Origin of the sequence: Aeromonas sp. QDB30, assembly GCF_027707645.1 — a bacterium.
In the GTDB taxonomy this organism is placed as follows: domain Bacteria; phylum Pseudomonadota; class Gammaproteobacteria; order Enterobacterales; family Aeromonadaceae; genus Aeromonas; species Aeromonas caviae.
On record NZ_JAPCIY010000014.1, the window covers coordinates 1 to 57,671 of the forward strand.

The 57,671-nt window shown below is 62.3% G+C and carries 52 protein-coding genes and 1 other RNA gene (1 of these 53 running past the window's edge); 10 read left to right on the top strand and 43 right to left on the bottom strand.

Going from position 1 to position 57,671, the window contains the following annotated elements; all coding sequences use genetic code 11:
- Positions 1–130: 130 nt before the first annotated feature.
- Positions 131–4,024: a phosphoribosylformylglycinamidine synthase gene (gene purL / locus PG896_RS06485; protein ID WP_270835541.1), complete on the bottom strand. Its 3,894-nt coding sequence runs from the start codon at positions 4,022–4,024 to the stop codon at positions 131–133.
- Between the two features lie 149 nt (positions 4,025–4,173).
- On the opposite strand from purL, the gene mltF reads away from it, so the two are divergent.
- On the top strand, positions 4,174–5,667 hold the full coding sequence (gene mltF / locus PG896_RS06490) for a membrane-bound lytic murein transglycosylase MltF (protein WP_042016648.1): 1,494 nt from the start codon (positions 4,174–4,176) through the stop codon (positions 5,665–5,667).
- 322 nt (positions 5,668–5,989) lie between these two features.
- On the opposite strand, the gene PG896_RS06495 is transcribed toward mltF, so the two are convergent.
- The 21 genes from PG896_RS06495 to ubiT form a co-directional block, all read right to left on the bottom strand.
- A complete protein-coding gene (locus PG896_RS06495) occupies positions 5,990–6,220 on the bottom strand; it encodes a zinc ribbon domain-containing protein (protein WP_039038718.1) in 231 nt (76 codons plus the stop codon).
- 123 nt (positions 6,221–6,343) lie between these two features.
- Complete coding sequence (gene der / locus PG896_RS06500; protein ID WP_010675045.1) at positions 6,344–7,840, bottom strand: ribosome biogenesis GTPase Der; 1,497 nt, start codon at positions 7,838–7,840, stop codon at positions 6,344–6,346.
- Positions 7,841–7,914: 74 nt separating this feature from the next.
- A complete protein-coding gene (gene bamB / locus PG896_RS06505) occupies positions 7,915–9,099 on the bottom strand; it encodes an outer membrane protein assembly factor BamB (protein ID WP_039038719.1) in 1,185 nt (394 codons plus the stop codon).
- Positions 9,092–9,742, bottom strand: coding sequence for a YfgM family protein (locus PG896_RS06510; protein ID WP_010675047.1), 651 nt, complete (start codon positions 9,740–9,742; stop codon positions 9,092–9,094). The genes bamB and PG896_RS06510 overlap by 8 nt, the downstream gene beginning before the upstream one ends.
- Positions 9,743–9,745: 3 nt before the next feature.
- The gene (hisS, locus tag PG896_RS06515; RefSeq protein WP_103857949.1) at positions 9,746–11,023 is read right to left on the bottom strand and encodes a histidine--tRNA ligase; all 1,278 of its coding nucleotides are present in this window, start codon (positions 11,021–11,023) and stop codon (positions 9,746–9,748) included.
- A 138-nt stretch (positions 11,024–11,161) separates the two neighbouring features.
- Positions 11,162–12,292, bottom strand: coding sequence for a flavodoxin-dependent (E)-4-hydroxy-3-methylbut-2-enyl-diphosphate synthase (ispG, locus tag PG896_RS06520; RefSeq protein WP_010675049.1), 1,131 nt, complete (start codon positions 12,290–12,292; stop codon positions 11,162–11,164).
- 10 nt (positions 12,293–12,302) lie between these two features.
- Entirely contained in the window at positions 12,303–13,223 is a 921-nt protein-coding gene (locus PG896_RS06525; protein ID WP_103857948.1) for a RodZ domain-containing protein, read from the bottom strand.
- The gene (gene tapF, locus PG896_RS06530; protein ID WP_080768047.1) at positions 13,213–14,004 is read right to left on the bottom strand and encodes a PilW family type IVa pilus biogenesis/stability lipoprotein TapF; all 792 of its coding nucleotides are present in this window, start codon (positions 14,002–14,004) and stop codon (positions 13,213–13,215) included. The genes PG896_RS06525 and tapF overlap by 11 nt, the downstream gene beginning before the upstream one ends.
- An 11-nt stretch (positions 14,005–14,015) precedes the next feature.
- Positions 14,016–15,119, bottom strand: a complete 1,104-nt coding sequence (locus PG896_RS06535) for a bifunctional tRNA (adenosine(37)-C2)-methyltransferase TrmG/ribosomal RNA large subunit methyltransferase RlmN (RefSeq protein WP_039038724.1) — start codon at positions 15,117–15,119, stop codon at positions 14,016–14,018.
- 167 nt (positions 15,120–15,286) lie between these two features.
- The gene (gene ndk, locus PG896_RS06540; RefSeq protein WP_010675053.1) at positions 15,287–15,715 is read right to left on the bottom strand and encodes a nucleoside-diphosphate kinase; all 429 of its coding nucleotides are present in this window, start codon (positions 15,713–15,715) and stop codon (positions 15,287–15,289) included.
- A gap of 277 nt (positions 15,716–15,992) precedes the next feature.
- The gene (pepB, locus tag PG896_RS06545; protein WP_041213015.1) at positions 15,993–17,276 is read right to left on the bottom strand and encodes an aminopeptidase PepB; all 1,284 of its coding nucleotides are present in this window, start codon (positions 17,274–17,276) and stop codon (positions 15,993–15,995) included.
- Positions 17,273–18,574 (bottom strand): aminopeptidase PepB, encoded by a 1,302-nt coding sequence (gene pepB / locus PG896_RS06550; protein WP_171865351.1) that lies wholly within the window; start codon positions 18,572–18,574, stop codon positions 17,273–17,275. The genes pepB (PG896_RS06545) and pepB (PG896_RS06550) overlap by 4 nt, the downstream gene beginning before the upstream one ends.
- Positions 18,575–18,731: 157 nt before the next feature.
- On the bottom strand, positions 18,732–19,070 hold the full coding sequence (fdx, locus tag PG896_RS06555) for an ISC system 2Fe-2S type ferredoxin (RefSeq protein ID WP_005299781.1): 339 nt from the start codon (positions 19,068–19,070) through the stop codon (positions 18,732–18,734).
- A 1-nt stretch (position 19,071) separates the two neighbouring features.
- Positions 19,072–20,919: a Fe-S protein assembly chaperone HscA gene (hscA, locus tag PG896_RS06560; protein WP_128342275.1), complete on the bottom strand. Its 1,848-nt coding sequence runs from the start codon at positions 20,917–20,919 to the stop codon at positions 19,072–19,074.
- Between the two features lie 28 nt (positions 20,920–20,947).
- A complete protein-coding gene (gene hscB / locus PG896_RS06565; RefSeq protein WP_128342277.1) occupies positions 20,948–21,466 on the bottom strand; it encodes a co-chaperone HscB in 519 nt (172 codons plus the stop codon).
- Between the two features lie 190 nt (positions 21,467–21,656).
- Entirely contained in the window at positions 21,657–21,980 is a 324-nt protein-coding gene (gene iscA / locus PG896_RS06570) for an iron-sulfur cluster assembly protein IscA (RefSeq protein ID WP_010675058.1), read from the bottom strand.
- 15 nt (positions 21,981–21,995) lie between these two features.
- Complete coding sequence (gene iscU, locus PG896_RS06575) at positions 21,996–22,379, bottom strand: Fe-S cluster assembly scaffold IscU (protein ID WP_010675059.1); 384 nt, start codon at positions 22,377–22,379, stop codon at positions 21,996–21,998.
- Between the two features lie 54 nt (positions 22,380–22,433).
- A complete protein-coding gene (locus PG896_RS06580; protein ID WP_010675060.1) occupies positions 22,434–23,648 on the bottom strand; it encodes an IscS subfamily cysteine desulfurase in 1,215 nt (404 codons plus the stop codon).
- Positions 23,649–23,700: 52 nt separating this feature from the next.
- Positions 23,701–24,204: a Fe-S cluster assembly transcriptional regulator IscR gene (gene iscR / locus PG896_RS06585; RefSeq protein WP_025327241.1), complete on the bottom strand. Its 504-nt coding sequence runs from the start codon at positions 24,202–24,204 to the stop codon at positions 23,701–23,703.
- A gap of 94 nt (positions 24,205–24,298) precedes the next feature.
- The gene (gene trmJ / locus PG896_RS06590; RefSeq protein ID WP_114522770.1) at positions 24,299–25,033 is read right to left on the bottom strand and encodes a tRNA (cytosine(32)/uridine(32)-2'-O)-methyltransferase TrmJ; all 735 of its coding nucleotides are present in this window, start codon (positions 25,031–25,033) and stop codon (positions 24,299–24,301) included.
- Positions 25,034–25,223: 190 nt separating this feature from the next.
- Positions 25,224–25,736 carry a ubiquinone anaerobic biosynthesis accessory factor UbiT gene (gene ubiT, locus PG896_RS06595; RefSeq protein WP_114522784.1) on the bottom strand — a complete coding sequence of 171 codons (513 nt, stop codon included), beginning with the start codon at positions 25,734–25,736 and terminating at the stop codon, positions 25,224–25,226.
- A gap of 188 nt (positions 25,737–25,924) precedes the next feature.
- On the opposite strand from ubiT, the gene ubiU reads away from it, so the two are divergent.
- On the top strand, positions 25,925–26,920 hold the full coding sequence (gene ubiU / locus PG896_RS06600) for a ubiquinone anaerobic biosynthesis protein UbiU (RefSeq protein WP_114522769.1): 996 nt from the start codon (positions 25,925–25,927) through the stop codon (positions 26,918–26,920).
- A 12-nt stretch (positions 26,921–26,932) separates the two neighbouring features.
- Positions 26,933–27,805, top strand: coding sequence for a U32 family peptidase (locus tag PG896_RS06605; protein WP_114522768.1), 873 nt, complete (start codon positions 26,933–26,935; stop codon positions 27,803–27,805).
- A 75-nt stretch (positions 27,806–27,880) separates the two neighbouring features.
- Here the strand turns inward: PG896_RS06605 and nlpI are convergent, their stop codons facing one another.
- The 7 genes from nlpI to queA all read right to left on the bottom strand — a co-directional run bounded on the left by nlpI (position 27,881) and on the right by queA (position 34,910).
- Positions 27,881–28,813 (bottom strand): lipoprotein NlpI, encoded by a 933-nt coding sequence (gene nlpI, locus PG896_RS06610; RefSeq protein WP_280520777.1) that lies wholly within the window; start codon positions 28,811–28,813, stop codon positions 27,881–27,883.
- Positions 28,814–28,903: 90 nt separating this feature from the next.
- Positions 28,904–29,272, bottom strand: coding sequence for a rhodanese-like domain-containing protein (locus tag PG896_RS06615; RefSeq protein ID WP_114522767.1), 369 nt, complete (start codon positions 29,270–29,272; stop codon positions 28,904–28,906).
- Positions 29,273–29,372: 100 nt separating this feature from the next.
- Positions 29,373–30,320, bottom strand: a complete 948-nt coding sequence (gene secF / locus PG896_RS06620) for a protein translocase subunit SecF (RefSeq protein ID WP_010675068.1) — start codon at positions 30,318–30,320, stop codon at positions 29,373–29,375.
- A gap of 9 nt (positions 30,321–30,329) precedes the next feature.
- Entirely contained in the window at positions 30,330–32,183 is a 1,854-nt protein-coding gene (gene secD, locus PG896_RS06625) for a protein translocase subunit SecD (RefSeq protein WP_119197611.1), read from the bottom strand.
- A gap of 18 nt (positions 32,184–32,201) precedes the next feature.
- Positions 32,202–32,537 (bottom strand): preprotein translocase subunit YajC, encoded by a 336-nt coding sequence (gene yajC, locus PG896_RS06630; protein ID WP_010675070.1) that lies wholly within the window; start codon positions 32,535–32,537, stop codon positions 32,202–32,204.
- Positions 32,538–32,587: 50 nt separating this feature from the next.
- On the bottom strand, positions 32,588–33,724 hold the full coding sequence (gene tgt / locus PG896_RS06635; RefSeq protein WP_010675071.1) for a tRNA guanosine(34) transglycosylase Tgt: 1,137 nt from the start codon (positions 33,722–33,724) through the stop codon (positions 32,588–32,590).
- Positions 33,725–33,842: 118 nt separating this feature from the next.
- A complete protein-coding gene (queA, locus tag PG896_RS06640; RefSeq protein WP_010675072.1) occupies positions 33,843–34,910 on the bottom strand; it encodes a tRNA preQ1(34) S-adenosylmethionine ribosyltransferase-isomerase QueA in 1,068 nt (355 codons plus the stop codon).
- Positions 34,911–35,121: 211 nt separating this feature from the next.
- On the opposite strand from queA, the gene PG896_RS06645 reads away from it, so the two are divergent.
- From PG896_RS06645 to ahpF, 3 genes are all read left to right on the top strand, one after another.
- On the top strand, positions 35,122–35,568 hold the full coding sequence (locus PG896_RS06645) for a CBS domain-containing protein (protein WP_010675073.1): 447 nt from the start codon (positions 35,122–35,124) through the stop codon (positions 35,566–35,568).
- Positions 35,569–36,197: 629 nt separating this feature from the next.
- Complete coding sequence (ahpC, locus tag PG896_RS06650; protein ID WP_010675074.1) at positions 36,198–36,764, top strand: alkyl hydroperoxide reductase subunit C; 567 nt, start codon at positions 36,198–36,200, stop codon at positions 36,762–36,764.
- Between the two features lie 142 nt (positions 36,765–36,906).
- Positions 36,907–38,493: an alkyl hydroperoxide reductase subunit F gene (gene ahpF, locus PG896_RS06655; protein WP_039038739.1), complete on the top strand. Its 1,587-nt coding sequence runs from the start codon at positions 36,907–36,909 to the stop codon at positions 38,491–38,493.
- Between the two features lie 71 nt (positions 38,494–38,564).
- On the opposite strand, the gene PG896_RS06660 is transcribed toward ahpF, so the two are convergent.
- Entirely contained in the window at positions 38,565–39,884 is a 1,320-nt protein-coding gene (locus PG896_RS06660; RefSeq protein WP_128313916.1) for an MFS transporter, read from the bottom strand.
- Positions 39,885–40,000: 116 nt separating this feature from the next.
- Here PG896_RS06660 and PG896_RS06665 point away from each other — a divergent pair, with 116 nt between their 5' ends.
- Complete coding sequence (locus tag PG896_RS06665; RefSeq protein ID WP_041215012.1) at positions 40,001–40,246, top strand: hypothetical protein; 246 nt, start codon at positions 40,001–40,003, stop codon at positions 40,244–40,246.
- Positions 40,247–40,370: 124 nt separating this feature from the next.
- On the opposite strand, the gene PG896_RS06670 is transcribed toward PG896_RS06665, so the two are convergent.
- The gene (locus tag PG896_RS06670) at positions 40,371–41,120 is read right to left on the bottom strand and encodes a class I SAM-dependent methyltransferase (RefSeq protein ID WP_010675078.1); all 750 of its coding nucleotides are present in this window, start codon (positions 41,118–41,120) and stop codon (positions 40,371–40,373) included.
- Positions 41,121–41,348: 228 nt separating this feature from the next.
- Here PG896_RS06670 and PG896_RS06675 point away from each other — a divergent pair, with 228 nt between their 5' ends.
- Entirely contained in the window at positions 41,349–41,834 is a 486-nt protein-coding gene (locus PG896_RS06675) for a VOC family protein (RefSeq protein WP_270835542.1), read from the top strand.
- 87 nt (positions 41,835–41,921) lie between these two features.
- Here PG896_RS06675 and gcvP read toward each other — a convergent pair whose 3' ends face one another.
- The 6 genes from gcvP to PG896_RS06705 all read right to left on the bottom strand — a co-directional run bounded on the left by gcvP (position 41,922) and on the right by PG896_RS06705 (position 50,277).
- On the bottom strand, positions 41,922–44,798 hold the full coding sequence (gene gcvP / locus PG896_RS06680; protein ID WP_128314112.1) for an aminomethyl-transferring glycine dehydrogenase: 2,877 nt from the start codon (positions 44,796–44,798) through the stop codon (positions 41,922–41,924).
- A 232-nt stretch (positions 44,799–45,030) separates the two neighbouring features.
- Positions 45,031–45,420 (bottom strand): glycine cleavage system protein GcvH, encoded by a 390-nt coding sequence (gene gcvH / locus PG896_RS06685; RefSeq protein WP_010675081.1) that lies wholly within the window; start codon positions 45,418–45,420, stop codon positions 45,031–45,033.
- A gap of 76 nt (positions 45,421–45,496) precedes the next feature.
- Positions 45,497–46,594 carry a glycine cleavage system aminomethyltransferase GcvT gene (gene gcvT / locus PG896_RS06690; RefSeq protein WP_010675082.1) on the bottom strand — a complete coding sequence of 366 codons (1,098 nt, stop codon included), beginning with the start codon at positions 46,592–46,594 and terminating at the stop codon, positions 45,497–45,499.
- A gap of 381 nt (positions 46,595–46,975) precedes the next feature.
- Positions 46,976–48,196, bottom strand: a complete 1,221-nt coding sequence (locus tag PG896_RS06695; protein ID WP_223919280.1) for an FAD-dependent 2-octaprenylphenol hydroxylase — start codon at positions 48,194–48,196, stop codon at positions 46,976–46,978.
- A 100-nt stretch (positions 48,197–48,296) separates the two neighbouring features.
- Positions 48,297–49,520: a 2-octaprenyl-6-methoxyphenyl hydroxylase gene (gene ubiH, locus PG896_RS06700; RefSeq protein ID WP_270835543.1), complete on the bottom strand. Its 1,224-nt coding sequence runs from the start codon at positions 49,518–49,520 to the stop codon at positions 48,297–48,299.
- Between the two features lie 187 nt (positions 49,521–49,707).
- On the bottom strand, positions 49,708–50,277 hold the full coding sequence (locus PG896_RS06705) for a UPF0149 family protein (RefSeq protein ID WP_042864005.1): 570 nt from the start codon (positions 50,275–50,277) through the stop codon (positions 49,708–49,710).
- Between the two features lie 173 nt (positions 50,278–50,450).
- Here PG896_RS06705 and zapA point away from each other — a divergent pair, with 173 nt between their 5' ends.
- Positions 50,451–50,783 carry a cell division protein ZapA gene (gene zapA / locus PG896_RS06710; RefSeq protein WP_010675086.1) on the top strand — a complete coding sequence of 111 codons (333 nt, stop codon included), beginning with the start codon at positions 50,451–50,453 and terminating at the stop codon, positions 50,781–50,783.
- Positions 50,784–50,799: 16 nt separating this feature from the next.
- Positions 50,800–50,982: non-coding RNA, 6S RNA (gene ssrS / locus PG896_RS06715), on the top strand.
- Between the two features lie 133 nt (positions 50,983–51,115).
- Here ssrS and emrD read toward each other — a convergent pair.
- The 6 genes from emrD to PG896_RS06745 all read right to left on the bottom strand — a co-directional run.
- A complete protein-coding gene (gene emrD / locus PG896_RS06720; RefSeq protein ID WP_039038746.1) occupies positions 51,116–52,315 on the bottom strand; it encodes a multidrug efflux MFS transporter EmrD in 1,200 nt (399 codons plus the stop codon).
- 270 nt (positions 52,316–52,585) lie between these two features.
- Positions 52,586–54,016: an ABC transporter ATP-binding protein gene (locus PG896_RS06725; protein WP_043154919.1), complete on the bottom strand. Its 1,431-nt coding sequence runs from the start codon at positions 54,014–54,016 to the stop codon at positions 52,586–52,588.
- Entirely contained in the window at positions 54,013–54,819 is an 807-nt protein-coding gene (locus PG896_RS06730) for an ABC transporter permease (protein WP_010675089.1), read from the bottom strand. Before PG896_RS06730 ends, PG896_RS06725 begins: the two co-directional genes overlap by 4 nt.
- A gap of 2 nt (positions 54,820–54,821) precedes the next feature.
- Positions 54,822–55,784, bottom strand: coding sequence for an ABC transporter permease (locus tag PG896_RS06735; protein ID WP_029314710.1), 963 nt, complete (start codon positions 55,782–55,784; stop codon positions 54,822–54,824).
- Complete coding sequence (locus tag PG896_RS06740; RefSeq protein WP_270835544.1) at positions 55,781–57,307, bottom strand: ABC transporter substrate-binding protein; 1,527 nt, start codon at positions 57,305–57,307, stop codon at positions 55,781–55,783. The genes PG896_RS06735 and PG896_RS06740 overlap by 4 nt, the downstream gene beginning before the upstream one ends.
- 195 nt (positions 57,308–57,502) lie before the next feature.
- Positions 57,503–57,671: the end of a glutathione S-transferase family protein gene (locus PG896_RS06745; RefSeq protein WP_010675092.1), read on the bottom strand. The gene runs 494 nt beyond the window's last position; the window shows 169 of its 663 coding nt (coding positions 495–663); the start codon falls outside the window, past its right edge; the stop codon is at positions 57,503–57,505.

Below are 57,671 nucleotides of genomic sequence, written 5' to 3' on the forward strand. Positions count from 1 at the left end.
GCATATGGATTTAGGGACTCAGAATACTTTTTTCTGAAAATCAAGGCGGCCTTCCCCGGAAAGCCGCGATGAACCTAAAAAAACCGGCCACGGGGGCCGGTTCTGATTCGGAGCTCAAGTACGCGCGGGATTAACCCAGGCGAACCCGAGCATTGCGGAACATGCGCATCCAGGCGCCATCCTCGCCCCAGTTGTCCGGGTGCCAGGAGTTGGCCACGGTGCGGAACACCCGCTCCGGGTGCGGCATCATGATGGTGGCGCGGCCGTCCGCACTGGTCACCGCGGTGATACCGTCAGGGGAGCCGTTGGGGTTGGCCGGGTATTGCACGGTGACGTTGCCGCGGTTGTCCACGAAACGCAGCCCCACCAGACCGCTCTGTTGCAGCGCAGCCAGGTGAGCAGCATCGCGCACTTCCACGCGCCCTTCCCCGTGGGAGACGGCAATCGGCATCACGGAGCCCGCCATCCCGGCGAAGAAGGCGGACGGGGAGTCCTGCACTTCCACCAGGCTAAAGCGCGCCTCGAAGCGCTCGGAACGGTTGCGCACGAAGCGCGGCCAGAGATCGGCCCCCGGGATGAGGTCACGCAGGTTGGACATCATCTGGCAGCCGTTGCACACCCCCAGGGAGAGGGTATCGCCGCGCTCGAAGAAGCGCTGGAACTGCTCACGGGCGTTGTCGTTGAACAGGATGGACTTGGCCCAGCCTTCCCCCGCCCCCAGCACGTCGCCGTAGGAGAAGCCGCCACAGGCCACCAGGGTCTGGAAATCTTCCAGCTTGATGCGCCCCTCGAGGATGTCGCTCATATGCACGTCCACCGCAGTAAAACCGGCGCGGTCAAAGGCGGCCGCCATCTCCACGTGGGAGTTGACCCCCTGCTCGCGCAGCACCGCCAGACGGGGAGAAACCCCGCGAGCGATATAGGGCGCGGCCACGTCGTCGGACGGGTTGTAGGTGAGCCTGGCCTGCAAACCCGGATCGGTGGCGTCCTGGCGGGCGGCATGCTCCTGATCGGCGCACTCCGGGTTGTCACGCAGGCGCTGCATCTGCCAGCTGGTCTCGCCCCAGATGGTGCGAAGGGCGGTGCGGCTGGCGCGATACACCTCGCTGCCGGCACGCTGGAACAGGATGAGGTCGTCTTCGCGCACCGTGCCCAGCACATGGGAGCAGGCTGCCAGACCGTGACCGGCCAGCAGGGTCAGCACCGCTTCCTTGTCTTCGCGACGAACCTGGATGACGGCCCCCAGCTCCTCGTTGAACAGGGCCGGCAGCAGGTCGCCACCCACGCGATCGAGCTGGATATCGAGGCCGCAGTGACCGGCAAACGCCATCTCGGTCAGGGTGACGAAGAGGCCGCCGTCGGAGCGGTCGTGGTAGGCAATCAGCTTGCGATCCGCCACCAGCGCCTGGATGGCGTTGAAGAAGCCCTTGAGCTGGACCGGGTTGTCCAGATCCGGGGCACTTTGCCCAAGCTGGCGGTAAACCTGGGCCAGGGCCGAGGCGCCGAGGCGCTGCTTGCCGTTGCCAAGGTCGATGAGGATAAGGTCGGTCTCACCGAGATCGGTGCGCAGTTGCGGGGTCACGGTATTGCGCACGTCCTCGACCCGGGCAAAGGCGGAGATGAGCAGGGAGAGCGGCGAGGTGACGCTGCGCTCTTCCCCATCCTGCTGCCAGCGGGTCTTCATGGACATGGAGTCCTTGCCCACCGGGATGGTGATGCCAAGGGCCGGGCAGAGCTCCTCGCCCACCGCCTTCACCGCCTCGTAGAGACCCGCATCTTCCCCCGGGTGACCGGCGGCGGACATCCAGTTGGCGGAGAGCTTGACCCGCTTGAGGGAGCCGATATTGGCCGGTGCCAGGTTGGTCAAGGCCTCGGCCACCGCCATGCGGGCGGAGGCGGCATGAGAGAGCAGCGCCACCGGGGTGCGCTCGCCCATGGACATGGCTTCACCGTGGTAGCTGTCGTAGGTCGCGGCGGTGACGGCGCAGTCAGCCACCGGGATCTGCCAGGGGCCGACCATCTGGTCGCGGTTGACGAGGCCCGTTACGGTGCGATCGCCGATGGTGATGAGGAAGGACTTCTCCGCCACGGTCGGCAGGCGCAGCACGCGCTCTGCGGCGTCGCCGAGGGTGATGCCGTCCAGTTGCAGCGCCTTGCCCTGGGCAGGCAGGCTCTGCACGTCGCGGTGCATCTTGGGCGCCTTGCCAAGCAGCACGTCCAGCGGCAGACCGATGGGCTGGTTGTCAAAGTGATCATCAGAGAGAGTGAGATGCTTCTCTTCGGTGGCGGTGCCGATGACGGCATAGGGGGCGCGTTCGCGCTCGCACAAGGCCTTGAACAGAGGCAGCTTGTCCTGGGCCACGGCCAGCACATAGCGCTCCTGGGATTCGTTGCACCAGACTTCCAGCGGGCTCATGCCCGGCTCGTCGTTCGGAATGGCACGCAGGTCGAAGCGACCACCGCGATCCCCGTCGCTCACCAGCTCCGGCATGGCGTTGGAGAGACCACCGGCGCCCACATCGTGGATGAAGACAATCGGGTTGTCGTCCCCCAGTTGCCAGCAGCGGTCGATCACTTCCTGGCAACGACGCTCCATCTCGGGGTTGTCACGCTGCACGGAGGCGAAGTCGAGATCTTCGGCAGACTGACCGGAAGCCATGGAGGAGGCTGCGCCGCCACCCAGGCCGATGTTCATGGCCGGACCACCCAGCACGATGAGGGCCGCCCCCACCGGGATCTCCCCTTTCTGGACGTGCTCGCTGCGGATGTTGCCGATACCGCCCGCCAGCATGATGGGCTTGTGGTAGCCGCGCACCTCGACGCCGTTGTGGCTCGGCACCTGCTCTTCGAAGGTACGGAAGTAACCCAGGATGGCTGGGCGACCGAATTCGTTGTTGAAGGCGGCGCCGCCAAGGGGCCCTTCCTGCATGATGTCAAAGGCGCTGACGATGCGGCTCGGCTTGCCGAAGTCCTGCTCCCAGGGCTGCTCGAAACCGGGGATGCGCAGGTTGGAGACGGAGAAGCCCACCAGGCCCGCCTTGGGCTTGGCGCCACGGCCTGTCGCACCCTCGTCGCGGATTTCGCCGCCGGAGCCGGTGGCGGCACCCGGGAAGGGAGAGATGGCGGTCGGGTGGTTGTGGGTCTCCACCTTCATCAGGATGTCGACGCGCTCCTGGTGATACTGGTACTCACCGTTGGCGGGGCTCGGGAAGAAGCGGCCACCCTGGCTGCCTTCCATCACCGCGGCGTTGTCTTTGTAGGCAGACAGGACATGATCCGGCGTCTGCTCGAAGGTGTTCTTGATCATCTTGAACAACGACTTGGGCTGCTGTTCGCCGTCGATGGTCCAGTCGGCGTTGAAGATCTTGTGGCGGCAGTGCTCGGAGTTCGCCTGGGCAAACATGTAGAGCTCGATGTCGTTGGGGTTGCGACCCAACTTGGTGAAGTTCTCCACCAGATAGTCGATTTCATCGTCGGCCAGCGCCAGACCGAGCACCACGTTGGCTTCGGCCAGGGCGGCGCGACCACCACCCAGCACATCTACCTGGGTAAAGGGGCGCGGCTCGTGGTGAGCAAACAGGGCGGCGGCCTCGTTCATCTCGGCAAAGACCACTTCCATCATGCGATCGTGCAGCAGGGCCGCGATCTCGCTACGCTGGGCCACGCTCAGCTCACCCTTGGCCTGCACATAATAGGCAATGCCGCGCTCCAGCCGCTTGACCTGTTTCAGGCCGCAGTTGTGGGCGATGTCGGTTGCTTTGGAAGACCAGGGGGAGATAGTGCCGGGGCGGGGGGTAACGAGGAACAGCTGACCGCTGGGGGTGTGTTCCGGGATGGTCGGGCCGTAGCGCAGAAGCTGGCCCAAGGTCGCTCGCTCGGGGGGCGACAGCGGGCTCGTCAGCTCGGCAAAATGCACGTATTCCGCATAGACGCTTGCTATCTCTACTCCTCTCTGTGCGCAGCTCTGCAGCAGCTTGTGGACACGAAACTCAGACAGTGCTGGGGCACCACGCAAGATTTCCATATACCTTTCTCACCAAGTTTTAGAGTGTGGGGGGATTTGAGACGCGCGTATTATAGGGATCAGGCCCATCCTGAACAAACGTTTTTCTCATCTCGCGCGGTGTGACTCCCTTCATACTCTCTGGTATAAAGGTGCCTCTTTTTTGACAAATGCCGATTTTTTCAACAAGGGTACTCACCTACTTGCGCTGCATTTTTCGACTGTTCATCGGGATGATGTTGACGCTGGCCCTGGCCGGTTGCGACTTCTACCACCCCTCCAGCCAACTGGAGCAGATCCGCCAGCGAGGCGAGATCCGGGTTGGCACCCTCTATGGCCCCACTTCCTATTACCAGCGTGACGACACCGCACTGGGGTTCGACTACGAGCTGGCGCAGCTTTACGCCGACTGGCTGGGGGTCAAGCTGACCATAGTACCGGCCTACAGCACCGCCGAGCTGGTCGAGCAACTGCAAAAGGGCAAGCTGGATCTCGCCGCCGCCGCCATCGTCGTGACCCCGGAGCGGCGCAAGCTGTTCCGCTTCGGCCCAGGCTTCTACCAGGTCTCCCCCAAGCTGGTCTATCGCAACGGCTCCTCCAGGCCCAAGAACCTCGGTGACATCAAGGGCAACATAGTGGTGCCGGCGGGTTCCACCGGCGAGGACCTGATGAAGGAGCTGGCCAAGCAGTACCCCAACCTGAAATGGAGCACCAATCGGGATGCGGACGTGGAGGAGCTGCTCAAGCAGGTTGCCGACGGCAAGGTGGACTACACGGTGGTGCAGGACACCATACTGGCCCGTACCCAGCGCTACTACCCCGAACTCACCGAAGGCTTGACCCTCGCCAGCAAGCAGACCGTGGCCTGGGCCATGACCAAGCTGCCCGACGACAGCCTCTACGCCAGCATCATCGACTTCTTCGGTCAGCGCTTCATGGATGGCGCCATCGCCAAGCTCGACGAGAAGTACTTCGGCCACGTACAGAACTTCGACTTCGTCGACACCCGTACCTTCCTGCAACGGGCCAAGAGCCTGCTGCCCAAGTACCAGGCGCTGTTCCAGACCCACGCCAAGGATATCGACTGGCGGCTGCTGGCCGCCATCAGCTACCAGGAATCCCACTGGGATCCCCAGGCTCGCTCCTACACCGGGGTGCGCGGCATGATGATGCTCACCGGCCCGACCGCCAAGGCGATGGGGGTAAACGATCGCACCCACCCGGAAGAGAGCATCAAGGGGGGCGCCCGCTACCTGCAGGAGATGATGGCGAAGGTGCCCGACTCGGTCCCGGCGGACGAGAAAGTGTGGTTTGCCCTCACCGCCTACAACATCGGCTACGGCCACATGATGGATGCCCGCCGCCTGACCAAGGAGCTGGGCAAGAACCCGGACGCCTGGAGCGACGTGAAAGAGGTGCTGCCCCTGTTGCAGCAGTCACGCTGGCATCGCAAGGTACGCTATGGCTATGCCCGTGGCGGCGAGGCGCGCAACTATGTCAACAACGTGCGCCAGTACTACCAGAGCCTGCTCTGGCTCGACAACGAACAGCAGAAGGCCCATCGTCGGGAGGAGCTGGACGAGGACGACAGCAGCGAGCCGGACGTGCAAGCGCAGCGTCCGGCCATCATCGCCGAAGTGGTCAAACAGATCATCACCCCCTAGCCTCGCCGGGGGTGTGTTTTCCTGCCCTGTTCTCTGTTACCATCCTTGGGTATACGAGGGGCGCTGGAGCGAACTTATTGCAATGTATTCATTGCGTTGCAGTTCCTGCCAAGGGCCCTTTCGACCCCACGCAAGACCAGGGAGGAGAACAGGATGCGAGCACGCAGAAGAGCCATGTTGGCCCGAAAAACCAAATGTGCCTGGAGCCCGAGACGCAAGCTCAAGCTGGCCGACATGAAACGCAAGATCTGGCACAGAAACCGCTCCTTCACGCTGCTGATAGCGGAGCACACAGTATAAACCCGGCATCAGCCGGGTTTTTTTATGCCTTGTCAGGCTGCGCTTCAAACAGAACGGTGCGCTTGGAGACCAGGGTGTTGCAGTGGTTGCAAAAATAATCCACCGCGCCGCAAGCCCGAAGCCGCTCCAGCTCCTGCCCGCAGGCAGGACACAGGGCCCGGATACGATAACGGGCCTGACATTGGCCACACGTCGTCTCGCGGCTGCGGCTGTCCAGTTCGCCCTGACAGGCAGGGCAGGTCAGCGTGTTCATTCTCTTCTCGACTCCTCTTTACGTCACTGTGCACCGGCGTCACTCGCAGCCCCTCCCCCGGTTTGTCTGCCCTGAGGAGGGCCATCAAGAAAAACGGCTGCCGGTAAGGGCAGCCGCAGGGCTTTATTTCTTCGCTTTGGCCTTGAGCAGGCGCTTGCGCTGGCGTTCCTGGCTCAGGGTCAGGGTGTTCTTCTTGCCCTCGAACGGGTTGACCGACTCCTGGAACTCCACCCGGATCGGCGTCCCCATGATCTTCAACGACTTGCGGAAGTAGTTGATGAGGTAGCGCTTGTAGGAGTCCGGCAGGTCGTTCAGCTGGTTGCCGTGGATCACGATGCGCGGCGGGTTGTAGCCACCAGCATGGGCATACTTCAGCTTGACCCGGCGACCATTCACCATGGGCGGCTGGTGATCTTCCTGGGCCATCTGCATGATGCGGGTCAGCATGGCGGTGCTGGTACGGCGGGTCGCGGACTCGTAAGCCTCGTTGATGGATTCGAACAGGTGACCGACGCCACTGCCGTGCAGGGCGGAGATGAAGTGCACCCGGGCGAAGTCGATGAAGCCCAGACGTCTGTCCAGCTCGTTCTTGACGTCCTCTTTCACCTTCTGATCCAGGCCGTCCCACTTGTTGACCACCAGTACCACGGAGCGGCCGCTGTTGAGCACGAAGCCGAGGATGCTCAAGTCCTGATCCGTGATGGTCTCCCGGGCGTCAATGACCAGCAGGCAGACGTTGGCATCTTCAATCGCCTTGAGCGTCTTGATGACGGAGAACTTCTCCACCGTCTCGTGCACCTTGCCACGGCGACGCACGCCGGCGGTGTCGATGACCACGTATTTCTGATCGTCGCGCTCCATGGGGATGTAGACGGAGTCGCGGGTGGTACCCGGCATGTCGTAGACGATGACCCGATCTTCACCCAGCATGCGGTTGGTCAGGGTGGATTTGCCAACGTTGGGGCGACCGACGATAGCAAATTTGATGGGCAGGTCGGCGAACGGCGTCTCCTTGGTATCTTCCCGGGTGTCGAGCTCACCGGCAGCCACCATGCGCAGCAGGGCCTCTTCGTCGAACTCCTCCAGCTCCTCTTCCTCTTGTGCCTCGGTGGCAGAGCCGACCAGGGTCTCGAGGTGGGGGGCCAGGGCCAGCTCCAGCAGGCTCAGTACGCCACGGCCGTGGGCGGCTGCCATCTGGTAGACCTCGCCCAGGGCCAGACCGTAGAACTCGGACACCGCGGAGTCACCGTCGATGCCGTCGGTCTTGTTGGCCACCAGAAACACCTTCTTGTGGGTCTTGCGCAGGTGCTCGGCGATAGCCTGATCCGCCGCGGTGAGACCGGCACGGGCATCCACCATGAAGAGCACCACATCGGCCTCTTCGATGGCCAGCAGGGACTGCTCGGCCATCTTCAGCTCGATCCCCTCCTCGGTGCCATCGATACCGCCGGTATCGACCACGATAAATTCCAGCTCGCCCAGCTTCGCCTGGCCATATTTGCGGTCCCGGGTCAAGCCGGGGAAGTCGGCAACCAGGGCATCCCGGGTACGGGTCAGGCGGTTAAACAGGGTGGATTTCCCCACGTTGGGGCGGCCCACCAGGGCAACTACAGGAGTCATAAAAGCCTCATTCTCAAGACGACAAAGGCTCCGGGTCCGAAGACCAGGAGCCGGATATTCACATTATCGGACGATCAAGGACGCTTGAGGGCGTACAATTTGCCGTCACGGCTCTGCACATACAGGGTGTCACCCTCCACCAGCGGAGCGGCATAGAGACCACTGCTGTCGAGCTGCTGCATGGCCTTGATGGTCCCGTCGGTACGGTCCAGCCAATACAGGTAACCTTCCACATCGCCGACCACCACATAGTCACCCAGGATGACGGGGGCGGTCACGGTGCGGTTTTCCAGCTGGGTGTTGGACCACAGCTCGAGACCGTTGCGACGATCGACCGCAAACAGATGGCTGCGGCTGTCGGTCAGCACGATGGCATTGCCGGTCACCGCCATGTCGCGATAACCGGAATACTTGCGCTTCCACACTTCGTCTCCGCTCATCAGCTTGCGCGCCATCAACTGGCCGTTGTAGGCGATGGCGTAGAGCTCATCACCGGCAATCAGCGGGCTGGCATCGACGTCCACCATCCGATCCAGTTCGGTGGCGCCGCGCGGGTCAGCCACCTTGGATTGACGCACCGGCTGACCGTTGCTCAGCAGGGCGATGCCCACCTTGCCATCGGCGCGGCCATAGATGACGGCACCGTTGGTGATGATGGGGGCGCCGGCACTGCGCAGGGTCAGGGGCGGCTGCTCTTCGGACAGGGTCCACTGCAGCTTGCCCTCGTCGGTATCGAGCGCCACCAGGCGACCGGAGGTGGTCAGCACCACCACGCGGCCATCCTCGACGGCGGGGCTCGCCACCACTTCCCCCGGCACCGTGGTCTGCCACAGCACTTCGCCGTTGGCCTCGTTCAGGGCGTAGACCACCCCGTTTTCGGACCCGAGGAACAGCTTGCCGTAGCGGGAAACCAGGCCGCCGGAGAGACGGGCGCTGCGCTTGTCGGCGTTGATGGGCAGATCTGCCAGATCCACGCTCCACAGCTCCTTGCCGCTCTCGCGCTCGAAGGCGGTCACATCGCCATCACGGGCCGCTGCATAGATGCGGTCCTCTTCCACCACCGGCTTGAGCTGGGAGTAGAAGTTGCCGATGCCATCCCCGACCGAGGAGGACCAGGCGGTATCGGCAGTGAACGCGGACTCGACCTTGGGCAGGGGTGCCATGGGGTTGAGATCTTCTTCCGAACTGAACAGGGAGCAGCCCTGCAAGGCGAAGGAGACAGCCACCCCCAGCGCCATTCGCTTGTACAGATTACGCATCCGGAGCCTCGCCCGCAGTGACGGCTGGCAGCGCCAGATCATCCATCTTCAGCTTGAGTTCGGCGCTGCTCTGCAGGCCGCCGGCATCCGCCGCCGCCTGATAGGCATCGCGCGCTTCTTCGGCCTTGCCCTGCTTTTGCAGGATGTCGCCGCGCACTTCCGCCACCTGGGCCTTGAAGGCGTCGTTGTTGATCTTGCCAAGCTGGGCCAGGGCCTCGTCAGCCTTGCCCTGATCGCTCAGGACCCGGGCCAGACGCAGGGCGGCGATGGGCTTGATGCTGTCATCGCCACTGGCGGCCACCTGGGTCAGCTGCTCGGCAGCCAGATCCAGCTTGCCCGCCTTGACGGCGGCCGCAGCCAGTTGCAGGGCAGCCAGCTCGGCATAGGCGTCACCCTTGTGGGCGGTAATGAAGCTCTTTGCCTGCTCCAGAGCGGCGTCATCCCCCTTGGCGAGCTGGGCGGTCATCTCGTTGTAAGCCTGGGAGGCGGCTTCCTGGTTGTTCTGCTGCATCTCGTTGTAGTAGCGCCAGCCAAAGAGGCCGACCAAACCGATCACGGTCCCGGCGATCACCGAGGTGCCGTTCTCTTTCCACCAGTTCTTGATGACCTCAACCTGTTGTTCTTCAGTGGTATACACTTCCACAGCTTACTCTCCTTTCGCTGCCAGCAGGGCGATGGCGGCATAGACCGAGACGGTCTGTTGCTCGGCCTGGCCACGCAGATATTTGATGGTGATCTCCCCGCTTTGCACCTCGGTCTCCCCAAGGATCAGGGCAATGGCCGCGCCGCTCTTGTCGGCACGCTTGAGTTGTTTCTTGAAGTTGCCGCCGCCGCAGTGGCTCATGAGGCGCAAGTCCGGCAGAGCATCGCGCAGGCGCTCGGCCAGAGCAAAGCCAGCCTGCTCGGTCCCCTCACCCACCATGCAGAGATAGACATCCACCGCCGGGCGGATGTCAGCATTGAGCTCGAGGGTTTCAAGCATCAGCACCAGACGCTCCATGCCCATGGCAAAACCCACCGCCGGGGTCGGCTGGCCACCGAGCTGCTCCACCAGGCCGTCGTAGCGACCACCGGCACAGACGGTGCCCTGGGCCCCCAGGCTGTTGGTCACCCACTCGAACACGGTCAGGTTGTAGTAGTCGAGGCCGCGCACCAGACGCTCGTTCACCTCGAACTGGATGCCGGCCGCCGTGAGCAGGCGCTTGAGCCCTTCAAAGTGAGCCAGGCTCTCTTCGCCCAGGTGGTCGAACAGACGGGGGGCACCTGCCAGGATGGCCTGCACTTTCTCGTCCTTGGAGTCGAGCACCCGCAGGGGGTTGCTGTACATGCGGCGCTGGCTCTCTTCGTCCAGCTCGCTCTTGTACTGTTCCAGATAGGCGACCAGGGCATCGCGATAGGCAGCACGTTCGCTGCTCTGGCCGAGGGTGTTGAGCTGCAGGGTCACGTGATCGCTGATGCCGAACAGACGCCACAGGCGGTGAGTCAGCATGATGAGCTCGGCATCGATGTCCGGCCCGTTGATACCGAACAGCTCGACCCCGAACTGGTGGAACTGGCGATAGCGACCTTTCTGGGGACGCTCGTGACGGAACATGGGGCCCATGTACCACATCCGGCGTTCCTGGTTGTAAAGCAGACCGTGCTCGATGCCGGCACGCACGCAACTGGCGGTCCCTTCCGGACGCAGGCTCAGGCTGTCGCCGTTGCGGTCTTCAAAGGTGTACATCTCTTTTTCGACCACGTCGGTCACTTCACCGATGGCACGCTTGAACAGATGGGTCTGCTCGACGATGGGCATGCGCACTTCGCTGTAGCCATAGCTGGCCACGACCTGGCGCAGGATCTGTTCTACTTTCTGCCATACCGGGCTCTGCTCCGGCAGGCAATCATTCATACCGCGAATAGCTTGGATCTGTTTTGCCACGTTGATACTCGAGAAAAAGAGGTAAAATTTGGCCGCATTATAGGGATTTTCGACCCCGAGGTAAAATCGGGTGCCCGGATGCGGGATGTAAAATCAACAACCTAAAGCCGGGGCCACCCCAGGTGGCCCCGTCATGGTTCAACCTTTGTCCACCTGGATCTGGTTGGCCGGATCCAGCATGGCGGCCCGGGCACGGATGCGACGCTCCAGGGTCGGGATCAAATCCTTGTTGTCGAGCCGGTCGACCCGCTGGCCCCCCTCGTAGAAGGCACTCTTGTTGGCGGCCCCCGCAAGGCCGAGATCGGAAACCAGCGCCTCCCCCGGACCGTTCACCACACAGCCGATGATGGAGACATCCATCGGGGTGATGATGTCTTCGAGCCGCTCTTCCAGGGCGTTGACCGTGCCGATGACGTCGAACTCCTGACGGGAGCAGGAGGGACAGGCGATGAAGTTGATGCCGCGGGAACGGATGCGCAGGGATTTGAGGATGTCGAAGCCCACCTTCACCTCTTCCACCGGATCGGCGGCCAGGGAGATGCGCAGGGTGTCGCCAATCCCCTCGCTCAGCAACATGCCAAGGCCGATGGCGGACTTGACCGCGCCGGCGCGAAAACCGCCCGCTTCCGTGATGCCCAGATGCAGGGGTTGATCGATCTGCTTGGCCAGCAGGCGATAGGCACCGACTGCCAGGAAGACATCGGACGCCTTCACGCTCACCTTGAAGTTCTGGAAGTCGAGGCGATCCAGGTAATCCACGTGGCGCATGGCGGACTCCAGCAGCGCCTCCGGGGTCGGTTCGCCATATTTCTCCTGGAGATCACGCTCAAGGGAACCGCCGTTGACACCGATGCGGATGGGGATGTTGTAGTGACGGGCGCAATCCACCACCGCACGCACCCGCTCTTCGTTGCCGATGTTGCCCGGGTTGATGCGCAGGCAGTCGGCCCCGTACTCGGCCACTTTGAGGGCGATGCGGTAGTCGAAGTGAATGTCGGCCACGATGGGGATGCGGGTCTGCTGCTTGATGAGCTTGAACGCTTCCGCCGCCTCCATGGTGGGGACGGAGACCCGGACGATGTCGGCGCCGACCCGCTCGATCCGCTGGATCTGCTCGACGGTAGCGGCCACGTCCGTGGTCTTGGTGTTGGTCATGGTCTGTACCGTGATGGGGGCATCGCCCCCAACCGGCACGTTGCCGACCATGATCTGTCTGGATTTGCGACGAACGATGGGTGATTCGTGTGCGGGCTTTTCGTGAACAGACATGGCGGACTGATTACTCCTGCGGCAGTGAGAAGCGGGCAGTCCGGCCGTTGTTGTAACGGCTCATGTCGAAGGACTTGCCCTGATATTCGAGATTGACCGCCATGGGCGCGCCAATGATGAATCTGAGTGGCTCGGGTCCTTCCAGCACAAGCTCGTCGTTCGCCTTCTTCAGACCACTGAACAGGGTCTTGCCGTTGGCATCCTTGACATCCAGCCAGCAATCGGCGGTGAAGCTCATCTTGAGCTGGGGCGCCTTGGCGGGCTCGGTGGTCGTGCTCTCGGCAGTCGAGACCGCACCGGAAACGTCCGTCGGGACGGCTGCGCTGGCATCCGTAGCGACCACAGGCAGGGTCGCGGTGGCACCGCTCACCACAACCTGGGTGGACACGGCATCGGACGCTACGGGCAGCACGGGCTCGGCGACCTCCACGGCGGGGGCAACATTCGCTTCCGGCGTATTGACGGTCGCGCTCATCTCGGTCGCCGCCAGGGCGTCGTCACCGGCAGAGCGGCGCGCCGTGCTCTGCCACCACCAGGCGACGGAGAGCCCGATCAGCATCAGGATCACCAGCCAGGTCACCACCTTGAGCCGGCTGTCATTGGCCTGCTGGCGGGAGCGACGGGAGAAGCTCTGCATGTCGATGTTGTCGGGGGGAGTCAGCCCCAGCTTTTCGTAGGCGGCGAGGATGGTCTCCTCGGGGATGCCCACGAGCTTGGCATAGGCCCGCAGATAGCCACGAATGAAGGTATGGGACGTGTGCTTGTCATAGGTATCCGCTTCGATGGCGGCGATCAGGGTCAGACGAAGGTGAATGCGGGACGCAACCTGTTCCCGGGTCCAGCCGAGCTGTTCACGGGCGTTGCGCAGCAGCTGGCCTGGGCCCGCTGCCTGGGAGTCGTCTTGGAAATCGTGTGGCTGTTCAGTAGTCATTGGCTAAGTAACGCTTGGCTTGTTGCGAAGTGGGATATTGCCTTACCAGCTCAGTCCCGAATTGGTGAAGTAATGCCGGTTTGTCCATGGCCTGGGCCAGCCGCAGCCGGAGCCAGAGGCTCTCCTCGTTCTCCTCTGCCACGTCGGCAAAGCGCGCGAGGTAAGACTGGACATCAGGAAGCTTGCCATCTTTCATGGAAAGCTCGGCCATGTCCAGCAATAACCTAGGATTGCGGGGATTATACCCCAAGGCCAGACGATAATACTCGCCGGCCTTGTCATTTCTGTGATTTTGCATCGAGCAGAGCGCCGCATTCTCGTAGGTATCGGCGATCTTCACGTAATCGGGCTGGCTGACGGCCTGCAAGAACGCCTTTTCCGCTTCGTCGAAGCGGCCACGGTTGCAGAGGAAGGCGCCATAGTTGTTCATCGCGTCAGCATTGGACGGATCCATGGCCAGTGCTTTCTTGTAGCTCGCCTCGGCGGCCTTGAAATCCGACACCTGCTGGTAGAAATAGGCAAAACCGATGTAGACCTGAGGATTGTTGGGATCGTACTGAAGGGCGCGGTCGAGGTTGAATTTGGCCTGCTCGGCATTGCCCTGGCGCAGATACTGGATACCCAGATCGAGACGAGTCTGGGCGGCGGCCTTGAGGTCAGGACCCACTTCACGCTGGGTCGAATTCTGGCCAGCGTAAGTGGTCTCTGTGACACAACCTGGCAGCGCACAGAGCGCTGCCACTACGATCAATGTACGGATATCCATTTCCTGTCTATACAATGGCTTAGGAGTTAAACCATTTTGACGGAAATCCCATCCTGTTGCATCCGATTTTTCATGGTGCGCTTGGTGCGGTCGATCACCTCCCCCACCAGCTGCCCACAGGCGGCGTCGATGTCGTCACCACGGGTCTTGCGCACGATGACGGTCAGGCCGTATTCCATCAGCACCTTGGAGAAACGGTCGATACGGCTGTTGCTCGGCTTGCCAAACGGGTTGCCCGGGAAGGGGTTGAACGGGATCAGGTTGATTTTGCAAGGGGTTTCCTTGAGGACCTTGGCCAGCTCATGGGCATGCTGCATGTCGTCGTTGATGTGGTCGAGCAGCACATACTCCACGGTCACCCGGCCGCCGTTGGCGTTGGACTTGGCCAGATAGCGGCGTACACCGGCAAGGAAGGACTCGATGTTGTACTTGTCGTTGATCGGCATGATCTCGGAGCGAAGCGCATCGTTCGGCGCATGCAGGGAGATGGCCAGGGCAACGTCGATCTGGTCCCCCAGCATGTCCAGCGCCGGCACCACACCGGAGGTGGAGAGAGTGACGCGGCGCTTGGAGATGCTGAAGCCGAAGTCATCCATCATCAGCTTCATGGCCGGTACCACGTTGGCGAGGTTGAGCAGTGGTTCACCCATGCCCATCATCACCACGTTGGTGATGGGGCGCTTGCCGCCCACCACTTTGGCGGCACGCCACACCTGGCCGATGATCTCGGAAACTTTCAGGTTGCGGTTGAACCCTTGCTGGGCGGTGGAGCAGAAGGTGCACGCCAGGGCGCAGCCCACCTGAGAGGAGACGCACAGGGTCGCGCGGTCCGCTTCCGGAATGTAGACGGTCTCCACCTCCTGATCGCCCACCTGCAGCGCCCATTTGATGGTGCCATCGGCGGAGCGCTGCTCACGGCTGATCTCGGGAGCACGGATCTCGGCAATGGCCTTGAGCCGCTCGCGCAGCGCCTTGTTGACGTTGCTCATCTGATCGAAATCATCACAACCGAAGTGATAGATCCACTTCATTATCTGGTCTGCCCGGAACGGCTTCTCGCCCAACTCGACGAAGAAGGCACGCATGGCATCCCGGTCGAGATCCAGCAGGTTGGTTTTTGTTTCGCTCATCAGGGGCCTCAGCTCACACACTTCATAAATTATCGGCTGACCTACGTCAGGGGGCGGCATTGTACAAATAATGGGTCTGGCTTTCCACCTGGAGAATAAGTGGATATTGGCAGGATGACCAAAAAACAAAAGGGAGCCGAAGCTCCCTTGGTCACCAGCAGACAACATCAGCCGCGCGGGCAGATCTCGTCGTCGGAGAAGAAGTAGGCGATTTCACGGGCGGCAGAGGCCGGGGCATCGGAGCCGTGGACGGCGTTGCGATCGATGCTCTCGGCGTAGCAGGCGCGCAGGGTGCCGGCCAGCGCCTCTTTCGGGTTGGTGGCGCCCATGATTTCACGGTGACGGCGGATGGCGTCTTCACCTTCCAGCACCTGTACCATGACGGGGCCAGAGGTCATGAAGCCGACCAGACCATCATAAAACGGCTTGCCCTGGTGCTCGGCGTAGAAACCGGCGGCCTGTTCGCTGGTCAGGTGCAGCATCTTGGCGGCAACCACTTTCAGACCGGCGCTTTCGAAGCGGCTGTAAATGGCACCAATCAGGTTCTTGCTGACCGCATCCGGCTTGACGATGGAGAAGGTACGTTCGATAGCCATTGAGTTCTTTCCTTAACTACAGAGTTTTATTGTAGGAATCCATGTTCGGCGGCGATTATACGTAAACAAAAAACGAAATAACACACAAAAAATCAACTTTTTGTTAAACAAAAGAATCCTTGAAACAACATGGTGACTCATCTTGTGCCAGGGCAGAGAGAAAAAATGTGCGCTTGCGCACGATCGGCATGCTAATGCCTCAAAACCGTATCAATTGCTCAGCAAAGCAGCACTGGAAAGGGCACCCTGAGGTGCCCTTGTGATGCCGTTCACTGACTCAGCGCGTCTCCGCCAGCAGGGTATGGGCGATGGTGCGCATCCCCAGGGTATTGGCCCCGGGCGCCCACAGACTATCGCCGTTTTCGCTGAAGCAGGCGGCGAGATCGACATGCAGCCACCCTCTTCCCTCATCAGGGACAAAGCGGGAGAGGAAGCCCGCCGCGTTGGAGGCGCCCCCCGGTCCGCCGCCCGGCACGGGGCGGCTGTTGGCGGTGTCGGCATAGTGGGACGGGCACTGCTGGCGATGCCAGGGCTCCAGCGGCAGCGGCCATGCTGGCTCCTGTTCCGCATCCGAATAGGCCATGGCGCGGCTCACCAGCCCCTTGTCCAGTCCAAACAGGGCGTTGTAACGCCCTCCCAGCGCCATCACGGCCGCCCCGGTGAGGGTGGCGGCGTCGATGATGAGCGGCGCACCAGACTCGCCGGCCAGTTGCAAGCCGTCGGCCAGGATCAGACGCCCTTCGGCGTCGGTATTGACCACCTCCACCGTGGTGCCGTTCTTGTAGGTGAGGATGTCACCCAGCTTGTAGGCATGGCCGGATACCAGGTTCTCGGCGCAGCAGAGGATGAGCTTCACCCGCTTGTCGAGGCCACGCAGAATGGCCAGCGCCAGCGCGCCGGTGACGATGGCGGCACCGCCCATGTCGTGTTTCATGGTCAGCATGCCCTGGGAGGTCTTCATGGAGTAGCCGCCGGAATCGAAGGTGATCCCCTTGCCCACCAGGGCGGCAGCTACCGGCGCCTTGGGATCCTTGCCCGGATTGAAATCCAGCTCCAGCATCACGGGCTCGCGGTCACTGCCACGACCCACTTGATAGAGACCGACCCAGCCCGCCTGTTGCAGCGCCTCTCCCTTGAGGATGCGATGGCTGATCCGGTCCGGTGCCAGCTCGGTGAGGAAGGCGGCGGCTTCGACCGCCAGCTCCAGCGGCCCCAGCTGCTCCGGGGTGGCGTTGGTCATCTCCCGCACCCAGCGCCCGCACAGCCAGCGCGCCTCCAGCTCCTCCCTGTCCTCCTCGGACGAAGTGGCCCACTGCAACCCCACTTCCGCCTTGGGCGTCTGCAGCCCCTGGGCAAAGGCCCACTGCTGCTCCCGCTCCCAGTGGCCAGCCAGCACCACCTGCTGGATCCCCTGGCTGCACAGGCGCCGCGCCGCCTGCTGGATATCCAGCAAGGGAGTGGCGCTCACCAGATGGATCACCATGCCGTCGGCACGGTGGGAGAGCAGTGCCCCCTCCCCCCACTCGGCCGGTGCAAACTCTCGGCTCAACCAGACGTTCATGCGCACACCTCCTGCAGCCAGCGGGCAATCGTGCGAAGACCATGGCCCTTGGCCCCGGTCGCCCAGAGATCATTGCCCGACTTCTGATAGGAAGCGGCCAGATCCAGGTGTACCCAGCCCCTGCCTTCGTCACGGACAAAGCGCGACAGGAAAGCCGCTGCGGTGGTGGCACCGGCAGTGCCTTCGGCGGACGCCACGTTGCCCAGCTCGGCAAAGGCCGAGGTGAGCTGGCCTGCGTGCCAGGGTTCGAGCGGCAGCGGCCAAGCTTTCTCGTTTTCGGCGTTGGCGGCAGCCAGCGCGCGCACCTGCTCCGCCTCATCAAGGGCAAACACGGCATTGTAGTCGCGGCCCAGCGCTGTCTTGGCGGCGCCGGTCAGGGTAGCGGCGTCGAGGATGTAGGCAGCCCCGCTTTCGCTCGCAGCCAGCAGGCCGTCTGCCAGCACCAGGCGACCTTCCGCGTCGGTATTCTGGATCTCGACCGAGATGCCGTTGCGATAGGTGAGGATGTCGCCGAGCTTGAAGGCGTGGCCGGAGACCAGGTTCTCGGCGCAGCAGAGGATGAGCTTGACCCGCTTGTTCAGGCCACGGCTGATGGCCAGCGCCAGGGCGCCGGTCACCATGGCGGCGCCGCCCATGTCGGACTTCATCGGCAGCATGTTGTCGGAGGACTTCATGGAGTAGCCGCCGGAATCAAAAGTGATCCCCTTGCCCACCAGCGCCGCGACCACGGGGGCGTTGGCATCCCCGGTCGGGTTGTAGTCGAGCTCCAGCAGCACCGGCTCGCGCTCGCTGCCACGGCCCACCGACCAGATCCCGATATGACCCGATTCACGCAAGGCTTCGCCAGCGGTGATGCGGGCGGTCACCTTGTCACCGCCAAGGCTGCGAATGAGCAGCAGAGCGGACTCCGCCAGGCTCATGGGGTAGATGGCTTCCGGGCAGCCGTTGGTCACCTCGCGCACCCAGTGGGTCGCTTTGAGCAGGGCGGCGAGTTCGGCCGCTTCCTGCGCGCTCTGTTCACCAAAATCGAGCTCGCGAACCCCCTTGGCGGCATAGAAGCCCTGGGCAAAGGCGTAACGACGCTCCCCATTCCACCCCTCGCCCACCAGCTTGATGCGCTTGATGCCGCTCGACTCGAGGCGTCTGGCAGCGCGCTGGATGGCGCGCAGCGCCTCCTTCTCCTGGCCAGCGGCCAGATGGAGATGGGCCTCGTCCCCGTTGAAACTGAGCAGGGCACCCTCGCCCCACTGGGCGGCGGCAGCCTGGGACGACAACCTTACGTTCATCATGTCAGCCATGTTCTCTTGCTTCCTTTTTATTGGCACTTTCATCAACGAATAGGGAAATCACGGGCACAAAAAAGGCCGCTCCCTCAAGGGTCACGGCCTTCACCATATCATTACTGCACCATGAGATGCTGCACGCGCAATTCACTCATGTGTAATTAAGGGGTCATCAGTGGCGCTCAGACGCCAGATTCAGGGTGTACTTGGGCAGTTCCACCACCAGATCCTCGTCCGCCAGTCTGGCCTGGCAGCTGAGACGGGATTCCGGCTCCAGCCCCCACGCCTTGTCCAGCATGTCGTCTTCCAGCTCGTCGCTCGGCTCGAGGGAGTCGAACCCTTCCCGCACCACGCAGTGGCAGGTGGTGCAGGCACAGGACTTCTCGCAGGCGTGCTCGATCTCGATGCCATTGCGCAGCGCGATATCCAGAATGGTTTCACCGGTCGCACCTTCGAGGGCCGCGCCGTCCGGACAGAGCTCGGGATGGGGCAGAATAATCAGTTTTGGCATATCACACCTTGTTGACGTTTTGTCCGGTCAGCACCTTGCGGATGGAGGCATCCATCCGGCGGGCTGCAAATTCGCCACTGGCAGCGTCCGCCGCCTCGATGGCCTCTTTGATCTGGTTGGTGGTGCCCGTGCTGCGCATGGTCAGCAGATGGGCGATGGCGGCATCCAGCTCGGCCCGCTCGGCGGGGCTCAATAAAGCCTCGCCATCGGCGGCCAGGGCGGCGTTGAGGCTCTCGACCACCCGGTCGGCCTCGACCTGCTGCTCCGCCAGCATGCGGGCGTCCATGTCCTGCTGGGCATTGGCGATGGAGGCGCTCAGCATGTTGAGGATGTCATCCTCACCCAGTCCATAGGAGGGCTTGACCTGGATCTCGGCCTGCACGCCGGAGGATTTCTCCATGGCGCTGACCGACAGCAGACCGTCCGCATCCACCTGGAAGGTAACGCGAATGTGGGCCGCCCCCGCCGCCATGGGCGGAATGCCGGTCAGGGTGAAGCGGGCCAGGGAGCGGCAATCGGCCACCAGCTCGCGCTCTCCCTGCACCACGTGGATGGCCATTGCGGTCTGGCCATCCTTGAAGGTGGTGAACTCCTGGGCGCGGGCCACCGGAATGGTGGTATTGCGCGGGATCACCTTCTCGGCGAGGCCGCCCATGGTCTCAAGACCGAGGGAAAGCGGGATGACGTCCAGCAGCAGCATCTCGGCGTCGGGCTTGTTGCCCACCAGGATGTCGGCCTGGATGGCGGCACCGATGGCCACCACCTTGTCAGGGTCAATGCTGGTCAAGGGGGTGCGGCCGAAGAACTCGCCCACCCGCTCGCGCACCAGCGGCACCCGGGTCGAGCCACCGACCATCACCACTTCCAGTACCTCTTCCTGCTCGAGACCCGCATCGCGCAGGGCGCGCCGACAGGCCTGCAGGGTGCGCTTGACCAGGGGCTGGATCAGCTCGTCAAACTGGCTGCGGGTGACGGTACCCTGCCAGCCGGCAAAGGTGCAGGAAACGGCATCGGCATCGGTGAGGCCGTGCTTGATGCTGGCCGCCGCATCCAGCAACTCGCGCTGGGTACGGGCATCGAGCTGACCGGACAACCCGGCTTGCTCTTTGAGCCAGTCCGCCAGCAGATGGTCAAAATCGTCACCACCGAGTGCCGAGTCGCCACCGGTGGCCATCACCTCAAACACCCCGCGATGCAGGCGCAGGATGGAGATATCGAAGGTTCCGCCACCCAGGTCATAGACGGCGATCACCCCTTCCTGACCCGAGTCGAGGCCATAGGCGATGGCCGCCGCCGTGGGTTCGTTGAGCAACCGCAGCACATGCAGACCGGCCAGTCTGGCCGCGTCCTTGGTGCCCTGACGCTGGGCATCGTCAAAATAGGCGGGCACCGTGATGACCACGCCGTCGAGGTCTCCCCCGAGGGACGCGGCACCGCGCTCGGCCAGTTTTTTCAGGATCTCGGCCGAGACCTGCACCGGGTTGACCAGCCCCTGGCGGGTCTGCAACTGGGGCATGCCCGTCTCGGTAGCCACGAACTCGTAAGGCTGCTGACGGGTATCGATATCGGCCAGCGCCTTGCCCATCATCCGCTTGACCGAGACGATGGTGTTGTGGGGATCGAGGGCCGCCTCACGCTTGGCATCGAAGCCAATCCGGATGGTATCGGCCTGGTAATGGACCACGGAAGGCAGCAGATCACGCCCCTGCTCGTCACAGAGGGTGTCGGCCTGGCCGCTGCGCACGGCGGCGACCAGGGAGTTGGTGGTGCCAAGATCGATGCCGACGGCACGTTTATGCTGGTGAGGCGCGGCGCTCTGGCCTGGCTCGGCAATTTGCAGTAATGCCATGGGTAATCACAATTCCTGCGTTAGAGGGTCAAGACTCGAACAGCGAGTCTTCGAATCGTTCCAGCTCCTCGAGGAGCTTGTCGACAAATTTGAGCTTGCGAACGCAATCCGCCGCCTGCAGATCCTCACCCCTGGTGAGAGAGTCGGTCAGCCGTTGCATCAACGCCTGGTGATCATGCCTGATCTCCTGGCGAAAATCCTTGATGGCCCCCTCAGGGTCGGCGTCGCCCTTGAGATCAGCCAGCCGCTCTCGCCACTCCAGCTGTTGCATCAGAAAGGCAGGATCTTGCAGTGTCTGCTGCTCGCCGCGAATATCGGTGCCCCGCAAGGAGAGCAGGTACTCGGCTCGGCGCAAGGGGGCCTTGAGGGTGGTAAACGCATCGTTGATCTGGGCAGCACGCTGCACGGCAGCAAGCTGCTCCCGCTCGGGGGCAGTCGCAAAACGATCGGGATGGAACTGGGTCTGCAGCTGACGATAGGTGTCAGCCAGTTGGCGAGTATCGAGCTCGAAGCCCTCAACCAGCCCGAACAGCTCGAAATGATTCATCCTTCGTCCTCAGACAATAGCGCTGGGAGTGCAACCACACTCGTCTTGAACTTGAAAGCAGTGGCATGGACTGGCGTCCACACCACTGTGTTGATGAGCAAGGTGTTGATCACAAGAGACTCGCCGCAACAGGGCTCACCCTTGGGGCTGCGAGGCGTTGCAAACATGGGCGATCGGTCAATCGAACCACTTACACGCTGAAGCTTTCGCCACAACCACATTCGCCCTTGGCATTCGGGTTGTTGAACTGGAAGCCCTCGTTGAGGCCTTCCTTCACGAAGTCCAGCTCGGTGCCATCCAGGTGGATCAGGCTCTTGGCATCCACGATGATCTTGACGCCTTTCTGCTCGAACACCTGATCCTCGGCAGCCAGCTCATCCACGAACTCGAGCACATAGGCAAGGCCAGAACAGCCGGTCGTCTTGACGCCGAGGCGCAGGCCGATACCCTTGCCCCGGTTGATCATGAAGGAGGAAACCCGCGCCGCTGCGGCATCTGTCATGGTTATGGCCATACTGCTCTCCGGACCTTAAAGACCTTTCTTCTGCTTGTAATCGGCGATGGCGGCCTTGATGGCATCCTCCGCCAGAATGGAGCAGTGGATCTTCACCGGCGGCAGCGCCAGCTCTTCGGCGATGTCGGTGTTCTTGATACCGGCCGCTTCGTCCAGGGTCTTGCCCTTGACCCACTCGGTCACCAGGGAGCTGGAGGCGATGGCGGAACCACAGCCGTAGGTCTTGAACTTGGCATCTTCGATGATGCCATCGTCGCTGATCTTCAGTTGCAGCTTCATGACGTCACCACAGGCCGGTGCACCGACCATGCCGGTGGCGACGCTGGGATCGTTCTTGTCAAAACCACCGACGTTGCGGGGATTCTCGTAGTGGTCGATTACTTTTTCACTGTAAGCCATATCTAACTCCTGCTAATTCCGTTGTTCACCAGACCCTTGCCATGCTGGCAAGGATCAGTGATGTGCCCATTCGACCGTGTTCAGATCGACGCCATCCTTGAACATCTCCCACAGGGGGGACATCTCGCGCAGACGACCGATGGAGTCGCAGATGAGCTTGATTGCGTAGTCGATCTCTTCTTCGGTGGTGAAGCGACCGATGCTGAAACGGATGGAGCTGTGTGCCAGCTCGTCGTTCAGACCCAGGGCGCGCAGCACGTAGGAAGGTTCCAGGCTGGCCGAGGTACAGGCAGAACCGGAAGAGACCGCCAGATCCTTCAGTGCCATGATGAGGGACTCCCCTTCCACATAGGCGAAGCTGACGTTCAGGTTACCCGGTACACGCTGATCCAGATCCCCGTTGATATAGACTTCTTCGATGTTCTTGATGCCATCCCACAGACGCTGGCGCAGGGCCATGATGTGCTGGCTCTCGCTCGCCATCTCTTCCTTGGCGATGCGGAAGGCTTCCCCCATGCCGACGATCTGGTGGGTTGCCAGGGTACCGGAGCGCATGCCGCGCTCGTGGCCACCGCCGTGCATCTGGGCTTCCAGACGAACACGGGGCTTGCGGCGCACATACAGGGCGCCAATGCCTTTCGGGCCGTATACCTTGTGGGCGGACATGGAGAGCAGATCGACCTTGAGCGCTTCCACGTCGACCGGGATCTTGCCCACGCTCTGGACGGCGTCCACGTGCAGCAGGATCTTGCGGGAACGGCACAGCTCGCCGATGGCAGCGATGTCTTGCACCACCCCGATCTCGTTGTTGGCGTGCATGATGCTGACCAGGATGGTGTCATCACGCAGGGCGCCTTCGATCTGCTCAAGAGTGAAGAGGCCATTGGGCATGGGCTCAAGGTAGGTCACCTCATAGCCTTCACGCTCCAGTTGGCGGCAGGTATCCAGCACGGCTTTGTGCTCGGTCTTGGAGGTGACGATGTGCTTGCCCTTGCCGGCGTAGAAATGGGCGATGCCCTTGATGGCCAGGTTGTTTGACTCGGTCGCACCGGAGGTAAAGACGATCTCGCGCGGATCCGCGCCGATCAACTCTGCCACTTGATTACGGGCCAGATCCACCGCCTCTTCGGCCTGCCAGCCGAAACGGTGGGAACGGGAGGCTGGGTTGCCGAACAGGCCGTCCATGGTGAGGCACTGCATCATTTTTTCTGCGACACGCGGGTCCACCGGACAGGTTGCCGAATAATCAAGGTAAATAGGCAGTTTCATCTTTTTCTCCGTTACGACGGGGTCACACAGCGACTCGTCGTGGAAAGCACGTTTATAGTTGGACTTTCAAGCTCACATCACCGCGTTCGGCCCGATCAACCAGGGACAACACGGTCTTCATTTGTTCATCTTGCTTGCCGGCGATACGGCGCACATCGGCCTGACCAACCAGCTCGGCCAGGGTGATATCCCCCAGGAAACTGGAGATGCGTTCGCTCAGATCCCGCCACAAGGAGTGGGTCAGGCACTGGGTACCACCGTGGCAGCCCCCTTTGCCGAGGCACTTGGTCGCATCGACCGATTCATCGACCGCGGTGATCACCTGACCGACCGAGATCTCGCCAGGGGCCAGACCGAGGCGATAGCCGCCACCGGGGCCACGTACGCTGCTCACCAGACCATGTTTGCGCAGACGAGCAAACAGTTGTTCCAGATAGGACAAGGAGATGCCCTGGCGCTCTGAAATATCAGCCAGGGGCACGGGCCCCTGCTCTGCATGCAACGCCACGTCGAGCATGGCTGTCACCGCGTAACGTCCTTTTGAGGTCAGTCTCATATGCCTTACCGTCTTGCGAACCAATCAATATGTGGCATATGGTCACATACCCGACTAAATCAGTCAAGTATATGCTTGAGTAAATCAGTCGGGATTAATCCTGTGCCCTGGACTTCTGGACAGAGGTGAGAATGCCCCGCAGGATGTTCAACTCCACCGCTTCGGGTCTGGCCCGATTGAATAGACGACGCAGTTTGCTCATCACATGGCCTGGATGGTCATCGGCAATGAACCCCGTCTTTTGCAGCGTCTGCTCCAGATGCTGATAAAACCCTTCCAGTTGCTGGGCGCTGGGGTACTCGACCCGCTCATCCTCCGGGGCCGAATGCTCCTGGTTCTGTACTTCCAGCCAGCGCATCCGCACCTCGTAACAAAGGGTCTGCACTGCCATGGCCAGATTGAGGGAGCTGTATTCTGGATTGGCGGGAATGGCCACATGGAAGTGGCATTTTTGCAGTTCGTCATTGGTGAGGCCGGTACGTTCACGGCCAAACACCAACGCGACCGGGTGCTCCATGCCCTCGGCAACCAGCTTCTCGCCCGCTTCACGGGGATCCAACATGGGCCAGCTCAGGGTGCGGGAACGTGCACTGGTGCCGATGACCAGACCACAGTCGGCAATGGCTTCATCCAGGGTCGGCACGATACGAGCGCGAGCCAGGATATCGCTGGCCCCCGCCGCCAGGGCGACGGCCTCCTCATCCGGCTGGGTCTGGGGATCGACCAGCACCAGTTGAGTCAGCCCCATGGTCTTCATGGCCCGCGCTGCGGATCCCATGTTGCCGGTGTGAGAGGTGTTTACCAACACGATACGAATCTGATCCAACATGCCCAGTCAATCTTCAGTCAAAAATGGCGCGCAATTGTAACATAACCAATCGCTATTTTGGCACCGCTTCCGACCAGGCATTTCTGCACAAACAGGCAGATGACGCCTTCCCACCCTGCGTGGTCACGCTGACAGTGGGGTACTGCGGCTCAAGCTCACCTGTTCCGCAGCACTCGGGCAAGAAAACGGCTCAGCCCATTGTCGCGGCAGTGGGCACGTGCGTCTCGCGGGCCCGCTCGATAAAGCTCGCCAAATCCATCAGGGGGTATTTCATCAATCCCAGCCCGTCCAGATCCAGGCTGTCCATCAGATTTTTCACCTCCAGGCCCAACTCGGTATCCCCCTCTATCTTCAGCCGGCGCTGGAAGAAGAGGGAATCCGGGTCTTCACGGCGCCCGGCGATCAGAACAAGATCCTGGCTATTGCCGCTGAAACAGACATCGGCGTGCTCACACTTCCTTGCCACCACCAATTTGCCCTCCCGCTCGCTGATAAACCAGCATAGCCCCAGATCGCTGACTTCCACTTTCAGCCACTTGCCCGCAAGAAACGCAAATTCCCCCTCTTCGATGGCCTCCCGGAATACCCTGCCCAGCAGGGCCTCCATCAGGTTTTGTTGCAGCGGGAAGGGCACCAGCTTGAGGGGGTGGCGCAAGAGACGGGGTGCCTGTTCAACCAGGCGACGTTGCAGATGTTGAAACACGATAAACTCCCAGTTTTTTGCGCATTCAAGCACAGCCCCTTCGGCAAGATCCTGTTGAAAATCAAACTTGTGCCCACTTACCTCAAGAAGGGTAAAGCCACCTAAAGCTGCCTCAGGTCAAAAAGCGGGGGCGCAAGCATGAATACAATCGGGCCACTTTGCATTTTTGCCCTCTCGGAGCGTACCCGATGGAATTACTCTGCCCGGCAGGCAGCCTGCCGGCACTGAAGACAGCCGTGGATAACGGGGCCGATGCGGTCTACATCGGCTTCAAGGATGACACCAATGCCCGCCACTTCGCCGGGCTCAACTTCACCGACAGCAAGCTGGAAAGAGCGGTTGACTATGTCCACCAGCATGGCCGCAAGCTGCACATCGCCATCAATACCTTTGCCCACCCGGGCTCCGATGCCCGCTGGAAGCAGGCCGTGGACAAAGGGGTGGCGCTCGGTGCAGATGCCCTGATCATCGCCGATCTCGCCGTGCTCGATTATGCCAGCCGCCGCCATCCCGACATGGAGCTGCATGTCTCGGTCCAGGCCAGCGCCACCAACGCCGCTGCCATCCGCTTCTACCAGCAGCACTTCAACGTCGGCCGGGTGGTGCTGCCGAGGGTGCTCTCCATGCATCAGGTCAGGCAGCTGGCCCGCGAGACCGACGTCGGCCTCGAGGTGTTCGCCTTCGGCAGCCTCTGCATCATGGCGGAAGGGCGCTGCTACCTCTCCTCCTACATGACCGGCGAGAGCCCCAACACCGTCGGCGCCTGCTCACCGGCCAAGTTCGTACGCTGGGAAGAGACCCCGAGCGGCCTCGAATCCCGCCTCAACGAGGTGCTGATCGATCGTTACGGCCCGGGGGAAAACGCCGGCTACCCGACCCTGTGCAAGGGGCGCTTCGAGGTGGATGGCCAGACCTATCACGCGCTGGAGGAGCCCACCAGCCTCAACACCCTCGGCCTCCTGCCCGAGCTGTGCCAGACCGGCATCCAGTCAGTCAAGATCGAGGGGCGCCAGCGCAGCCCCGCCTATGTGGAGCAGGTGACCCGGGTCTGGCGCGCCGCCATCGACGCCTATCAGGCCAACCCCGAGGCCTATCAGGTCAAGGCTGAGTGGGATGCCCAGCTCGCCCGTGTCTCCGAGGGGAGCCAGACCACCCTCGGTGCCTATCATCGCCAGTGGCAATAAGGAGCCCTGTTCATGAAATTCTCTCTCGGCCCCCTGCTCTTCTACTGGCCCAAGGCCGACACCCAGGCCTTCTATCAGGCGGCCGCCGCCAGCCAGGCCGACATCGTCTATCTGGGGGAGACCGTCTGCAGCAAGCGGCGTGAACTGAAAGTGGATGACTGGATTGCCCTCGCCCGTCAGGTGACCGCCTCGGGCAGGCAGGCGGTGCTCTCCACGCTGGCGCTGATCTCTGCCCCCTCCGAGCTCAAGGAGGTCAAGCGACTGATCGACAACGGCGAGCTGATGATCGAGGCCAACGATCTGGGGGCGGTCCAGCTCGCCAGTGAAGCCGGGCTGCCGTTCGTCTGCGGCCCCGCCATCAACGCCTACAACGCCGACGTGCTGCGCATGCTGCTTAAACAGGGGATGCAGCGCTGGGTGATGCCGGTGGAGCTCTCCCGCGACTGGCTGATGCAGCTCAATCAGGATCTGGGCAGGGAGCGCCAGCAGTTCGAGGTGGAGGTGTTCGCCTATGGTCATCTGCCGCTCGCCTACTCGGCACGCTGCTTCACCGCCCGATCCCTCGACCGGCCCAAGGACAACTGCGAACTGGCCTGCATCGACTACCCCACCGGGCGACTTGCCAGCAGTCGCGAGGGGCAGAAGGTGTTCAACCTCAACGGCATCCAGACCCAGTCCGGTTACTGCTACAACCTGGGCAACGAGCTCAAGGGGATGGAGGGCTTGGTGGATGTGGTGCGCCTCTCGCCCGAAGGCATGGAGACCCTGACGATGCTGGAGCGCTTCAAGGCCAACGAACAGGGGATGGCCCCCCTGCCCTTGCTGCAGGAGCGGGACTGCAACGGTTACTGGCGCCAGATCCCCGGCATGAGCCTGGTGGAGTAGCGGCACACCCCGTGTCACCAGACAGCAAAAAGGCCTCGTCAAGAGGCCTTTTTCATGGGGATCAAACCCGTTTAGTCACGCTTTGCCGCTCTTGCCCTGGGCTCCGGGTGGCTGGGGCTTGCGCGCCATCAGTTCCAGCTCCAGCAAGGCATAGCGATGCTCGATGAAGTCATAGACGTTGTTGGCCAGCGCCAGCTTGAAGTAGCTGATGGCTTCCTTGCGGTTACCCTTGGCCAGCTCGAACTTGCCGAGGTAGAAGTAGGTCTCGCACAGGCGCTCGGCGAGCTCCCTGTTGTCCTTGACCCCTTTCACCACGTTGCTCATCAACTGGGTGGCATTGATGTCGCCCGTATAGAGGCGCACCAGATCCCAGTTCCAGGCGTCGTCGTCATACTTGTTGAGCCGCTCGCGCATCCGGCTCATGGCCGCCGGTCCGTTGAGCTTCTGCTCGGCCAGATAGAGCCAGATCACCCGATAAGGGTCTTCTGGTTGCGCCTCGTAGAAGCGCTTCATATCCGCCGCGGCAAGCTCGGGGCGATTGCCGTAATAGAGCGCGATTCCCCGGTTGAGATAGGCGTAGTCGTAATCCGGGGCGAGCTCCAGGGCGGAGTCGAACGCCTCATAGGCCTCGTCGTAGTTCTGCTGTTGAACCAGATAGACACCGATGAAGTTGTAGGCCTCGGCAAAATCCGGCTTCTCCCGCAGGGCACGGTTGAAGTCGAGTCGCGCCAGGGAACGCAAGCCCACCCGGTCAAACACCACGGCACGCTCATAGAAGAGTTCTGCCCGCTGTTCGGTCGTCAATTCCATTTCACTGAGCATCTGCCCGAGTCGCGCCAACGCCAACTCGCTCTGGTAGGAGACCTGCAAGGGGGTCGCCAATACCAGTGAAGCGGGTTGCGGCTTGGGAACTTGAGGCGCTTTTACCTGACTGCTACTGCTGCAACCCCACAAGGGGAGCAACAACAGGATACCCGTGAGGTATCCAATCCCTATCCTGACGTTCAATGAACACTCCGACGCTTACGCTTGACCCCGCATATGGTAAAGATCACGGGGCCGTTTGTCATGTGGCGCAGCCCCTCTCCCTCAAATAAATCAGGATTCGACAGGGTATCCGGCGTCGCTCCAGCCGCGAAAGCCTCCATCGACGCTGACGACCCGGGAATAACCCATCTTCTGCAGGTTATCCGCCACCAGGATGGAGCGAAATCCCCCACCACAATAGAGGTAGAGTTCGGTGTCGGGATCCGGATACCGGGTCTCGATGTCACGCTCTATCACCCCGCGCCCGAGATAGGTGGCCCCCGGCAGATGGCCCCTGGCCCACTCGCTCTCTTCGCGCACGTCGATCAGATGAAATGCTCGGCCCTCATCCTGCCAGCGCTTGATCTGATGCACATCGGTTTCCTGCACCTGCGGGCGGATGGCCTCTACCAGGGTCAGAAAACGGGGATTGTGTTGCATGGGCTTGCTCCTTGCTTTGGGTAATGGATGCTGGGTTGTGGGGAGCATCATGACTCACCCCGGCCACAAGAGAAAGGGCGCCTTGCGGCGCCCTTGTCTGTTACGGCAGGATCTCTTGCTGATCCGCGCCCTCTTTTTCCACCTGGGTCGGTAGCATGTGCTCCCGCTTGATCCCGAGGAACATGGCTGAGGCGCTCGCCACATAGATGGAGGAGTAGGTCCCGAAGGCCACCCCGATCACCATGGCGATGGAGAAACCGTGGATCAGAGGCCCCCCCTTGAGCAGCAGCGCCACCACCACCACGAAGGTCAACCCCGAGGTGATGATGGTACGGCTCAGGGTCTCGGTCATGGAGAGATCCATGATCTCCGCGGTGTCCCCACGGCGTACCTTGCGGAAATTCTCCCGCACCCGGTCGAACACAACGATGGTGTCGTTCAGGGAGTACCCCACCAGCGTCATCAGCGCCGCCAGCACGGTCAGGTCGAACTCGTACTGGAAGTAGGCGAAGATGCCGAGGGTGATGATCACGTCGTGAGCCAGGGAGAGGATGCCCCCCGTGGCCAGACGCCACTCGAAGCGCACCGCCACGTAGATCAGGATACAGATGATGGAGGCCAGCATGGCCAGGGCACCGTCGGTGGCCAGCTCGTCACCCACGGAGGGACCGACGAACTCGACACGCTTGAGCACGGCGCTCTCGTCGACCAACTTGGCGGCCGCCAGGACCTCGTTGCCCTGCTGCTCGACCTTGACGCCCTCTTGGGGTGCCATACGCACCAGCACATCACGGCTGGAGCCGAAGAACTGCAGGGTCGCCCCGTCAATCTTCTGCTGATCCAGCGCCTCGTGCATCTTGTCCAGGCTCACCGACTGCTGGAACCCCACCTCGATGGTGGTACCGCCGGTGAAGTCCAGCCCCCAGTTCAGGCCACGATCGTACAGAACGTAGAGGGCGAGCACCGTTACAAGAGCAGAGAGGACCATACCCAGCTTGGCGAAACGCATGAAGGGGATGGGCTTTTCAAAATGTAGAATTTGAAACATGTCTCTTCCTTAGATCGGCAGCTTGTCGATGCGCCGTCCACCCCAGGCCAGGTTGATGATGGCGCGGGATACCGTGATGGCAGTGAACATGGACGCCGTCAGGCCGATCCCGAGGGTCAGGGCGAAGCCCTTGATGGCACCGGTACCGATACCGAACAGGATCACGCAGGTGATGAGCGAGGTGATGTTCGAGTCGGCGATGGTGGAGAAGGCACGATCAAAGCCCATGTGAATGGCTTGCTGCACCCCGCGACCATTGCGGATCTCTTCACGAATACGCTCGTAGATCAGCACGTTCGCATCCACCGCCATCCCCAGCGTCAACACGATACCGGCGATGCCCGGCAGGGTCATGGTGGCCCCCGGGATCATCGACATGATACCGACGATGAGCACCAGGTTCATGGTCAGCGCCAGATTGGCCACCCAGCCGAAGGCACGGTAGTAGATCCCCATGAAGAGCACGATCACCAGCATGGCCCAGCCGATGGCTTCCATCCCGCTGTCGATGTTCTGCTGACCCAGGCTCGGGCCTATGGTGCGCTCTTCGACGATCTGAATGGGGGCAATCAGGGCACCGGCACGCAGCAGCAGCGCCAGGTTGTGGGCTTCGTTGGCGTTGTCGATCCCGGTGATGCGGAACTGGCTACCCAGGCGAGACTGGATGGTGGCGACGTTGATCACCTCCTCCTGCTTGCGGAACTTGCGCTTGCCGTCCGGACCAGGCTGACCCACCGGCTTGTACTCGATGAAGACGGTCGCCATGCCCTTGCCAACGTTGTCCTTGGTAAAGTTGGCCATCTTGTTGCCACCCTGACCATCGAGCTTGATGTTGACCTGGGGACGGCTGTATTCATCGAAACCGGACTGGGCACCCACGATGTGGTCACCGGTCAGGATCACGCGCTTTTGCAGTACCACGGGACGACCGTTGCGATCGTTGTAGACCTTGGAGCTCGGCGGCACGCGGCCTGCGGCAGCGGCCTGGATATCGGCAGCCTCATCGACCATGTGGAACTCCAGGGTCGCGGTGGCACCCAGGATCTCCTTGGCACGGGCGGTGTCCTGGATCCCCGGCAACTCGACGATGATACGCTCACCGCCCTGCTGCTGGACCAGCGGCTCGGCCACACCCAGTTCGTTCACCCGGTTGCGGATGATGGTGATGTTCTGCTCGAGGGCATACTTCTTCACCTCTTTGACCTTGGCTTCGCTCAGAGTGGCCAGCAGGATGAAGTCATCCCCTTTCTGGTCGGTGGTGAAGACAAGATCCGCATTCTGGCGACGCAGGAAGGAGAGTGCCTTGGCCTGATCGGCCTCGTCACGGAAGACCACCTGCACCTGATCCCCGACCCGGCGTACACCGGAGTAGCGGATCTTCTGGGTGCGCAGCTCGGCGCGGAAATCCTGCACCATCTGTTCCTGCTGCTTGGCCAGCGCTTCGGCCATGTCCACTTCCATCAGGAAGTGCACACCGCCCCGCAGGTCAAGACCGAGCTTCAGGGGCGCCGCGCCGATGGCCTCAAGCCAGGCGGGGGTCGACGGTGCCAGGTTGAGGGCGGTGATGAAATTGTCGCCCAGCTTGTTGGCCACGATGTCGCGCGCCTTGAGCTGGTCTTCGGTGTTGTTGAAACGGATCAGGATGAAGCCGTGCTCGAACGCCGCATGCTTGACCGGGATCTTCGCCTCGTCGAGGGTTTCCTTCACCTGATCGAGGGTTTCTAGTTTGACTTCGGCACCACGGCTGGCAGAGACCTGCAAGGCCGGGTCTTCGCCGTAAAGATTGGGGGCTGCATATAGAAAACCGATGGCGATCACGACGATCACCATCAGGTATTTCCACAGCGGATAGCGATTTAACACGCTGTGCTCCTCGGGAGATTAGAGGGACTGGATAGAACCCTTGGGCAGAACGGCAGAGACGAAGTCACGCTTGATGGTGACCTGGGTCTGATCGTTCAGGGCCAGCACAATGTAGTCGCTGTCGGCGGAAACCTTGGCGATCTTGCCGACCAGGCCACCGGAAGTGAGCACTTCGTCGCCCTTGGAGAGGGAGCTCATCAGATTGCGATGCTCCTTGGCACGCTTGGCCTGGGGACGGTAGATCATGAAGTAGAAGATGAGACCGAACACGGCCAGCATGATGATCATTTCCATGCCACCACCCTGTGCTGCCGGAGCCGCGCCTTCTGCATACGCCTTGGAGATAATGCTCATTTAACAACCTCTTATTGATGTAGATTTGAATACTAACTTATATGTCGTTGTTATTTCACGTCATTTTCAGCCAGTGGAGGCACAGGCTTCCCTTGCCGACGGTAAAACTCAGTTACAAAGTCGTCTAATTTACCCTGCTCGATCGCGTCCCGCAAACCCTGCATCACGCGCTGGTAATAACGCAGGTTGTGGATGGTATTCAGACGGGCACCGAGGATCTCGTTGCACTTGTCCAGATGGTACAGATAGCTACGGGTGTAGTTCTTGCAGGTGTAGCAATCGCAGTCCGCATCCAGGGTGCTGGTGTCTTCCCGGTACTTGGCGTTGCGGATCTTGACCACGCCATCGGTGGTAAAGAGATGACCGTTGCGGGCGTTGCGGGTCGGCATCACGCAGTCGAACATGTCGATACCGCGGCGCACCCCTTCCACCAGATCCTCCGGCTTGCCCACCCCCATCAGGTAGCGCGGCTTGTCGGCCGGAATTTTCGGGCAGACATGGTCAAGGATGCGATGCATGTCCTCTTTGGGCTCACCCACGGCAAGACCGCCGACCGCGTAACCGTCGAAGCCGATCTCAAGGAGACCGTCCAGCGACACATCCCGCAGCGGTTCGTAGACAGAACCCTGGATGATGCCGAACAGGGCGTTCTTGTTGCCGAGTGCATCGAACTTGTCACGGGAACGCTTGGCCCAGCGCAGGGACATCTCCATGGACTTGCGCGCTTCCTCGTAAGTGGCCGGGTACGGGGTGCACTCGTCGAAGATCATCACGATGTCGGAACCCAGATCGTACTGGATCTCCATGGACTTCTCGGGGTCGAGGAAGATCTTCTCGCCGTTGATGGGATGACGGAAGTGCACCCCCTCCTCGGTGATCTTGCGGATGTGCCCCAGACTGAACACCTGGAAACCACCGGAGTCGGTCAGGATGGGCCCCTGCCAGTTCATGAAGTCGTGCAGATCGCCGTGGGCGCGCATCACTTCCTGACCCGGGCGCAGCCAGAGGTGGAAGGTGTTGCCAAGCAGGATCTGGGCACCGGTCTCACGCACCTCTTCCGGTGTCATCCCCTTGACGGTGCCGTAGGTGCCGACCGGCATGAAGGCCGGGGTCTGGACCACGCCACGCTCGAACACCAGTTGACCGCGACGGGCACGCCCATCGGTGGTTTTCAATTCAAATTTCATTGCTACCTCTATTCAGTCAGAGAAACAGTCTGACAACAAAGGGCCCGAGGGGCCCGGTAATATGAAGCCGGCCGGCATACTGACAAGCAGAGCCTGAACGACTTCTGAAGGGCAAGGCTTAACCCTGCACCCGGCGACGGGTGACGAACATGGCGTCCCCGTAGCTGAAGAAACGGTACTGTCCCGCCACGGCGGCCTGATAGGCGGCCATCACGTTGTCATAGCCGGCAAAGGCGCTGACCAGCATGATCAGGGTGGATTCGGGCAGGTGGAAGTTGGTGATCATGGCATCGACCACCTGGAACTCGTAACCGGGGAAGATGAAGATGTCGGTGTCATTGAAGAAGGGCGCCAGCGGCTTGCCCTGGGCCAGGGTCGCCTTGGCCGCACTCTCGAGGGATCGCACCGACGTGGTCCCCACCGCAACCACCCGACCGCCGCGGGCGCGGGTCGCCGCGATGGCATCCACCACCTCCTGGGGCACTTCGGCGTATTCCGAGTGCATGTGGTGATCTTCAATCTTGTCGACGCGCACCGGCTGGAAGGTGCCCGCCCCCACGTGCAGGGTCACGAAGGCCATCTCCACGCCCTTGGCACGGATCTGCTCGAGCAGCGGCTCGTCGAAGTGCAGACCGGCGGTCGGCGCCGCCACGGCACCCGGCTTCTGGTTGTAGACGGTCTGGTAGCGCTCCTTGTCGGCATCCTCGTCGGGACGGTCGATATAGGGAGGCAGCGGCATATGGCCGATGGCATCCAGAATGGTCAGCACAGGGCGCGGGTCCAGGAAGTGGATCTCGAACAGAGCGTCGTGACGGGCACGCATCTCGGCCTCGACGGGCACGCCGTCGGCACCGCCATCCAGAAGGAGGCGGGTACCTGGCTTGGGGGACTTGGACGAGCGGACGTGCGCCAGCACGCTGTGCTCGTCCAGAATGCGCTCCACCAACACCTCCAGCTTGCCGCCGCTGGCCTTCTGGCCAAACATGCGGGCCGGAATGACACGGGTATTGTTGAACACCAGCAGATCGCCGGGGTTGAGCTGGTCAAGCACATCGACAAAATGACCGTGGCGCAGGGCGCCGGTTTGACCATCGAGCTGCAGCAGGCGGCTAGCGGTACGCTCCGCCATGGGATAGCGGGCAATCAGCTCGTCTGGCAGATCAAAATGAAAATCGGATACTTGCATCTTTCACCTCGGGGGAATCGGCGGCTAGTCTAGTTATCCCCCTCTTCCAAGGCAACCCAAAAGACTAAAAACCCAAGGAAGACAAGGGATAGCGGGCCATTTTGTGAGGCTGGGCCCGTTAAAAAACCTTTAAGGTTTTGTATTGACCCCGATCATGTTCTGGCGACGGGGGCTGGGCTAGGGTGGAAGCAGACACACAAGGAGGCCCACCATGATGACCCTCTCCGAGATCATGACTGAACACCCCTTTACCCTGGGTCCGGAAAACAGCGTCAAGCAGGCGATGGAGCTGATGCAGCAGGAGCGGATCCGTCACGTTCCCATCGTCGATGAACACCAGCATCTGCTTGGTCTGGTCACCCTCTCGGACATCCTGGCCACCCGTGAATCCAAGCTGCTGCTGATCAACCCCGAGCGGGAGGCGGAGTTCACCGACAGCGTCCAGCTCGACGAGATCATGACTCGTCAGGTGGCGAGCGTGGATCCCCACGCCGGCATCAAGGAGGCGGCCCTGTATCTGCAGCGCCACAAATATGGCTGTCTGCCGGTACTCAAGGGGCGCAAGCTGGTTGGCATCGTCACCGAGTCGGACTTCATCGCCGTGGCCATCAATCTGCTGGAGCTGATGGAGGAGCAGGAGCCCCCAACCGACTTTTGATCTTAAAATTCTGTAATAAAATTACAATAAAAGCGTTTTAAGCCTAATTTAACGGCTATTTAAGTGAAACACTTTCAATTTGACTGTAAAATTACACCACAAAACTTGCGTTGTGACATTCATCACACTATGATGCCCACTATGCAATGGTTGCCGAAGAGGAGATGAGGATTGTGCACCCGCCATCTTCTCTTCATATGTCTGCAAGTTTGCACACCCCGTAGTTAGTCTTTGCTGTAAAGCATATTTATCGCCATTCCTTGTTTGATGACCCGGCCCTGTCTGTGCGACTGCGCCGGGATTTTTTTATCCCTCTTTTTTCTACTGCGCCGCCTCGTCTGCCCCCTTCTCTGCTCACGCAATGAAAACAAATCCGGCCCAGCTCTTGAAAATGTGACATGCAGGACAGAAATTGAACTTCGACAATGAGTTATCTCCGAAGGCCTGAGATATTCATGTTAGGTACAGTTGTGATGGTCTATCTAATAAATAGATTTATGTGATTCAAAATTGTGGCTTTGACCGATTAGAAAAAGTCACTATGATGACTCCATCGAAAGTTAAGCGCCTCGTCTGGCACGACTCTTCAACACCAGACAGGCATATGTACATCACCAAGGAGCAAATACATGTCTACCTACATCAACACTGAAATCAAGCCGTTCAACGCCACCGCCTACCACAATGGCAAATTCGTTCAGGTGTCTGACGCTGACCTGAAAGGCAAGTGGTCCGTGGTGTTCTTCTACCCGGCTGATTTCACCTTCGTCTGCCCGACCGAGCTGGGCGACCTGGCCGACAACTACGCCGAATTCCAGAAGCTGGGCGTCGAGATCTACGCCGTCTCCACCGACACCCACTTCACCCACAAGGCCTGGCACGACACTTCTGACACCATCCAGAAGATCCAGTACCCGATGATCGGCGACCCCACCGGCACCATCACCCGCAACTTCGGCGTGATGATCGAAGAAGCTGGCCTGGCTGACCGCGGTACCTTCGTCATCGACCCGCAAGGCGTCATCCAGATCGTTGAAATCAACGCTGGCGGCATCGGTCGTGACGCACTGGAACTGCTGCGCAAGGTCAAGGCTGCCCAGTACGTTGCTTCCCACCCGGGTGAAGTGTGCCCGGCCAAGTGGAAAGAAGGCGACGCCACCCTGGCCCCGTCCCTGGATCTGGTAGGCAAAATCTAAGCCTCCCCGCTCTGAAGACCGGCCCGTTCAAGGGCCGGTCTTGTTTACGGCCCTCAGAAAATGCGCCGGTCTGCTGTGTGGACCTCTGTTTTCTGTATCCGGTCATCGTGCCGACCCGCATTCAGCAAGAAGGAATTCGACCATGTTAGATACCAACCTCAAACAACAACTCAACGGTTACTTGCAGTACATCGTCAATCCCATCGAGATCAGCGTGTCCGGCAATGACAGCGACAAATCCGCCGAACTCCTGGCATTGGCCAGCGAGATCGCCGAGATGTCCCCCAAAATTTCCCTGACCGATGGCACCAATGCCCGCAAGCCTTCCATGAGCATCGCGCCCCAGGGCCAGGCCCCGCGCGTGCACTTTGCCGGCATTCCCATGGGTCATGAATTCACCTCCCTGGTGCTCGCCCTGCTGCAAAGCGGCGGTCACCCCTCCAAGGCCGATCCGGCCGTGCTGGAGCAGGTGAAGAACCTCAAGGGCGAGTTCCACTTCGAGACCTATATTTCCCTCTCCTGCCACAACTGTCCGGACGTGGTACAGGCCCTGAACCTGATGTCCACCCTGAACCCCGGCATCACCCACACCATGATCGACGGTGCCCTGTTCCAGGATGAGGTGAACGAGCGTCAAATCATGGCGGTCCCGAACGTCTACCTGAACGGTCAGCCATTCAGCCAGGGCCGCATCTCGCTGGAAGAGATCGTTGCCAAACTCGACACCGGCGCTGCCGAGCGCAAGGCGCAAGAGCTGAGCGAAAAAGCGCCTTATGACGTGCTGGTGGTGGGCGGTGGCCCGGCCGGTGCCGCCGCGGCCATCTATGCCGCCCGCAAAGGCATTCGCACTGCCATTGTCGCTGAACGTTTCGGTGGCCAGGTGATGGACACCGTCGGCATCGAGAACTTCATCTCCGTGCCCTACACCGAGGGCCCCAAGCTGGCCGCCAGCCTGGAGCAGCACGTCAAGCAGTACGGCGTGGAAGTGATCACCGAGCAGCGTGCCGCCGCCATCAGCAAGGATGGTTACGTCAACGTGGACCTCGCCTCCGGTGCCACCTTGAAGAGCCGCGCCGTGATCCTGGCGACCGGTGCCCGCTGGCGCGACCTGAACGTGCCGGGTGAACTCGAGTACCGTACCAAGGGTGTGGCCTACTGCCCGCACTGTGATGGCCCCTTCTTCAAGGGCAAGCGCGTGGCGGTGATCGGTGGCGGCAACTCCGGCATCGAGGCGGCCATCGATCTGGCCGGTATCGTCGAGCACGTCACCGTGGTGGAGTTCGCCGATACCCTGCGTGCCGACGACGTGCTGCAGAAGAAGGCCCGCTCCATGGGCAATATCGACATCATCATGAGCGCCCGCACCACCGAAGTGATCGGCGATGGCAGCAAGGTGGTGGGCATGGATTACGAAGATCGCACTACCGGCGAGATCAAGCATCTGGCTGTGGCCGGCATCTTTGTCCAGATAGGCCTGGTGCCGAACACCGAGTTCCTCAAGGGGAGCGAAGTGGCCCTGACCCGCTTTGGCGAAATCGAGATCGACACCAAGGGTGCCACCTCCCTGCCCGGCGTCTATGCCGCAGGGGATGCCACCACGGTACCGTTCAAGCAGATCATCATCTCCATGGGGGCAGGTGCCACCGCCGCCCTGGGTGCATTTGATTACCTCATTCGCAACCCGGCGCCGGAAGCACAAGCTACCCAGGCCGATGCCGTGACCGCCTGATAACCGCCGCCCAACAAAAAACCGACTCCCTGGAGTCGGTTTTTTTATCCCTGTCGTTGGGTCGCCAGCCTTCAGTGCCCCTGCGGCGCGTCCCTCTCCTGCCCCTCTTCACTCACCGCTCTCTCTTCTGCATCAGGCACGGCATAGCTCGCCGGCACTGCCTCCCCTTCCAGATCCGTTCTTGGCTCCAGCTCCGCCGTCATGGGGGTGTTGGGGGGCACAGGTATGAAAACCTGATGCTCCGTCAGCGGAATGGGGGCTCGCTTACGCCTGCGCCAGCCGAGATAGGCCGACAGCAGCAGACCGCACAGGGCAAAGTAGACGAACAGCCCCTGTGGTCCGAACGTTGCCATGGTAAAGGGGGCCAGCAGCGGACCCGTCATGGCCCCCAGGCTGTAGGCAAGCAGCAGCCCCTGGTTTGCCCCCAGCACCTGATCCGGGCGCAGTTCATCGCAGGCATGGCTGAGGCTCAAGGGATAGATGGAGAACGCCATGCCCCCCAGCAGGAAGACAAGAGTCCCCTCGACTGGCTCGCGCCAGGGCTCCGGCAGCAGCACCATCAACAACGCGATCAGGGTCAGCAGGGCGCAGAGCAGCAGGATCACCAACCGTCTGTCGTAACGATCAGATGCACGTCCGATGGGATATTGCAGACACATCCCCCCCAGGATCACCAGCGCCATCATGTCCGCCACCTGGGAGAGGGAGGCGCCGCTGTCGGTGAAATAGAGCGGCAACAGCCCATAGATGGCCCCGAGGATGAGGCCCGAGGTAAAGCTGCTGCCCATTCCCGCCGGAGTGAGGCGCACCAGCTCCAGCACTCCCACCGGCTGGGGTGCCACCATGGCCGGCGTCGCCACTCGGGAGAGAGCCAGAGGCACCACGGAGAGAGTCGCCGCCATGGCGCACAGGGCGAACGGCGTCAGCACCATGGGGTCCACCTGCTTGAGCAGCTGCTGGCCCAGGGCAAGTGAGCCGTACAGCAGGATCATGTAGAGGGACATCAACCGCCCCCGGTTCGCAGGGGTGCTTGAGACCAGCATCCAGGACTCCAGCACCACGAACAGGCCGCCGGTGGCAAACCCCCCGATCAGCCGCAGCGCCGCCCAGGTGACAGGCTCCACCACCATGCCGTGCAGCAGAAACAGAAAACAGAGCAGGGAGGCATAAGCCGCATAGGCCCGGATATGACCCACCCGGATGATGAGGCGGGCATTGATGAAGGTCCCCAGCACCAGGCCGCCGAAATAGGCAGCCGACACCAGACCGATGGCCTGGGCGGACACCTGCTCGGCGGAGAGACGCACCGTCAGCAGGGTATTGAACAGACCGTGACCCAGAATGAAGATCACCAGACTGGTCAGGGGGGACAGCAACCTTGTCAGTGCCATGGAGCCTCCTCGCAACAAAAGGGTCATGGTAGCCCCTGCCTCCCGCCCCCTTCAACCCGAATGCCCTCCCCCTGCGGGGCTATGCTTGACGGGAACCCCACATGGAGATCCGAAAGATGAGACTCATGCTGTTGTTGGCCGCCCTGCTCTTTTGCGGCAGCGCCCTCGCCTTCCACTGCCCCATGGACATGAAGAAGATAGACGACGCCCTGGCCGCAGGCCCCGCCCTCAGTGCCGAGCAACTGGCCGAGGTGAAGCAGTTGAGAGCGGACGGAGAGACCCTGCACAACGCGGGCAAGCATCAGGAATCGGTCGATACACTGGCCAAGGCCATGGCCATTCTCGGCATCGATCAGGGCTGATACCGCCCCTTCGCCGCGCGACGGTCTCTTTCGCATCGCCCGGATACAGACCGCCAAAATGAAACAAGGCCCTCGCCATCACTGGCGGGGGCCTTTTCACTGCGGATGTCAGCGCTGAACGGGGCTACACCCGGCCACTGTAGACCAGGGTGCAATAGTTGAAGGCTATCTTGCCGTCAACGGCATGGCGAGCAAACTCGCGGCGAACGAGCGCCGTCATCTGATCGTGGGCCGGCGTGCCCGCCACAGGCGCATAGGAGGAGGAGTTGAGCCGTCCAAGCACCCCGTCAAGATCGAACAGCTGGCTGTTCTCGAAGCGATCGAGCCGGTACTCCCCGGTGAAGAAGGCGCGAAAATCCGCCTCACCGAGGTTGCGATGATTGACCTCCTCGTAATCCCCCGAGTAGGCGTGCAGCCCCTCTTCATAGGCCTTGAGAAACGGGGTGTTCGTCAGCCTGTCATTCCAGATGAGGGCGACCTGGCCACCGGGCTTGAGCAGCCGCTGGCACTCCTGCCGAAAAGCCGCGCGATCGAACCAGTGAAACGCCTGGGCGACCGTCACCAGATCCATCGCCCCCGTGGGCAGGCCCGTGGCTTCCGCACTGCCGTGCAGCCAGCCGATGTTCCCCACCTGAGCGAGCAGCCGTTTGGCGGCAGCCCGCATATCGTCATTGGGCTCCACCGCCCAGACCCGCGCGACCCGGGGGGCCAGCAGGGCGGTCAGGATGCCGGTGCCCGCGCCGATGTCCGCCACCTGGGCCTCTGGCCCCATGGCCAGCTCCCTTGCCAGAAAATCCAGCATGGCGGCGGGATAACCGGGTCGATATTTCACATAGGCCTCGACCCGGGTCGAGAATCGCTGGGTACTGTCCATGGCAGACTCCTCTCTTGCTGCGGCCTTCATGCCAGCTCCCGGCCTGGTGACCAGGATCCCCATGCCACTACACTTGACCCCATCATGCAAGCCCCAAGCGGGTGGCAAACGGCGTACAGGCTGGCTTGTCACCCAGCGAAGCAGCAGGCGCTGCGGGCGGCAGGATACCCATCGGGGCGCCCGCTCACGGGCGTCGAAGGACAAACACCAGGATGGAGCTGCGACACAATGAGACCAGTCAAGAACAGGATTTGCCTCTGGTATGACGGGAATGCCGAGGAGGCCGCACGGTTTTACGCCAGCCTCTTCCCCGACTCCGCCGTCGGTGCCGTACACCGGGCCCCGGCCGACTATCCCGCCGGCAAGAAAGGGGATGTGCTGACGGTCGAGTTCAGGGTGATGGGGATCCCCTGCCTCGGCCTCAACGGCGGGCCCGGGGTCAGCCACAACTGGGCGTTCTCGTTTCAGGTGGCTACCCAGGACCAGGCCGAGACGGATCGCTACTGGCACGCCATCATCGACCATGGCGGTCAGGCGAGCGAGTGCGGCTGGTGTCAGGACAAGTGGGGCATCTCCTGGCAGATCACCCCTCAGGTCCTCACCGAGGCGATCACCGATCCCGACCCCGAGGCTGCGAGGCGCGCCTTCGAGGCCATGATGCAGATGGACAAGATTGACATTGCCACCATCGAGGCGGCGCGCCGGGGCGAGTAGCCCGTTCGCACGGGCGCCACACACAACAAGGCCACCCCTGGGGGTGGCCTTGTGCATATTGGCTGTCAGCCCTTCACGGCGCCGCCATTACTTGGCGTAATCCTCGGTGGGCACGCAGGAGCAGAACAGGTTGCGATCGCCATAGACGTCGTCGATGCGGTTGACCGACGGCCACAGCTTGCTGGCGCGCACGGCGTCGGACGGGAAGACCGCCTCGGCGCGGCTGTAGCCACGGTTCCACTCTGCATCCATCACGTCGTCCTGGGTGTGGGGCGCATGGACCAGGGGGTTGTCGGCGAGGCTCCAGTGACCGTCCTGCACCCGTGCGATCTCGGCGCGGATGGCGGTCATGGCTTCCACGAAGCGATCCAGCTCGCGCTTGGATTCGGATTCGGTCGGCTCGACCATCAGGGTGCCCGCTACCGGGAAGCTCATGGTCGGCGCGTGGAAGCCGTAGTCCATCAGGCGCTTGGCCACGTCCATCTCGCTGATGCCACTGGCTTCTTTGAGCGGGCGGATGTCCAGGATGCACTCGTGGGCCACCCGGCCGTTGCGACCTGTATAGAGCACGGGGAAGGACTCGCCGAGCTTCTTGGCCAGGTAGTTGGCGTTGAGGATGGCGACCTGGGTGGATTTCTTGAGCCCCTCGTCCCCCAGCATGGCGATGTACATCCAGCTGATGGGCAAAATGCTGGCCGAACCGAACGGAGCGGCAGACACGGCGCCGTTGTCACGGCTCGCCAGTTCGGTCTTGACCACGGCGTGACCGGCCACAAACGGTGCCAGGTGTTTCTTCACGCCGATGGGGCCCATGCCCGGACCACCACCGCCATGAGGAATGGCGAAGGTCTTGTGCAGGTTGAGGTGAGAGACGTCCGCGCCGATAAAGCCTGGCGCCGTCAGCCCGACCTGCGCGTTCATGTTGGCGCCGTCGAGGTACACCTGACCACCATACTGGTGAACGATGTCGCACACCTCCTTGATGGTCTCCTCGTACACCCCGTGGGTGGAGGGGTAGGTCACCATCAGGCAGGAGAGCTGGTCTCCGACCTCGGCGGCCTTGGCCCGCAGGTCGTCCAGATCCACGTTGCCTGCCTTGTCACAGGCGGTGACGATGACCTTGAGGCCCGCCATCTGGGCGGAAGCCGGGTTGGTGCCGTGGGCAGAGGCCGGGATGAGGCAGACATCGCGATGCCCCTCTCCGCGAGACTCGTGGTACTTCTTGATGGCCAAGAGGCCCGCGTATTCGCCCTGAGCGCCGGAGTTGGGCTGCATGCAAACCGCATCGTAGCCGGTCACCTTCACCAGCCAGTCTTCCAGATCTGCCAGCAGCAGCTGGTAACCCTGGGTCTGCTTGAGCGGCGCGAAGGGGTGCAGCTTGCCGAATTCAGGCCAGGTCACCGGGATCATCTCGGCGGTGGCGTTGAGCTTCATGGTGCAGGAGCCCAAGGAGATCATGGCGTAGTTCAGGGCCAGATCTTTCGCTTCGAGACGGTGGATGTAGCGCAGCATCTCGGTCTCGGAGTGGTACTTGTTGAATACCTCGTGGGTCAGCACGGCGTCGGTGCGCAGCAGGTCTTGCGGAATGGCGTGATGAGTCTGGGCGGCCTGGTCGAGGGCCTCCACATCGAGGCCGTGACCCGCCCCAAGGAACAGGTCGAACAGCTCGGCCACATCGCCTCGGGTGGTGGTTTCAGAGAGAGACACACCGACCGCACCATCGAGATCCGCACGCAGGTTGATGCCGAGCCCTTCGGCCTTGGCAATGAGTGCAGCCTTGTCCGACGTCAGTACTGTGAGGGTATCGAACCAGCTTCCGTGCTTGAGGGCCACGCCCTTGGCGGTGAGGCCGAGCGCCAGGATGGTGGTCAGACGGTGCACGCGGGAGGCGATGGTCTTGAGCCCCACCGGGCCGTGGTAGACGGCGTAGAAGCTCGCCATGTTGGCCAGCAGCACCTGGGCGGTACAGATGTTGGAGTTGGCCTTCTCGCGGCGGATGTGCTGCTCGCGGGTCTGCATGGCCATGCGCAGGGCGCTCTTGCCACGGGCATCCTTGGAGACGCCGATGATGCGACCCGGCATGGAGCGCTTGTAGGCGTCGCGGGTGGCGAAGAAGGCGGCGTGGGGGCCACCGTACCCCATGGGCACGCCGAAGCGCTGGGCACTGCCGAACACCACGTCGGCACCCAGTTCACCCGGGGATTTGAGCAGCAGCAGGGAGAGCATGTCGGTCCCGACGCAGGCCAGCCCCTTCTGGGCCTGGACGGCGGCAATGAGGGAACGCAGATCGGCCACATTGCCGGTGGTGCCCGGGTACTGGAACATGGCACCGAATACCTCTTCGCTCACGGCCTCGCCCGCAGGGCCGACCACCACATCGAAACCGAAGTGGACCGCGCGCTCCTTGACCACGTCGATCACCTGGGGGTGAACGTCGTCGGCCACGAAGAAGAGGTTGGATTTGGATTTGGCCATGCGCTTGGCCAGCGCCATGGCTTCGGCGGCGGCGGTGGCTTCATCGAGCAGGGAGGCGCTCGCCAGATCCATGCCAGTCAAGTCCAGGGTCAGCTGCTGGAAGTTGAGCAGGGCTTCGAGACGGCCCTGGGCCAGCTCGGGCTGATAGGGGGTGTAGGCGGTGTACCAGCCCGGGTTTTCCAGCACGTTGCGCAGGATGACGTGGGGCACGTGGGTGTCGTGGTAGCCCATGCCGATGTAGCTCTTGGCGATCTGGTTCTTGGCCGCATAGCCCTTGAGCTTGGCCAGGGCCTCCACTTCGGTCATGGGGGCGCCGATACCAAGCGGCCCCGGACGACGGATGGCGGCGGGGACCGTCTGCTCAATCAGATCGTCCAGGCTCTCGGCCCCCACGGTGGCGAGCAGGGCCCGCAGTTCTTCCTCACCCGGGCCGATATGACGGCGGATGAAATCGGTTTTTTGCTCGAGTTCAAACAGTGACTGGGTCATTTCCCTATTTCCTGGTAATAGGTCCTGGCATGACATCCTGATAACCAAGACCTGATGTTCCTGTAGCCGGTCGATACCGGCTCCACTCATGTTCTGTGTCCGCCGCGGGCAGACGGGGAATGCGGCAAGGGCATCCCGAAGGCGCAAAGCCTGCGCCCATCCTGCAACCGCCATGACCGCAGGATGGCAGTCATACAAGAGGGCCCTGCTGTGTTGGCAGGGCCCGGGGGCATTACTCTTCGTCCACCACGTTCTGGTAGCCTTCGGCATCCAGCAGGTTGGCGAGCTCGCCCGCGTCGTCCAGCTTGATGCGGAACAGCCAGCCGGCGCCGTAGGGGTCGGAGTTGACCAGCTCGGGGCTGCCTTCCAGCTCTTCGTTGACGGCCAGGATCTCGCCGCTCACCGGGCTGTAGATGTCGGAGGCGGCCTTGACGGACTCCGCCACGGCGCAATCTTCACCGGCGCTCACCTGCTTGCCCACTTCCGGCAGATCGACGAACACCATGTCCCCCAGCAGATCCTGGGCGTGCTCGGTGATGCCGACCACGGCTTCGCCGTTGGCTTCAACACGGACCCACTCGTGGGAGGTGGCATATTTCAGTTCGCTCGGGATATGGCTCATTTGTGCTTCCTTTATGCTCTTGGATCGCTTCAACAAAAATGGGGCGGCGAAGGTCAACCCTCGCCGCAATCAATGATTACACCAGCGGCTGGCCGTTGCGCACGAAGGCCGGCTTGGTGACTTTCACGGTGACCTGCTTCTTGCGGATCTCCACCTGGGCCTGTTCGCCGATATCACGGGGCACCCGCGCCAGGGCAATGCTGTAACCCAGGGTGGGCGAGAAGGAGCCGGAGGTGATCACCCCCTCCCGTGTCTCGCCGCTCTCGCTGGTGAAGGTGACCGGCATGCCGGCACGCAGCACGCCCTTTTCTTCCATTACCAGACCCACCAGCTTGGGCTGGTTGCCGGCGGCCTTCTGGGCTTCCAGGGCGGCGCGGCCGATGAATTGGCGGGAGGCAGGCTCCCAGGCCAGGGTCCAGGCCATGTTGGCGGCAAGCGGAGAGATTGACTCGTCCATGTCCTGACCGTAGAGGTTCATGCCCGCTTCCAGGCGCAGGGTATCACGGGCACCCAGGCCACAAGGGGCCACGCCGTTGTCCAGCAGGGCCTGCCACAGATCGCACGCCTTCTCTTGGGGGACCACGATCTCGTAGCCATCTTCGCCGGTGTAGCCGGTGGTGGCGATGAAGAGATCCCCGGCCTGCACACCGAAGAAGGGCTTCATGCCTTCGACCGCCGCATTCTGCTCGGGGGTGAACACCTTGGCCGCCTTGGCCTTGGCGTGGGGGCCCTGCACCGCGATCATGGCAAGCTCGGGGCGCTCGGTCACGCTCACGGCAAAGTCGATGGCGTGATGGCGGATCCAGGCCAGATCCTTCTCGCGGGTGGCGGAGTTCACCACCAGGCGGTAGAAGGTATCGGTCAGGAAGTAGGTGATGAGGTCATCGATGACGCCGCCTTCCGGATTGAGCATGCCGCTGTAGAGGGCCTTGCCGGGGACGGTGAGTTTGGCCACGTCGTTGGCCAGCAGGTGTTGCAGGAAGGCTTTGACCCGCTCGCCGGTCAAATCGACGATGGTCATGTGGGAGACATCGAACATGCCTGCATCGGTGCGCACCACATGGTGCTCTTCCAACTGGGAACCGTAGTTGATGGGCATCTCCCAACCGTGGAAGTCCACCATCTTGGCACCCGCTTCCAGGTGTTTCGGATGCAATACAGTAGTCTGGATCATCGCTGTGTTTCCTTAAGCGTTCGCGACAACACTCGCAATCCGCCCCGGCTCGTCGGGAACTACGGACCACAAGCTCTGTGCTCGTTCCCGCCCGGGCGGGCAGGAGTGATTCCTTGAACGGAGCGGATTATATGACAAGCGTGCCGGGGCACCGCTCAAAAAAAACTAATCCTCACCCAACTCACTGACACCAGACACTAAGGCAAAAACAGTGATAAAAACAGCCAAAACCGCGCCACCGCGGGATTTAATATTGATTTTTACCGTCCCGTCACAATTTACAGAAAAACGTTTCGCTTCTCGCCAACATTAAAGGCTGACACCCCGAAGGGGCATCTCGCCCTGTCAGATTAGTTTTTTTGTTAAAACCCCGGGGTAATATTAGATTTTTTCACCTTTGGCCAGGGCGGGCAGCTCCCCATCCAGCCCCATGGCGGCCCGGATCATGCCCTGCTTGAGGGGACCAAGACCGTCGACGGCGCGAAGCCCCACCCCGCGCACCAGCTTCTTGAGGGGGTTGCTGCCCGCAAACAGTCGCTTGAGCCCCTCCATGGCCGCCAGCATGCGCGCCGCCTCGCTCTTGCGCCAGCGCTCATAGCCCCGCAGGTTGGCGAGCAGGCCGATGTCCGCGCCCTTGCCGTGATGAATGAGGATCTGCTCCGCCAGGGCGGCGGCATCCAGCAAGCCCAGATTCACCCCCTGCCCCGCCAGCGGGTGGATGGTGTGGGCCGCATCCCCCACCAGCACCAGGCGCTCGCGGGCAAAGTCGCGGGCGTAGCGGGCGGTCAGCGGAATGGCGCTGCGAGCCCCTTCCATCTTGCACAGACCCAGCCGGCCGTCGAACGCGGTAGTGAGCTGGCGGTTGAACTGCTCTTCATCGCACTGACAGAGCGCCTCGGCCCGTTTGGCGGGCACCGACCAGACGATGGAGCAGAGATCCGGTTGCCACAGGGGCAGGAAGGCGAGCGGCCCCTGGGGGGTGAAGATCTGGCGGGCCACCGCCTCATGGGGTTCGGCACAACGCACCGTCGCCACCAGGGCGTGATGACCGTAATCCCAGCTGGTGAGGGGAATGTCTGCCTGACGGCGCACCCAGGAGTGGGCGCCGTCGGCGGCCACCACCAGCTTTGCCGAGAGGGCCTGGCCATCTTCCAGCAGCAGCAGGGCGCCCGCTGGCCCGCACTGCAGGCTGGTGGCCCGGGCCGGGGTCAGCATCTGGATATTGTTGGCCCCCGCGATGGCGTCCAGCAGCGCAAGCTGGATCACCCGGTTCTCGACGATGTGGCCAAGGGCCCCCTGACGCAGGCTGGCGGCATCGAAATCGATGTGGCCGAAACTGTCCTGCTCCCACACCTGCATCTTCTCGTAGGGCTGCAGGCGGCGCGCCACTATGCCGTCCCAGGCGCCGACTCCTTGCAGGATGTGCTGACTCGCGAGGCTCAGGGCACTGACCCTGTTGTCCGGCGTCTCACCGAGCGTTGCATCGGGCAGCCGGCCTTCCACGATGGCCACCTTGATCGCCCGGTTCTTGAGGGCGGCAGCGAGCCCCAGGCCCACCATGCCCCCCCCCACGATCACCACATCCACATCTTGCATCTGCATTCTCTTGTGTCCTTTCCGGGCGAGTCGCCAGGATCTGCGAGGCGACGCCCACAGGCGTGCCTCTTGCTCGAAATCGTCTTTGCCGCCGGGGCGACAGCGCTTATTGGCCGCACACCTCGCCCACGAATCCCAGGGTGCGGGAGGCGAGCGGTGCCTTGAGCCAGGGCACTCTGCCCATCAGGGAGAGCGCCAGATTGCGGCCCACCACAAGGGGAGCGTGATGGTTTGAGAAGAGCTGGGCCAGGGAGGACGTGAGCCAGACGGTCTGGGCCTGATCGTCCCGCCGCTGCTGCCAGTAGCCGCTTAGCACCTCAAAGCCGCCGATGTCTTCCCCCGCCGCGAGCGCACGGGTCAGGGTCCGGGTCAGCACGTCCAGATCCCGCATGCCGAGGTTGAACCCCTGACCGGCGATGGGGTGCAGCAGGTGGGCGGCGTTGCCCACCAGCACGGTGCGCTGGGCCAGCGGGTAGTCGGCCACCGTCAGCACCAGCGGATAGAGGTGGCGCACGCCGGTACGCTCGATGCGCCCGAGGCGCCAGCCAAAGGCCTGCTGCAGACGGGCGAGAAAGGCGGCGTCATCCAGTGCAAGCAGCCCCTGTGCCTCGTCCCGCGGGACGCTCCACACCAGGGAGGAGAGGCCGTCCTGCATGGGCAGCAGGGCCAGCGGCCCTCCGTCGGTAAAGCGCTCGAAGGCCCGTCCGGCGGGATCCTCGGCGGTCTTGACGGTGGCGATGATGGCGCTCTGACCATAATCGTGGCGACTGACCGGCATCTTGAAATGCTGGCGCACGAAGGAGTGGCCCCCGTCGGCCGCCACCAGCAGCCGGGTGCGGTAGCGCGCGCCGCCCTCCAGGGCGAGCGTCACTCCCCCCTCGTCGGGGTCGATGGCCTCAAGCCTGGCCGGGCACAACATACGGATCTGCGGGCAGGCGGCGATCGCCTCTTGCAGCACGATGCCCGCAGCCGACAGCTCGATCACCTGACCGAGGGCGGGCAGGCCATACTCTGCCGCCGACAGCCGGGTCTGGCCGCAGTGGCCCCGATCCGACACATGGATATGGGTGATGGGGGAGCAGTGGGGCGCCAGGTGCGGCCAGAGGCCGTGACGGGCCAGCGCCTCGCAGGTACCGGCGGAAAGCGCGATGGCACGGGCATCGAAACCGGGATGAGCATTGAGCTCGGGCGCACTCGCCTCCAGCAGCAGGATCTGCAGGGGGGCACCATCCTGTCCTTTCAGGGCGGCAAGGGAGAGTGCCAGCACGGCACCGCTCATACCACCGCCGACGATAGCCACGTCGACGTGAACCAGATCAGATTGAGACATGAGAAGAGGGCATAGGCGAAAAAACGTGGGCCAATCCTACCACAAAGGTGGCGGACGGGATGCGAAGCCACGGGCAAAAAACCGCTTTGGCACCATGGGTTAGCAGAGTACCTCCCCTGCTCTCACCCCTTGTAAAACAGAAAGAGCGCCGTGATGCGCTCTTTCATTGACCCGCTGGGCGGGCAGATCAGTGCAGGGTCGGCGGCGTGCTCGGCGCGGCCGGGCGCTTGCCAAACTCCTCGAACGCCATCATGACTCCGAGGCGCACGTGTTCGTAGAGCACCAGGAAGGAGGCTTCGTTCTCTTCATCTTCCTGATCGAACTCGGCAGAGACCTGGGTGATACTGGCGATGTCCTGAATCATCTCCTGCAGCTCTTCGGATGCCTTGGAGAGCTCCTGTTGGACCACGCCAAAGCCGGCCAGGAAGGCCTGGGACCAGTCCACCAGCGAGTCGATGCGCTCATCGAGCGGCGCCTCGTCGCTTGGCAGCAGCAGCTCGACGCCCTTTTGTGCCATCAGACTCTCGATCACCTCGTGATAGAGGTCGGTCATCACCTGGCGCACCGGTGCCGGCAGACCGAAACCGTCGTTGATCAGATCATTGAAATGGGGCTGCCAGCTTTTGTCGTCCAAGGCCACGCCACCGCACACCAGGCCGCAGATCACGCCATGGGCCTCGACGGCCGTCGCCATGAGGTCGTGCTGTGCCATCAGGTCCGCCACGGCGGCGTATTTCAGGGGGTTTGTTTTGCTCATCTAAGATCCGCTCAAAGTTCAGGCAAATATGCAGAATTTATGGCCGAGATCCTAGCATTCTCCCCCTGCCAGAGCCAGCAAGGCCTTGAAACTTCTGCATCTGCGCTATATAGTCCCGCCCAGTTGTCCACGTGGATAAAGGCGGAAATCAGCCCCGCCGTATTGAGGAAGGCATGAGCATAGAGGCCGTAGAAATCGTCATTCTGGGACGTCCCTACAAGGTGTCCTGTCCCCTGGGACAACAAGATGCCCTGCGCCAGGCCGCCGACCAGCTGACAGACAAGCTCATCGAGCTTCGTCAACGTTCCAAGGTCTCCAGCAACGAACAGCTGGCCGTCATGGCAGCGCTCAATTTCTGTCACGAGCTCTGCCTTGAAAAAGAGAAAAACCACCAATACTCTGAGACCATGGACAAGCGGATCAAGATGCTGCAACGCACCATCGAAGCCGCCTTGATCGAGCACGGACAATACGGTGAATCCAGCGAAGAGGCGCAACAGCCCTAATCGCACCGAGTTTTGAAATTCCCTGGAGTGTTTGTCAGCCGGTTCAAGTCCCCGAGCCGATATTCATACCAAACAGGGGGTCTGCCTTCTGGCTATTGAGCATGCTCGGCCCGACCGAGAAGCCTGCGGCCAGATTAGATCTCCGCCTTGAACCGACGGTTCAAGGGCCCAAACCGGCAACGGCATCTCCGGGGTACCTACCCAAAAAAGCCCGTCATCACGACGGGCTTTTTCTTTGCCTGCACGGCAACTCCCTTCCACTCCCCTGCGGCGTCTCGCCACCCGGCAGGAGGCAGTAAAAAGCCCGCCAACGGGGCGGGCTCTTGGCCGTGTCAGACGGCCATCTGCTCGTGGGGCGCGCCGTGGTGGCGCAGCCACACAAAGCTCAAGGCCACGATCAGCACCATCACCGTCATGATGGCCCCCAGGGTCACCTGCCCCGTCATCGGGAAGCTGGCGGCCAGCAGGGTTACCACGCCAGCCCCCAGATTCTGCATGCCCCCGAGCACGGCTCCCGCGGTACCCGCCTGGCCCGGGAAGGGCTCGATGGCACAGGAGGTGGCGGTCGGATAGAGAATGCCGCTGCCAATGAAGTAGACCGCAGCCCCGCCCACCAGGGAGGCAGCGCTCACCATGCCGAGCAGCCCGGGTACCAGGATGATGAGCGACCCCAGGGCCAGGAAGGCGATGCCAAGGCGCATCAGCTTGCCCTGGCTCAGGCGAAAACTCAGTCTGGCGGAGAGCCAGGCGCCGAACAGATAACCGGGCAGCGGCAGCACGAACAGCACGCTGACGGTGCGGGCACTCAGCTTGAGCACGTCCCCCAGCAACACCCCGGCCGCCGCTTCGAACACCGCGAGGCCGGCAAAGGTGGCCATCAGACAGAGCAGGTTGCCCTGAAAGCGCGGGTTGCCGAGCACATGACGATAGGCGGCGCCCACCCGCAGCGAATGCTGGCGGGCGGATGCTGGCAGCGTCTCCCCAAACCAGGCCAGCAGCGCCAGGGTGGTCAGGGCACCAAAACCGAACAGGAACCAGTAGCCGGCACGCCAGTTGAACAGCTCGGTGAGCCAGCCGCCCAGCACAGGTGCCAGCAGAGGGGAGAAGATGACCCCCATGCTTACCAGGCTGTTGGCACGGTTGAGCTCGGCGCCACTGTAACGGTCGCGCATCACGGTCCGGCTCATGGCACCCCCTGCCCCGGTGCCCAGCCCCTGGATCAGGCTGCCCGCCAGCAGGGCAGTGAAGCTCGGGATCAGCTGGATGGTGAGGGTGCCGACCAGGAAGATCATCATGCCGATGATGAGCACAGGGCGACGACCGATGCGATCCGACAAGGGGCCATAAACGAACTGGGAGAGGCCGTAGGGAATGAGGTAGCAGGCCATCACCGCCTGCAGCTGGCCGGAGGCCACATGGAAGTCCCCCGCCATCATGGGAATGGAGGGCACATAGAGGGTCTGGGTCATCTGACCCACGGCGACCATCAGAATGGTCAGGAAAAACAGGGGATAGAAGCTGTGCCGATACATATCTCGTCCGAAAAAGATCAAAAAGCCGCCACCCTCCGGGCAGGGATCTGCAGGAGGTGTCTGACAAAGGTCGTTGAAGAGGAACAAGGCGGAGGACCCGCACCCGCCAGCAGCAGGACGCTCTATGGCTTACGACAATCTTAGTGATTCATATCACAAAAAACGAACGAAACTTTATAATCTGCTTACCCAAGTTTTTCTAATGCGACGGGGCCCAAGGCCCCGTCACGGTCGTCTCATCATGGGGGAAGGATTCATCCTGTCCCCTCTTTACCCCACTCTTCTCACCTCGGCCGACGCGCCTTCGAACATGGGGGTACCCGCCTCCCCCAGTCTCAGACAACGAGGAGCAACCTTGCCGACCAGCCCTTCGTCATGGGTCACCAGCAGCAGGGCGCAGCCTATCTCTCCCAGTTCCTCCAGCAGACAGGCGATGGTCTGTTGCTGGCTCAGGGGATCGAGCCGGGACGTGGGCTCATCGGCGAACAGCAGCACGGGGCGCAGCAACAGGGCCCGGATAAGCGACAGCCGCTGCAGCTCCCCTCCCGAGACCTGGTTTGGCAGGCGCGTCAACAGCCGTTCATCCAGCCCCAACCGGGCCAGATAGTCGACAAGCCGATGGCGAGGCAGCCTGTGCAGACGCAGCACATCATCGAACTGGGTGGCGAGGCGTACCCGGCTGGCAAAGGCCTGCACCGGATCCTGATAGAGCTTCTGCCAGCGGCAGGGAGCTACCCCTTCCCGTCGCAGCACCTCCCCTTGCAGGGGGCGTTGCAGACCCAGCAGCACGTTGCCGAGGGTGCTCTTGCCCGCGCCGCTCGGCGCCATGATGGCCATTCGCTCCCCTTGCGCCAGGGCAAGGTCCAGCCCCGTGAACAGGGGTTGAGCCCCATATCCCATGGCAAGCCCCTTTCCGCGGATGAGCCAGTCACCGGTAGGAGGGACGGCCGCCTCGGGCCAGGCGGAGGGCTCCGCCGCCAGCAGGGCCCGGGTATAGGCATGGGATGGCGTGTGCAGCACACGCTCGGCGGGCCCCTGCTCCACGATCTCTCCTCCCTTGACCACCAGCACCCAGCCCCCCAATGCGCGAGCCAGGGAGAGATCATGAGTGATGGTCAGCAGATGGCGTCCACGGGCCAGGTAGCCCAGCAACAAGGCACCCAGCCTGGCTGCGGCCCGGCTGTCGAGCCCCTTGGTGGGCTCGTCAGCCACCAGCAGACGGGCCTCCCCCAGGGTGGCGGCGGCAAAGGCCGCGCGCTGAGCCATGCCTCCCGAGAGCTGGTGTACAAAGGCGCCCTCCCGCCCGGCCAGTCCAAGCCGCTCGAGGGCGGCACGGGCCCGCGATCGGGCCTCCTTGCCGCCTGGCAGCCACCCTTCCTCCACCTGGGCAAGCAACCCCATGGTGGGATCCAGCGCCAGCACCGGCTCCTGGGGCAGCATCGCCAGCTCCCGCCCCCAGAGAGTGCGCAGGCGAGGCGTGTCGGCCAGGTTGTGATGGCGGCCACCCGACACCATCTCGCCCCGGCCTGTCAGGGGGGCTGGCAACGTGCCCATCAGGGCATGAGCCAACAGGGATTTGCCCGAACCGCTCTCCCCGATCAGGGTCAGGGCGGTGCCGGGATGAATGGTGAAATCCAGCGCCTGCAACAGGGTTTTCTGGCCATCATCGACCTGCAACCCCTTGATATGAATGGCCGTCATGAGGTGGCTCCTTGTGAAGATGGCATGTCAAGGCCGCGCGTCTGATGAAGCAGCACCAGGGCCAGCAACATCAGCCCCATGACAAGAATGGGGGCCAGTAGCAGACGGGGAGCCTCCTGATAGTGGGGCAGCGCCTCCGTCATCATCAGCCCCAGCTCCGGCGTTGGCGGCTGAATGCCCACTCCGACAAAGCCCAGGGTAGAGAGGGTTAGAATGGCACCCGCTAGGCCGAAGGCCATCATGGTGAGCAACTGGGGGGCGAGCTCGGGCCAGAGATGGCGCCGCACCACATGGGCATGGCCGAATCCCAGCAGACGGGACGCCTCCACCTGGGGCGAGGCGAGCAGCCCCCGGCTGCGGGCACGCACCACCCGGTAATACTCCACCCACTGGGCCATGGCCAAGCCGAGATAGAGGATGGCAAAGCCACCCTGGGCCATGGCGGAGAAGAGCAGCACCAGCAACAGGCCTGGCAGGGCCAGCACGCCGTCGGCCAGGCTGCGCAGCAGACCGTCGACCCAGCCGCCGCGCCAGGCCGAGAGCCAGCCCAGCAATGACCCCAACAGCGCCGCCGTGATGACGCACAGCAGTCCCAGCAGCAGGGAGAGCCGGGTCGCCGCCGCGAGGCGCGCCATCAGGCTGCGCCCCATCTGATCCCGCCCGAGGGGCTCCTGCCAGGAGGGATCAGCCAGAAACTGTGCCAGATCCTGAGCCGCCGGATCGGGCCAGAGCACGGGACCCAGCAGGGCAAACAACACCACCAGCAGGAGCAGGCCCAGCCCCGTTTTGACAGACAACGACATGATCAGGACTCCTTGGGACCACGGGGGTCAATGGCAAGACAAAGCAGGTCGGTGAGGGTATTGAGCAGCACGAAGAGCACCGCCAGCACCAGCACTGTCCCCTGAACCATGGGGATGTCGCGCCAGAAGATGGCGTGCACCAGCGCATGGCCGATCCCGGGCCAGGCAAACAGGCTCTCGACCACCACGACCCCCTCGATGAGCAGCACCAGCTGCACGCTGGTGTAGGCGATGATGCTGACCCCGGTGTTGCGCAGACCGTGACGCCAGAAAACCCGGGCCGGCGAAAGCCCCTTGGTGAGGGCAAATCGGTAATAACCGGACTGCACCACGGTGAGCACGCTTTCACGCACCACCCGGGAGAGCACGCCGGAGAGCCCCAATCCCAGGGTCAGGGCGGGCAGCAGCAGGTTGCTCCCCTCCCCGTGCCCTGCCGCACTGACCCAGCCCAGCTCCACCGAGAGCATCACCATGAGCACCAGGCCGAGCAAGAAGGGGGGCAACGCACGCATCAGCACGCTCCAGCCCAGGGTCAGGCGATCACACCATCCCCCCGGGCGCAGCGCACTCAGGCTGCCAAGCGGCAGCGCCACCACCAGCGCCAGCACCACGGAGGCGCTCGCGAGCGTCAGGGTGGCGCCCAGGTGATGACCCACGTCGGCGGCGACCGGTGCGCCCGTCACCAGAGAGCTGCCGAGATCCCCTTGCAGCAAGGCCCACAGCCAGTCGCCAAAACGGGCAAGGGCCGAGCCGGCCAGCCCCAGCTCGCTGCGCACCGCGTTGGCCGCCTCGGCGGTGACATAGTCATAGCCATAACGACCCGCCGCGATGCGAAAGGCGATGTCTCCGGGCAGGGACTGCACCATCAGAAAACAGAGTCCGGCCACCAGCAGGGCAACCACCAGCGCCTGCACCAGACGCTGACCCAGTATCCCCATGACGCGAGACAAGGGTGTCGCTGTCATCGTGCGCTCCATGTCAACTTGTCCAGGCCATAGCTGCGCTCCTGGGGATCGAGTTCAAACCCCTCCAGCCCCCGACTGACCGCCGCGCTCTGGCGGTACCAGGCGATGGGCAGGAGCGGCAACTCCTGTTGCAGTGTTGTGGCTATCTCCCGGCGAGCCGCGGCGGCGTCTGTGGGCGACAAGGCTTGCGTGGCAAGGCGGGTCAGTGTTTGCGTCATGGCCGGGGAGTGCCAGTTCATCACCCCCCAGTCCGCACCGGCAGGGGCCAAGTCCCCCAGCAAAGTGACCAGGGGATCCGGTACCAGGGCATAATTGCGGGCGTAGAGACCAAGCTGGAGGGAGCCGTCCTGATGGCCCGCCGGGATCTCGCTCGAGTTGCCCACCGCCACCTTGAGAGCCACCCCCACCGCCTTCCACTGCGCCTGCAGTGCCGTGGCGAGGAGCGGCAGCTCCGGACGGTCAGGGAAGGTACGTAGGGTCAGGGCGAAGCGCTCTTCCCCCTTGCGCAGCACACCGTCCTCCCCCGGCTGCCAGCCTGCCGCCGCGAAGGCCGCCCGGGCCGCCTTGACGTCATAGGCAAGCGGCGTCAACCCGAGCTGGTGCCACTCCCCCAGAGTGGGAGGAAAGAGCTGGGTTGCCGCCATCTCGGGATCCCGCAGCAGGGCGGCTGCCATACCACGACGATCGATGGCTAGACTCAGGGCACGGCGCACCACCGGATCGCTCAGACGAGGATCGGCGCCATTGAGCTTGAGCTGGATGGTCCGTGGCAGGGTAACCGAGGCGATGGAGACCCGTGACGCCTGCTGCAAGCGGCGGATGCTGACCGGATCCAGCCCCCAGGCGATGTCGGCCTGACCGCTCTCGGCCATCAGGGTGCGGCTCTCTGCACGCCCCACCGTCAGGTAGCTGACCTCCTCGATTGCGGGCCTGGCCCCCTGCCAGCCGTCGAAACGCACAGTCTCTATCCGCTGGGGTTGTTGCAGGCGGGTGATGCGGTAGGGGCCAGAGCCTATCACCTGGGTTACCTCCCCCTTGGCATCGTAGGCGGCCTTCGCCAGGATCTGAGTGCTGGGGTGGGCCAGCACGGCGGGCAGGGAGGCGAAGGGTTCGCTCAGGGTGACCTTCAAGACGCCATCTCCAGATCCGATGGACGCAATGGGAGCGCTGGTCATCACGCCGGGCTTGCGCCAGGCCTGTTGCAGGGCAAAAGCGGCATGCTCGGCGCTCACCTCGCTGCCATCGTGAAAACGGGCCCCGGGGCGCAATGTGAATCGCCACTGCAGACCGTCATCGCTACGCGACCACTCACTGGCAAGCCCGGGTTGCAGATTGCCTTTCCTATCGACATCTACCAGGGTCTCCACCACCTGCATGCGAGTAAAGAAGACCCCGTTGCTGGCGGGGTCGACACTGTGGATCTCCCAAGGCCCCACCATGGCAAGCGGTTTGCCGTCGGCTGCAGTCGTTCCTGCCATCAGAGCCAGGGCGAACCACCCGGCTGCGGTGCATTTTTTTGTCATCCTTTCCATCCAAGCTTCATGTTCATCAACCAAAGAGATGGCGTTATAACATAACAATTAATCAGGAAGAATGACTTTTGATTTTTGATAAATGGCTTATTTGAAAGACAAAAAGCGACTGCGATGCAGATCGTCAAACAACGGGGAGTCAAAGGGGAATAAAAAAGATGGCCCGTCAGGGCCATCATGATGGCGTCAGCGAGTCACCATCTGCTGCGCCCGCTTGACCTGATCCTCGGGGCTCTCATTACGCGGTGGAATGGTGATGCCCTTCTGGCAGGCGGGCCTGGCTTCCATGCGTGCCATCCAGGCCTGCAAATGCACCAACCCCTCGATGGAGATACCACTCCAGTCGTGGATGCGC

Bases quoted from the DNA above. Each gene is read 5' to 3' on its own strand.
- purL (WP_270835541.1), bottom strand. From the start codon at position 4,024: ATGGAAATCTTGCGTGGTGCCCCAGCACTGTCTGAGTTTCGTGTCCAC.
- mltF (WP_042016648.1), top strand. From the start codon at position 4,174: ATGCCGATTTTTTCAACAAGGGTACTCACCTACTTGCGCTGCATTTTT.
- PG896_RS06495 (WP_039038718.1), bottom strand. From the start codon at position 6,220: ATGAACACGCTGACCTGCCCTGCCTGTCAGGGCGAACTGGACAGCCGC.
- der (WP_010675045.1), bottom strand. From the start codon at position 7,840: ATGACTCCTGTAGTTGCCCTGGTGGGCCGCCCCAACGTGGGGAAATCC.
- bamB (WP_039038719.1), bottom strand. From the start codon at position 9,099: ATGCGTAATCTGTACAAGCGAATGGCGCTGGGGGTGGCTGTCTCCTTC.
- ispG (WP_010675049.1), bottom strand. From the start codon at position 12,292: ATGTCTGTTCACGAAAAGCCCGCACACGAATCACCCATCGTTCGTCGC.
- PG896_RS06525 (WP_103857948.1), bottom strand. From the start codon at position 13,223: ATGACTACTGAACAGCCACACGATTTCCAAGACGACTCCCAGGCAGCG.
- PG896_RS06535 (WP_039038724.1), bottom strand. From the start codon at position 15,119: ATGAGCGAAACAAAAACCAACCTGCTGGATCTCGACCGGGATGCCATG.
- ndk (WP_010675053.1), bottom strand. From the start codon at position 15,715: ATGGCTATCGAACGTACCTTCTCCATCGTCAAGCCGGATGCGGTCAGC.
- pepB (WP_041213015.1), bottom strand. From the start codon at position 17,276: ATGAACGTCTGGTTGAGCCGAGAGTTTGCACCGGCCGAGTGGGGGGAG.
- pepB (WP_171865351.1), bottom strand. From the start codon at position 18,574: ATGGCTGACATGATGAACGTAAGGTTGTCGTCCCAGGCTGCCGCCGCC.
- fdx (WP_005299781.1), bottom strand. From the start codon at position 19,070: ATGCCAAAACTGATTATTCTGCCCCATCCCGAGCTCTGTCCGGACGGC.
- hscA (WP_128342275.1), bottom strand. From the start codon at position 20,919: ATGGCATTACTGCAAATTGCCGAGCCAGGCCAGAGCGCCGCGCCTCAC.
- hscB (WP_128342277.1), bottom strand. From the start codon at position 21,466: ATGAATCATTTCGAGCTGTTCGGGCTGGTTGAGGGCTTCGAGCTCGAT.
- iscA (WP_010675058.1), bottom strand. From the start codon at position 21,980: ATGGCCATAACCATGACAGATGCCGCAGCGGCGCGGGTTTCCTCCTTC.
- iscU (WP_010675059.1), bottom strand. From the start codon at position 22,379: ATGGCTTACAGTGAAAAAGTAATCGACCACTACGAGAATCCCCGCAAC.
- PG896_RS06580 (WP_010675060.1), bottom strand. From the start codon at position 23,648: ATGAAACTGCCTATTTACCTTGATTATTCGGCAACCTGTCCGGTGGAC.
- iscR (WP_025327241.1), bottom strand. From the start codon at position 24,204: ATGAGACTGACCTCAAAAGGACGTTACGCGGTGACAGCCATGCTCGAC.
- trmJ (WP_114522770.1), bottom strand. From the start codon at position 25,033: ATGTTGGATCAGATTCGTATCGTGTTGGTAAACACCTCTCACACCGGC.
- ubiU (WP_114522769.1), top strand. From the start codon at position 25,925: ATGGAATTACTCTGCCCGGCAGGCAGCCTGCCGGCACTGAAGACAGCC.
- PG896_RS06605 (WP_114522768.1), top strand. From the start codon at position 26,933: ATGAAATTCTCTCTCGGCCCCCTGCTCTTCTACTGGCCCAAGGCCGAC.
- PG896_RS06615 (WP_114522767.1), bottom strand. From the start codon at position 29,272: ATGCAACACAATCCCCGTTTTCTGACCCTGGTAGAGGCCATCCGCCCG.
- secF (WP_010675068.1), bottom strand. From the start codon at position 30,320: ATGTTTCAAATTCTACATTTTGAAAAGCCCATCCCCTTCATGCGTTTC.
- yajC (WP_010675070.1), bottom strand. From the start codon at position 32,537: ATGAGCATTATCTCCAAGGCGTATGCAGAAGGCGCGGCTCCGGCAGCA.
- tgt (WP_010675071.1), bottom strand. From the start codon at position 33,724: ATGAAATTTGAATTGAAAACCACCGATGGGCGTGCCCGTCGCGGTCAA.
- queA (WP_010675072.1), bottom strand. From the start codon at position 34,910: ATGCAAGTATCCGATTTTCATTTTGATCTGCCAGACGAGCTGATTGCC.
- PG896_RS06645 (WP_010675073.1), top strand. From the start codon at position 35,122: ATGATGACCCTCTCCGAGATCATGACTGAACACCCCTTTACCCTGGGT.
- ahpC (WP_010675074.1), top strand. From the start codon at position 36,198: ATGTCTACCTACATCAACACTGAAATCAAGCCGTTCAACGCCACCGCC.
- ahpF (WP_039038739.1), top strand. From the start codon at position 36,907: ATGTTAGATACCAACCTCAAACAACAACTCAACGGTTACTTGCAGTAC.
- PG896_RS06660 (WP_128313916.1), bottom strand. From the start codon at position 39,884: ATGGCACTGACAAGGTTGCTGTCCCCCCTGACCAGTCTGGTGATCTTC.
- PG896_RS06665 (WP_041215012.1), top strand. From the start codon at position 40,001: ATGAGACTCATGCTGTTGTTGGCCGCCCTGCTCTTTTGCGGCAGCGCC.
- PG896_RS06670 (WP_010675078.1), bottom strand. From the start codon at position 41,120: ATGGACAGTACCCAGCGATTCTCGACCCGGGTCGAGGCCTATGTGAAA.
- PG896_RS06675 (WP_270835542.1), top strand. From the start codon at position 41,349: ATGAGACCAGTCAAGAACAGGATTTGCCTCTGGTATGACGGGAATGCC.
- gcvP (WP_128314112.1), bottom strand. From the start codon at position 44,798: ATGACCCAGTCACTGTTTGAACTCGAGCAAAAAACCGATTTCATCCGC.
- gcvH (WP_010675081.1), bottom strand. From the start codon at position 45,420: ATGAGCCATATCCCGAGCGAACTGAAATATGCCACCTCCCACGAGTGG.
- gcvT (WP_010675082.1), bottom strand. From the start codon at position 46,594: ATGATCCAGACTACTGTATTGCATCCGAAACACCTGGAAGCGGGTGCC.
- PG896_RS06695 (WP_223919280.1), bottom strand. From the start codon at position 48,196: ATGCAGATGCAAGATGTGGATGTGGTGATCGTGGGGGGGGGCATGGTG.
- ubiH (WP_270835543.1), bottom strand. From the start codon at position 49,520: ATGTCTCAATCTGATCTGGTTCACGTCGACGTGGCTATCGTCGGCGGT.
- PG896_RS06705 (WP_042864005.1), bottom strand. From the start codon at position 50,277: ATGAGCAAAACAAACCCCCTGAAATACGCCGCCGTGGCGGACCTGATG.
- zapA (WP_010675086.1), top strand. From the start codon at position 50,451: ATGAGCATAGAGGCCGTAGAAATCGTCATTCTGGGACGTCCCTACAAG.
- emrD (WP_039038746.1), bottom strand. From the start codon at position 52,315: ATGTATCGGCACAGCTTCTATCCCCTGTTTTTCCTGACCATTCTGATG.
- PG896_RS06725 (WP_043154919.1), bottom strand. From the start codon at position 54,016: ATGACGGCCATTCATATCAAGGGGTTGCAGGTCGATGATGGCCAGAAA.
- PG896_RS06730 (WP_010675089.1), bottom strand. From the start codon at position 54,819: ATGTCGTTGTCTGTCAAAACGGGGCTGGGCCTGCTCCTGCTGGTGGTG.
- PG896_RS06735 (WP_029314710.1), bottom strand. From the start codon at position 55,784: ATGACAGCGACACCCTTGTCTCGCGTCATGGGGATACTGGGTCAGCGT.
- PG896_RS06740 (WP_270835544.1), bottom strand. From the start codon at position 57,307: ATGACAAAAAAATGCACCGCAGCCGGGTGGTTCGCCCTGGCTCTGATG.